The following is a 57671-nucleotide window of genomic DNA, read 5'->3' as shown; positions in this document are numbered from 1 at the left end:
ACATGATATTCAATGTGATGGTAACCAATTAAAACAAGTTTTTATAAATATATTAAAAAATGCGATAGAAGCGATGCCAAATGGCGGAAATATTTACATCCAAACAAAACCATTAGATGACAACTTTATTTTAATAAGGATTATCGATGAAGGTTGCGGTATCCCAGAAGATCGTATCTCTCGTCTAGGCGAACCGTTTTATAGTTTAAAAGAAAAGGGAACAGGACTAGGATTAATGATGTGTTACAAAATAATTGAGGAACATCATGGTAAATTACACATTGCAAGCGAATTAAATAAAGGTACGATCGTTGATATTCAATTGCCGCTTTCTTCATCTCATCTTGCAATTCAGTCGTAAATAATAAAAGAAACATCTGCTAATTGTTAGCAGATGTTTCTTTTTTAAAATGCTTTGTCATACCATTCTTTTGCTTTTTCTACTTCACCCATTGTTAATTGATGTCCTCTATTTTCCCAATGCATTGTTACATTAGTGTTTGCATTTTCTAATAGTACCTTTAATTCCTCTGACTCTGCTGATGAACAAATCGGGTCATTTGTCCCAGCAGCGATAAACACGGATTTTCCTGCTAAATTAGGTAATTGTATTCCTCTTCGTGGCACCATTGGGTGATGAAGCACAGCGCCTTTCAACGCATTTTCGTAATGGAATAATAAACTTGCAGCAATGTTTGCTCCATTTGAATAACCGATAGCTACAATGTTATTTCTATCAAATTCATATGTTTTTGCAGCTTCATCTAAAAACTCATTTAATTCCTTCGTACGGAAAATCAAATCCTCTTCATCAAAAATGCCTTCTGCCAATCTACGGAAGAAACGTGGCATGCCATTTTCTAATACATTTCCTCTAACACTTAATACAGATGCTTCTGGGTCAATTATTTCTGCAAGTGGTAATAAATCTAATTCATTACCTCCTGTACCATGAAGTAATAACAACACTGGTTTTGACGTATCTTTTCCTTTTTGAAAAACATGTTTCATCATAATCCTTTTCCCCTTTCAATCACTTTAATCTAAATTTCTCACTTCAAATGGTAGAAGTGTTTGTTCAATTTGATTTCTATGTGGTTCATATTGTTCTGGTAATTTTAATTCCTCACCCATCGTCTCTAACGATTCATCATGGGCAAAACCAGGAGGATCCGTCGCAATTTCAAATAAGATTTCTCCGTGTTCTCTAAAATAAATCGCGTTAAAATAGTTTCGGTCTTGTACAGGAGTTACACCGTATCCAAAGCGAGACACATGCTCTTTCCAGTCTAGTTGATCAGCATCATCACTCGCTCTCCAAGCAATATGATGGACTGTACCAACACCCATTTGACCACGTCCGATTGTTGACAACCTTAAGTCGATAATATTCCCAATGTCAGCAGAAGAACGGAATCTAATGAATTCACCTTCTTCTCCAATTTTCTCCAGCCCCATAACATGCTCTAACAATTCAGCTGTTTTTTGAGGTTGTGCAGATAAAAGAACAGCACCGCCAAATCCTTTAATTGCTACTTCTGGCGTAACTTCTCCAAAAGTCCAATTATTTAATTCGCCTTCTTCTCTTTCTACTAATTCTATATGCAAACCATGCGGATCATCAAACTCTACATACTGCTCTCCAAATCGAGTCATTTTTGTATACGCAACGTCGAACTTTTTTAATCTATTTTCCCAAAACTCCATTGCACCTTTTGGTACGACATAAGACGTAATGCCTACTTGACCGTCTCCAATAACACCTTGACGAGCACCTGCCCATGGGAAAAACGTAATAATTGTTCCAGGCTTTCCTCCTTCATTACCAAAATAAAGATGGTACGTACCTGGATCATCAAAATTCACTGTTTGTTTCACTAAACGTAAACCTAATACACCAGCGTAAAAATCCACATTTTCTTGTGGGTGTCCTACAATTGCTGTAATATGATGGATCCCCATAGTTTTCTTTTCCATTTCGTTCACTCCTTTTTAGTCCCTTATAAAAATTGTTATACATTAAAATTCATTATTCATTTTGTCCATACTGAATAGTAAAATCCGTCATGATAATTTTATCTCGAATTCGAGATATTAATTATAAAATCACACATTAACTTCTAACTTATCAAAATCATCTCAAATTCAGGATAATCCTCCAAAAAATATTGACTGCATTTAAAATCTTTATTCAAAGCACAAATTACCTTGAACTCAAATTTATTATAAGTTACTTACTTTTAGTTGTCAATAAGTTCCTTATTTTCATTTTAAATAAAAAGAGAGTAAACGCCAGTTTCGTTTACTCTCTTCGCTAATTATTTCGTTTCTTCTTCCAGCACTGCTTCCATCTCATTAAATTCACGATGAATTGCTTTCACTGGTTCTTTCGTTAATAAACTTACAACAATTACAGCCAATAAACTACAGAAGAATCCAGGTACCATTTCATACATAGTCGCTTTTAAACTTGGAATTTGCACCCAAGTAATAACAACTACTGCACCTACAATCATCCCAGCAAGAACGCCCCATTTGTTCGTCCTCTTCCAATATAAACTTAATAAAATAGCTGGTCCGAATGCTGAACCAAATCCTGCCCAAGCATAACCGACAAGTGTTAAAATTGTGTCACTTGGATGATACGCTAAAACAACTGCGATCATAGCTACTACTAATACTGACAGTCTGCCGATAAATACAAGTTCTTTATCACTTGCGTTACGACGGAAAAATGTTTTATAAAAATCTTCTGTTACAGCACTTGAAATAACGAGTAATTGTGAGGAAATACTACTCATAATCGAAGCCAAAATAGCTGACAATAAAAATCCAGTAATGTACGGATGGAACAAAATGTTTGAGAATGTTACAAAGACCATTTCTGGGTCTTGTAATGTCGTATTATTTTTAGCGTAATAAGCAATACCAATTAGACCAGTAAGCATTGCACCTATAATGGAAATCGTCATCCAACCGATACCAATTCTACGAGAAGTTTTTAAATCTTTAATAGAGGTAATTGCCATAAAGCGAACAATAATATGCGGTTGACCAAAATACCCAAGACCCCATGCTAAAAATGAAATAATCCCAAGAATTGTAGTCCCTTTAAACATATCTAAATGCGATGCATCAACTTGCTTTATTGTATTGAATGTTTCTGTTACACCGCCCACATCTGTAAAAGCAACAATTGGCACTAATACAAGAGCGATAAACATAATACAGCCTTGCACAAAGTCGGTCCAACTTACTGCTAAAAAGCCACCGAATAGTGTATAAGCAACAACGACACCGACAGTTACAAATAAACCTATCTTATAATCTAGGTTGAAAGAATTTTCAAACAAACGTCCACCTGACACTAAACCAGCCGACGCATAAAATGTGAAAAATACTAAAATGACGATAGCGGAGACAAAACGAAGTATTTTCGTACGATCTTTAAAACGATTCTCTAAAAAGTCTGGAATCGTAATTGAATCATTTGCCACTTCTGTATACGTTCGCAAACGCGGGGCAAGAATTAAATAGTTTGCATAAGCACCTATTAATAAACCTATCGCAATCCATACACTTGATAATCCTGTTGCATACATCGCACCAGGTAATCCCATTAGCATCCAACCACTCATGTCAGAAGCACCAGCTGATAAAGCTGTAACTGCTGGACCGAGTCCCCTCCCGCCCAACATATAATCTGATAAATCGGATGTCTTCTTATAAGACCAATAACCGATATACAACATACCTGCCATATAAATAGCAAGCGAAACCATAATCTCAATCTTCACCAAATCTCTCCCTTAGTTACATAAGCCATTCAAAATTTCGAAAAATGACTCTTTCTATTTTCTTGTTTTCGCTTATGGTTCCCTACCTTAACAAACATTTTTTGTTCTTTCAAGTGAACAAGCACTTTTTCCTACATGTGAAAACCTTTATAAACGCTTTTATCCCAGTGGATTACCCGGCTTTCAAAATAAATTAAAGTAAAAATATTCAAAAAATAAAACGCCGTTTTTCACACCTTGTTTCCATTCAATTGTCAGACAAATTTTAAAATAAAAAAGCCATACGAATGTATGACTTTTAGCTTACTGGCATCGCGATTTTCTCTTTCTCTACGTATACTTTACGAAATTTTATATAGCAGCCAATACGCCAAGGCACTATATAACAAACTGCAAGAGTATAGAAAAGAATACCGATTGACTTTGGATCTAAACCTTGTAAATGTCTTCTAAAGTAAGCACGTAAAAGAACGATAACTAAAAATGTAGCAATAAAAGCAATACTTTTTTTTGCATAAATTTGACCATCTTCTCTCACTTCATACCCACTTAAAATAATAAGTGGAATTGACAATAACAGTCCAATTCCAGCAGCTATCCCAATTTGCCAACCAGCAAGTTGTATCGGTGCAGCATATAAAGACAAACCTGGTAATAAAAAGAATAATGGCAGTAATAGTCGTCTTCCCTTAGTTTTAATTGGGCGATTCATAGAGCGCATACGCCTAAATATAACGATTCCTATGACGAGTAAAAAAATTGTAATACTGTACGAACCTTGTTGCAAGTGAATCTCTCCCCAAAAATAGACATTTATAAAATACTTCCCCATTATACTCCTAATATTATCTGAATAATATTATTATCCCACGGGAAAATCTTACATATTAAATATACTTTTAAGTTTGATTCACTATAGGAAACAATTCCGAAAGAGGAGCTACCCGCCCCACCTCATCTTTAAACACAATATGCTCTCTCGTTAAATGACGCGGACTCTTGACTCCCGCTGCTGCCGCAAGTGAGAACAAACTATATCTCATACTAACAACATAATTCATTACGCGCCATTTCTTCTCATACGGATCTAGCGCTTTTTGATAGTGCGGATTCGTCGTGGCAACTCCAGATGGACATTGCCCGGAATTACATTGAAGTGCCATTATACAGCCACTTGCCATCATAAATCCGCGTGCTGAATTTACAGCATCTGCACCAATAGCTAAAGCTATTGCCACTTTATCTGGTGTAATTAATTTCCCTGAGGCAAACACTTTGAATTTGTCCCGAACACCATAATGATTCGCTGTATCAATACATGTCAGTAACGCTGGAATAAGCGGCATCCCCATACTATCTGCCATCGATTTATACGTTGCTCCTGATCCACCTTCTGAACCATCAATTGTAATGAAATCTGGATAGATGTTTAACTCTTTCATCGTTTTGAATAAATCTTCCAACGGCTCCTGCTGTCCAATTACAATTTTCATACCGACTGGTTTACCGCCATTTTCTTGCAAACGCTGAATAAAATAAAGCGTATCCGCTGCATTATTTAAAAATGAAAATCGATTCGGTGAATTAATCGTCTCTCCTTCTCGTACATTACGAACAGAAGCAATCTTTGCATTTACTTTTTGTCCTTCTAGATGGCCACCACGTATTTTCGCACCTTGCCCAAATTTCAATTCGAATGCTTTAATATTACTTTCTTTCGCTTTCTCCATAAATTTCTCCATTGAAAATTTACCATCCTCATCACGGTAACCAAATAAACCTGGACCAATTTGTGCAACGATATTCGCACCTGTATGTAAATGTTCCGGTATTACACCACCTTCTCCCGTATTAATCCACGAACCGCCAGCCATCTTCGCACCAAACCCACTCGCTAAAATGTAATTTTCTCCAATCGCACCGTAAGAAGTTGCTGATGCGCCAAACATGCCATACAGTTTCCATGGATATTTACGATTTTCACCGACGATAACCGCATCGTCTTCTTCATATAGCCAAAGATTCGTTGTATCCGCTGTCAATTTTTCTCTTCGTGAAAATAATCCTTCTTTATGAATCACATACTTTTTCCCTTCACATTCTTGCGTCACATTTACACTTAGTTCATCTGTTAATATCGGAAATAATGTATTAGCAATATAATAGCCAGATGCATCAAAATCTCGTTTTGATCCAAAACCGAGTATTTCAGAACGGTACTTTGCTAGAAACATTACACTTTGAAAATCATAACGCGAAAAAGGCTTTCCATCCGTATCATGATCAAACCAATATTGCCTAAATTCAGGTCCTATCTTTTCAAGTAAATAACGCATTCTTCCTAAGTATGGATGTAACTTTAATATAGAATGATGCGTCCGTTTTTTAATGAAAAATGTAATAATAAAAAAAATGATTAATAGTAGCATCAATAAGAGCAATATACTAATAATAACGAGTAGCGTTTCACTCATCCCGCTTCCTCCTATGAAAATCCATAATAAAAGGAGAACACATCAGGTGTTCTCCTTTTATCTTTATTCAAATTAATGTAGCAAGATGCTCTTTCGCATCATATTCAACTAAACTTTCAGCATTTTTAATTCGATGAACAAAGTCTGGATTAGCAATTAATGGTCTTCCGAATGCTGCCACATCAATTGTTCCTTCTTGCAACGCTTCTTCAGTTTCTTTCGGATTTAAGTTCCCTACTCCTACAATCGTACCATCCCAATATTTTCTTACTAATTGATGAAAATTCTTTCCGTCAGCAATAACTGCCGTATAATTCATCGTTGAAGGGTGAATCATCGTTAATCCAACTTCTTTGAACATAGTTACAAACGTTTCAATTGCAAGCTCAGGGTTTTCCCACATATAAGTAGGATTATCACCTTTGAAAGCAGAGAAGCGAAGAAGTGTTTTATCAGCTCCAACAACTTCTATTACAGCCGCCGTTACTTCTTTCATAAACGTTAACCTTTCCTTTAAGTCTCCGCCATATTTATCAGTACGTTTATTTGCAAACTCATAAGTAAATTGATCGATTAAATATCCATGTGCACCATGAATTTCTACTCCATCAAATCCTGCTTCGATTGCATTCTTCGCAGCTTGTGCGTATTGACCGATAACTTCTTGTATTTCTTCTAACGTCATTGCTTCTGGCGTATCGAACGGTTTACGAAAACGCGGAACATTTCCCTCTGCAGCGATAGCAGACGGTGCTTGCGGCATTTGTCCACCAATTATTTCGTGATGACTCATACGGCCAACATGCCATATTTGAGCAATAATCGTTCCGCCCTCTTTATGTACTGCCTCTGTAACAGACTTCCACGAATCGATTTGTTCTTGTGTATAAATCCCAGGTACTCCTGGATTACCTTTTGCCCTTGGGCTAATGACGATTCCCTCTGTAATAATTAATCCAACTCCATCAGCGGCACGTTTTCTATAATACTCTACTACATCAGCACCAACGACTCCTGTTTCATGATTTGCGAAACATCTCGTCATCGGTGCCATTGCTATGCGATTTCGAAGAGACCAAGATCCAATTTGAATCGGATTAAATAACTTTGTTTCTTCAATATTTTCAAAAGATCCCCAAGCGTTTATATTTGTTCCTTCATAAATACTTGCTGCTTTATTATTTGAACTTGCCATTTTTCTTCCCCCTAAAAAAATTCTTACTATAAACGCATCATACTTACTTTTAGATAGTAACGTCAATTTATACGACTTTACTATCAAACATTCGAATATCAAAAAATAGAATGATACAACTAAAAAAAGGTTCCCTAGGCAGGAAACCTTTTTTAGTTGACCATATATGGCTAACAATTCGTTTATCTCTTCACATATAAAAAAACTTTAACAATAGAGGTGAAAGTAGTTCGGTATTCTTCTAAAAATAATAACTTATATATACCTAAAACAATGAAAGCCCTACCTCTCTTTCATCCTTACGGCTCCTCGTCCGTGCCAGTGTGAATCAGGATTGCAAAAATCAAGTAACTATTCTATCGAAGTGTTTCATTAAACTTCGAATATTCGTAAAGAATTCAAAAATAAAAATGGATTTGATTGTAGTAATAACAAAAGAGGTTAATGCTCTAAAAGTGGTTTGAAAGAGTTGAATGTCTTTGAAATGATTACTTTTCTATAATTATGTTCCCAAAAAATTCAAAATCTTTTTTGGGATGTAATACATTATTTGTAATGAATCTTAACAAAAGCTTTTTATTTGATTTTCTGTGATACCTTCAATTAATCCCAGTTCACTAATCAAAAATTCATGTGCATTATCTAACATTTTCTTTTCGCTTGCATTAAGTGCTTTTTCTTTCTGTATACGCATTAAATCACGCACAACCTCAGCACCTTCTTGCATTTTACCCGTTTTTATTTTATCGGTGTTCAATTTATACCTTTGTTTCCACGTAAGTAATCTATCTGATTCTCCATGTTGAAAAATATCTATTATGTGTATTAATGCCGTGATATCCGTTACTGGTCGTATATTTGAATTCAATATTTTCCCTTCAGGAATCATTATTTCCATATTACTAGCCGACATTTTTATAACATAATATTGTTGTTTTTCCCCTGCGATTTCCTTCTCTTCTATGGCTTTAATTATACCTGCTCCTTGCATTGGATAAACAATGTTATCGCCAATTTGAAACAAATAATCCACCTCCATATATGGTAACCTTCTCAAGCTTAACACACATTCACTTTTTTAGCAAAATTTTTATTTTATCATAAAATTATTTTTCATGTCAATCATTTCAAACTAAAAAAACAAACTCGTAACATATCACTCAAAACCCACAATCTTATTAACTTTTCCACACATATATACACTCTAATTTCACCTTTTCTTTTTACATAAAAACACATTACTACATATGAGTAGTAATGTGTTTTTTATACGAAATCGGTAAAAATCACCTATTAATTTCAAGCCTATATACTAACCTGCTTACGGACTGTTTCTCTCGCTAAAAGAAAACTCATAATCACTTGCGCAGCTACTCGACTCGTCATATCTCTGAAATCGAGGGTTGGATCGATTTCTACAATATCCATACCTTGCACAAGCGGTTCTTTACCAAGGAATTCAATCGCATCAAGTAAAGTCATACTGTCCATTCCGCCAGGGCCAATTGCTGGACAACCTGGTGCGAATGCTTGATCTAGTACGTCCATATCAAGAGAAATGTAAATAGAAGTCACGCCTCGATTTCTTAATACTTCAATACTTTCCGTCATAATATCTTTGATTTCTCGCTCTCGTACATCTTTCATTGTATACACTGTCACACCATGTTCTTGTGCATATTCATGGTACGCTCGTGCATTTGAAAAATTACGAATACCGATTTGAACGAGTTGTTTTCCTGTAATGACACCATTTTCTAGTAAACTACGGAAAGGTGTACCATTTGATGGACCACCATCATCTAAATTACGTAAATCATGATGGGCATCAAATTGAATAATCCCGACCTTTCCTTTACTGTTTGCAAATCCTGTTATACTTGGAAAACTAATCGAGTGATCCCCACCAAGAACAATTGGTATCATGTTCGGATTTACTTTCGTTACATGACCAACTGTTTTCGCAATTCGGTTATGACTTTCTTTTATATCCGTCACATGCATCGTAATATCGCCGCAATCATATAAAACACTTTCTTTCATATCATGTTCTTCTGTAATGGCGTACGTGCTATATGCATCTAACATCGCACGAATTGTTTTTGGAGCAAAACTTGCTCCTGAATGACTAATAGATGGTTTAGAAAGGGGTGCTCCAATTAAGGCAGCACCGAATATTTCTACACCTTCCTCCCAATCTTTAATCATCTCACTCCATTTCGTCACTTCACGATCGATAAACTTTGCATTCTTCTTTAAATAGTGGCCGTGCTCCACGATTGTTCACCTCTTGTATATGCAATATTACCATTCTTCCATACTGTATTTACATGACTTACGCCGTAATGATACGGTACGTAAGCATAATTATAAGCATCCCATAAAACTACATCTGCCTTGCGACCAACTCTAATTTTCCCAGCTACATCGCCTCGATTAATAGCATAAGAAGAGTTAACTGTTACCGCGTTCCAAACTTCTTCTGGTGTCATTTTCAGCTTCAGCATTGCGATGCTCATAATAAGCTGAATGTTTTCAGTTGGACAGCTGCCTGGGTTAAAATCTGTAGCTAACGCAACTGCAACACCTTCATCAATCATTTTACGACCGCGCGCAAAGCTTTCTTTATTTAAATAGAAAGTTGTTCCCGGTAATAAAGTGGCTACTGTATTAGAGTTTGCAAGCATTTCAATTCCTTTATCAGAAGCGCCAACTAAATGGTCGGCTGATGCTGCACCAATTTCAGCAGCTGCTTCCGCACCACCAAGTGGGTCGATTTCATCTGCATGAATTTTCACATCAAAGCCAAGTTCTTTCGCTTTTAATAAAAACTCTTTTGATTCTTCGACAGAGAACACACCTGTTTCGCAGAAAATATCAACGAATTCAGCTAATTGTTTCTCTTTCATTTCTGGCAATAAGTCTAACATCCATTGTAAAAATTCTTTCGATCTACCTTTATACTCTTTCGGAACTGCATGAGCGCCTAAAAATGTGGAAACTAAATCAATTGGATGCTCTTTTTGTAATTGTGCAGTCGCCTCTAATTGTTTCCATTCCGTCTCATCATCTAATCCGTAACCACTCTTCGCTTCTACAGTTGTAACTCCGAAAGATAGCATACGGTCTAAATGAAATTTCGCTTTTTGAACAAGTTCCTCTTTCGACGCTTTTTTCGTTGCATTTACAGTTGAAAGAATACCTCCGCCTTGCTCTAAAATTTCTAAGTACGGAACTCCTTGTAATTTTAGTGCGATTTCATTTTCACGAGATCCACCAAATACAAGGTGAGTATGCGGATCAACAAGACCAGGAGAAACCATTTTCCCGCCGCAATCAATAACTTCTTTCGCTTGTAGTCCTTTCGCTTCTCCCGCTGTTCCAACGAAAGTAATTACGCCGTTTTCAATTCCAATCACACCGTTTTCGATAACAGGAAGCGTGTTCATTGCTTCCCGTCTTAACAAACCATCTTCTTGATCCATTGTTAGTAATTGACCGATATTTATTAGTAAAGTGTCCAGCATGTTTTCTCCTCCTTATTTCATCATTGGAATGTTTACGCCTTTTTCTTTCGCAGTTTCCACAGCTAAGTCATATCCTGCATCAACGTGACGAACAACACCCATACCAGGATCAGAAGTTAATACGCGCTCAATACGTTTAGCTGCTGCTTCTGTTCCATCTGCAACGATAACCATTCCAGCATGAAGTGAATAACCCATACCAACGCCGCCACCGTGGTGAACAGATACCCAACTTGCACCATTTACACTGTTAATTAATGCATTTAAAATTGGCCAGTCGGCTACTGCATCACTACCGTCTTTCATCGCTTCTGTTTCACGGTTTGGGGATGCCACTGATCCGCAATCTAAATGGTCACGGCCGATAACGATCGGTGCTGATAATTCACCATTTGCAACCATTTCATTAATGATGCGGCCAAATTTCGCGCGCTCACCGTAACCAAGCCAACAAATACGTGATGGAAGACCTTGGAACTCAACTTGCTGACGAGCCATACGAATCCAGTTACATAAATGCTCATTGTCAGCGAATTCACGTAAAATTACTTCGTCTGTTTTATAAATATCTTCTGGATCACCAGAAAGTGCTACCCAGCGGAATGGCCCTTTTCCTTCGCAGAATAATGGACGGATAAATGCTGGAACGAATCCTGGGAAATCAAATGCATTTTTCAAACCTTCATCGAAAGCAACTTGGCGAATGTTATTTCCGTAATCAAATGTAATTGCGCCTTTTGCTTGCATAGCAAGCATTGCTTCTACATGCTTTGTCATGCTTTCTTTTGATAATTGTACGTAACGCTCTGGATCTTCTTCACGAAGTTTTGCTGCTTCTTCTAATGTGTAGCCTACTGGAATATAACCGTTTAATGGATCATGAGCAGATGTTTGATCCGTAACTAAATCTGGCGTAATATTACGCTTCACTAGTTCTGGTAAAATTTCTGCCGCATTTCCTAATAAGCCAATAGAAATCGGTTCTTTCTTCTCTTTATACTCGTTCGCAACTGCTAATGCTTCTTCTAATGATTCTGTATACATATCACAGTATCTCTTTTCAATACGACGATCGATGCTGCGCTTATCAACATCAATAGCAATAACAACACCGCCGTTCATCGTTACAGCAAGAGGTTGTGCACCACCCATACCACCTAAACCAGCAGTAAGTGTTATTGTACCTTTTAATGAACCATCGAAATGTTGACGTGCCGCTTCTCCAAACGTTTCATATGTTCCTTGTAAAATACCTTGTGTTCCAATATAAATCCAGCTACCTGCTGTCATTTGTCCGTACATCATAAGACCTTTTTTCTCTAGTTCACGGAAGTGATCCCAGTTCGCCCACTTCGGCACTAAGTTTGAGTTCGCCAAAAGAACGCGAGGTGCATCTTCATGTGATTTAAAGATTGCAACTGGTTTTCCTGATTGAACAAGTAATGTTTCATCGCTTTCTAACGTTTTTAATGAATCTACAATCGCCTGATAACTTTCCCAGTTACGAGCTGCACGGCCAATTCCGCCATATACAACTAATTCTTCTGGTTTTTCAGCAACTTCAGGATCTAAATTGTTCATTAACATACGAAGTGCAGCTTCTTGAACCCATCCTTTCGTTTGTAACTCAGTACCTCTTGGCGCGCGAATTGTTTGTTTTACTTTTTCCATTTCAATCTCTCCCTTTTCTCATTTTATAGTGCTGCGTTTACATCTAATCTTTCTTTTATCGAATAATTCGTTTTTAACCAATACGCAATATTTTCAATATCCGTTGAGAATATACGGTCATTAGTAATAGAAGGTACTTGCTGACGACCTTGATGGTAGAAGCTCTTTGTCACTGTACTCATGTTTTCAATACCGCGATATTCTGCAGCTTGCATCGCACAAATCATTTCAATTGAAAGAACACGTCTTACGTTTTGAATAATTTGATGTGCATGGCGTGAAGCGATTGTTCCCATACTTACGTGGTCTTCTTGGTTAGCTGATGACGGGATTGAATCAACACTCGCCGGATGTGCTAACGTTTTATTTTCAGAAACAAGTGACGCTGCTGCGTATTGCATAATCATTGCACCAGATTGAAGTCCTGGTTCTGGACTTAAAAATGGAGGTAAATCATTTAATTGCGGATTTACTAAACGTTCAATTCGACGCTCTGAAATATTTGCAAGTTCCGCCATTCCTACTTTTAGGAAGTCCATCGCAAACGCAATCGGTTGACCATGGAAATTACCACCCGAAATTACTTTTTCCCCACCATCAAAGATTAACGGATTATCTGTTGCTGCATTCATTTCAATTTCTAATTTTTCTTTCACATAATTTAAAACTTGCCAAGAAGCACCGTGTACTTGCGGGATACAGCGAAGTGAATAGGCATCCTGTACTCGTAGTTCTCCTTGTTTTGTTGTTAATTTACTATCATGAAGGATGTCACGAATTCTGCTCGCTACTTCCACTTGCTCTTTATAACCACGTGCTTTATGAACATTTTCATCAAATGCATCAATAATGCCTTGTAACCCCTCGATTGTCATCGAAGCAATGAATTCCGCTTGATAAGCCGTTGCTTCAGCTTCTATATAAGAAAGAACTCCTTGCGCTGTCATTGCCTGCGTACCATTGATTAAAGCAAGCCCTTCTTTCGCTTCAAGTTCAATCGGCTCAAGACCTTCTTCTGTAAGAGCCACCATCGCATGAACGCGTTTCCCCTTATAGAACACTTCACCTTCTCCTAATAATACAAGTGCAAGATGAGATAAAGGTGCTAAATCACCACTCGCACCAAGTGAACCTTGTTGCGGAACGACTGGGTGAATTTTGCGATTTACAAACTCAAGAAGCATATTTACAACAAGCGGTCTAACGCCAGATACGCCTTTAAGCATCGTGTTCGCTCGTAAAATTAACATACCGCGCGATACTTCTTCAGGGAATGGATCACCTATCCCGCATGCATGTGACTGAATTAAATTGTGTTGAAGTGCCTTTACATCATCTTTTTGAATAAGCACGTCACTAAACTTTCCAAATCCAGTTGTAATACCGTAAACGACTTTTCCGTCTTCTACAATTTTCTCAACTACTGCGCGGCACTCCGCCACCTTTTGCATACTATTTGGACAAGCTGTTACACCTTCTCCTTCAAGTAACAACCTCTTCATTTCTTCAATTGTCAATGTGTGTCCTGTTAACGTAATCATTCTTTTTCCTCCTTAAAAAGGCAAAAGGGGACCTTATCTTTTTAAGACAGACTTCTGTCCTAAAAAAAGTAAGGCCCCCTTCTAACTAATAGACTATGGGCAAATCATATGTGATTAATTCCTAAACCAATCGCCTCATGCTCAGATCCTTTTACAGGTGCACCAATCGTTCCATATAATGCAACAGCAACCCATTCGCCTTCTTTTTTTCCGTCGTATGGTGTACCGCGCACAATCGCAAATCGAAGTCCTACTGTACGAAGAACGTCTGCTAACTGAATTTGACCTCTCGTCACTCCGTACAAAGCTTCCATAATTGCATGATAAAGTGCATGTGTTTCTCTGTAAACGTCTGTTTCAATAACTTGGTTGCTCTTAGCCGCTGTTTCCATTGCTGCTACAACTTTTTGCGAATTCATCGAACCCACTTTCCCAGTACAATACTTCCAACCTTTTGGAATAGATAATACAGGGCTTTCATTCTCATCCGCAAGTGCCAACAGCATGGCCATACGACCAATTCGATGTGTTCCTTGAAGAAGCATGTGACTCTCTCATTTCTTTTAATTATTTGAATATTTCTTAATTTAAGAATATATGAAAACGGTTAAATCGTCAATAGTTTAAACTCACATTCAAACATTTTTTTCATCTTCTCCATTTGTGTACACAAATGATTTACACAATTTTTTCAGGCGTGCTATAGTCTCACTAACAGATGCAAAGGGGCGATATTTCAATGACGAAGCGAAGAGATATTCATTTTCGAATTGAAGAAAAATTACTTGAAAGGTTTGAATCTGCACTTCAATATGAAGGTTTAAAGAAAACCGACGTATTAACACATGCGATTCAGCAATTTTGCACGAAGGTGGAATGTGAAAAAATGAATGATGTAAAACGCCAATACAACGTAAGCAACCATTTACAAGTTCGTATCGATACGCATAAACATTACGAAGAAAAACAAGTGAATTTAGATGAACTCGTCACGGAACATTTACAACTTCAAGGAGACGAAAAAATATTAGAGGTTGGATGCGCTAACGGGAATTTTCTTTCTCTTTTACAAACTAACGGGCATAAAGGACAACTAACCGGTTTTGATCAATCAAAAACGATGCTTTCTGAAGCTGCAATAAAGAATAGCATAATTGAATGGAAACTAGGTGATGCTGGTAAACTTCCTTTCGAAGCTAATTGCTACGACTGGATCGTCGCAAGACATATGTTATATCATATGAAAGATGTCGAAAAAACAATTCAAGGATTCCATAAAGTAATTCGTCCTGGTGGCTCACTTTTAGCTACAACAAATTCTGACACCACATTACCTCGTATCGTTAAAATGTGCAACCGCATGCTAGACGCATTTGATCTACCGAAAACAACATCATCAGTCACTTCATTTTGTTTAGAAAATGGTAAAGAGATATTACAATCTGTTTTTCCAACTGTCGAAGAAACTATTATTCATAATGCACTCGTTTTCCATCATGCTACTCCAATTGTAAACTATATTTCTAGCATGTTTCCGTCACTAAATATACCTGATAATACATATCTTCACGTCGAAATGAAGGAATGGCTAAAAGAAGAAGTAGAAAATGAATTGGCAATTCATAACAGTATATGGCGCGATCCGAAAACGTTAGCCATTTATCGATGTCAAAAAGAAAAAAGCTAGCATTCGCTAGCTTTTATACATTCTCAGGTAAAAGTTTCTCCATCATCACATTGCCCTTACCACCATAAAAATTTATATTATGTTCGTTCGCTACTCCAAAATAAGAGGCAATCGCTATTCCAAATGGTACAAATGCATGCCCCTGTGCTGTAATAACATTTGAGTGTTGCACAACTTCTTCATACACAAAATTTTCTACTGGAAAACAATCTAATTTTTGATAATCGATAGTCACCGTATACGAGATTTCTTTACATAAGCCTGCTTTTGCTAGCGCATACGGTCCAGCACAAATAGCAGCTACTAATTTTTCTTGTTCATAAAATTGACGAATGACTGTAAAGAGTACTTCTGCATCCTTCATATGTATTGCATCTCCGCCTGGAATAATAATCCCCTCATATTCTTCTACACGCACTTCACTTAATTCTATATGTGGTTGCACTTGCAAACCTGTTTCACTTATAATCAATTCTTTTGTTACACTCGCTGTAATAATTTCAAATTTATTTTTCAGCAATGCCGTAGCTACCGTTATTTCAAACTCCGCAAATGTTGGATACACAAATAAAAGTATTTTTTTCATAACCCTCTCTCCTTTAACCAATTCATAAAATATACCTCTAAACCTTCCACTGTTAATCTGTTTGTGTCCACATAAGTTACAGGAAATTGTTTATACCAGTCTTTTTCCGTTTCTACTAATTTAAATTGCTCCTCAAATGTACTTCGTTTTCTTGCCCTATCGTTATTTTTTCTATCATATACATTCTTTTCTGTCACATCTAAATAAAAAATAGCATCTGAGCGACATTCTCTTAATTTATATAATTCATCTTTCAATTCTGTTTCTATATCCCACTCTTTTCCTATAATTATTGGATAAAAAAGTGTATAAAATTCAATATCTTCAGGTCCACGATCAAAAATAACAACTGAACCCTTCGCATTTTGAAACTCCTTTATTTTAGTTTCTATAAACATTTTTTGATTTATTATAAATCCTTCTTTTAAATTCATATCCAAATTTAATTGTTTTCTCTTTTCTACAATTGGATGAGGATTTTCATATATAACTGAAAGTCCACATCGCTCTAACCTTTTAGCCAATGTTGTTTTCCCGCTTGCCATCGGTCCTTGGAGTGAAATTACATATGCCATTCCTCTCATTCCCTTGCACTTTAGTACATCTATAATATACAGAATTTTCAATACTATCAACAATATATATATCATCTTGTTTCTTATTCTTATCTAACTTATAATAAAAAATAGAGATTATGACGGATGCATCAATAATGTAAGCTTGGAAATCCAAGCTTACATTATTTTTTGCTTTCCCTTTTCTAATAAAAAGAGTATACTAGTTTAGAACGTATGTTCTTAATGATTACATACAGTAAGGAGATAAGACAATGGTATACGATACAAAAGCAATTTCTTGGAATGAGTCTTTAAAACAACTTCAACGCCGCTATACAAACAAACAAGTTGACCGAAAAGAATTTGAGGATATTGAACTGATGGAATTCTTCCGCGATAACGACTACATTTCTTTACCTACACATATAAGCGGCCTATCAACAGCACGTTTTACTTCTTACTCTATTTTCACAACTGAAGATAAAGATCGTAAAGTTGGCACACTTATTATTGAGTATATTGAAGACGATAATAATAATTTATGTGTGGAACAACTATACTTCGTTTAAATGATAACGCTTGGTCAAAATGACCAAGCGTTCTTGCTTTCTATGAATCTCACTGTTTATAATATGAATAAAAGAAAACCGCAATCATTAAGGGGGGATACGCTTGCTCGAAGGATGGTTCAGTTGGTTTATTGTGCTATGGACTGTTATTTTATTAGGACTTATGTCTATCGGTGGATACTTTATGTTCAGAAAATTTTTAAAACGATTACCGAAAGAAGATGGTATGTCCATTCTAGATTGGGAAGAGCACTATATTAATAAAACTAGGCATTTATGGGATGACGAACAAAAACAATTGTTAGAAGAGCTCGTAAGTCCTGTTCCGGAACTATTTCGCGATGTTGCTAAATCAAAAATTGCTGGTAAAATCGGAGAACTTGCATTACAAGAAAAAGCCTCTCAAATCACACAAGATCTAATTATTAAAGGATATATTATTGCTACACCGAAGCGTGATCATAAATTTTTAGTTAGAAAACTACAAGAAAAAGAAATTGATTATTCAAACTATAAGTCTTTACTCGCAAAATAACTTCAAATTATTTTCGATAAAAAAGACAGCGCCTTTGACGCTGTCTTTTTTTATTTTATACATATACAGTTTTCAAGTTAATTTCATATCTTTCTCATTATAAAAACCATCTTCTTTTTCCATTTCCTTCTGTAATTTCGTAAAGGAACGGTACATCGCAATTCTCCATGATACAATCATCGCGAATGCAAGTAAGAAGAACATGCCACTAAGTTGTCCTAAATCAAGAGATTGACTTAAGTATGTTTTAAATACAATCCGCACGACAAGTAATCCAATTAATATAAAAACAAATGCTTTTGAACGCTTCAAATAAATCTCTTGTCCTCTAATTTCAAATTTAGATGTTTTAATAAGAAAAATAGAGAAAAACAAACCGACGCCAATTGCTTCTAACATTTCTGCTGGAGTTAATCGAAATTCTGGAAAAACAAACATCAATGCTCCCGTACTCATAAAAAATGGTGGAAGTATAATTTTTTTCAATGTTGCAGGTTTCTTAGCTGCTTTTAAACGAATAAACATCGCACCAACAGCCATACAAACAGCAACTATACTGGATAAAACAACTATGTTCATATTTTCTCATCCTTTTTTGTGGCTATATGCAAAATATACTTTCATTATATGCTTTTCCGTTAGTATTTCCAACATTTTCACAGAATAATACTAAAAACCGGTAAAGCCACCAAATAAACTTGAGAAATATACGATAATTTTCGTCATCCAGTTAAAATATAGGAAGATACCCATGACAATCATAACGTATCCTCCAATTTTCATGAATTTCATACTATTCCTTTTAATCCAAGACATTTTCGTAATAAAGAATGATAGCACGAAAAATGGGATAGCAAATCCAAGTATGTATGCAATCATATAAATCATTGCTGATTCTGGATTTGTTGCAGCTAATCCAATGACAGACACTAAAATAGGTCCTGTACATGGTGTCCACCCTGCAGCAAAGGCTAACCCAATTAGAACGGATCCAAAATAGCCACTCGGACGATTTTTAAACGTAAATTTACGGTCTTGCATTAAAAACTTTGGCTTAAATACACCGACAATAATAAGACCGAACACGATGATAAATATACCACCTAACTGTCTAATTAAATCTTTATAATTTGTAAAGATGCCTCCAATAAAACTTGTACCAAATCCAATTGCAATAAATATAATTGAAAATCCAAGTAAGAAAAACGCTGTATGTATCATACTTCTTTTGCGAAGCATTGCATTTTCTTCTTTCAACTCAGAAACCGACATACCTGTTATGTACGATAAAAATGCCGGATAAAGCGGTAAGCAACACGGGGAAATAAATGATAAAAACCCTGCGCCAAACGCTAAAAAAATACTAATATCTTGCATGATTCCACTCCTCTCCTTACATATTGTAGCAAAAACACATAAAAATACTATGAACAATTCGTGAACTCACTTTAACAATGTGCTAATAAGAAAAACTACCTTTACAAACAGTTTCTAATAAAACGTTTTCATTTCCTTCTATTATATAGAACAATCTCAATTGGACTACGAAACTTCTCTAATTGTTATTAACATAACAAAGGTAACATAGTTTCTCAAATGATTAGCACACTATAATGGACTACCCTTCTATCTCCCTAAAAAATATTTTTTCAAATGCTGTCTTTATACAATACGAAGCTGATTTTACAATACTTTTATTATTACTAATTTCAAGATTATGCATAAATATCATACTTTTATTATTATTCCATAAAATGTCACACTTTTCTTTTATTTGACCCTTTATTTTTAATTTTGTATACTTCCCTCTAGTTATATATGTCCGTTAGGAACAATTTCATATAGATGGGAGGAATTTTTCATGCTTCGTTATTCTCTTTTAGTTTTATTAGGAGCGTGTAGTTATGGGATTTTAGCTATTTTCGTTAAACTTGCCTATGCAGAAGGATTTTCACTTGGAGAGGTAATTGGCAGCCAATATTTGTTCGGTTGGATTATTTTGCTTGCTATTACACTTCTATTTTCCAGACATCGTGTTCCATTAAAACAAGCGTTAATTTTATTCGTTGCAGGTACATCTGCAAGTTTCACTGGAATTTTTTATTATGCTTCATTAAAAACTGTACCAGCATCTATTGCAATTATACTTTTATTCCAATTTGTTTGGGTCGGAATTATTATTGAAGCAGTCGCAACAAAAACATTGCCTTCAAGAGAAAAGGTAATTTCCGTTATTATCTTACTTGCAGGTACATTTTTATCAAGTGGTTTACTAGAAAAATCAGCAGGTGATTTCGATACGACTGGAATCATATTAGGTTTATTATCTGCTGTTACATTTGCAACATACATTTTCGTCAGCGGAAAAGTTGCTGTTGAAGTACCTTCATTACCGCGCGGTGTTCTCTTAATGGCAGGCGCTTTAACTTTAGTAATGATCGTATTCCCGCCAACATTTATTTTGAATGGTGCAATTTCTGAAGGACTTTGGAAATACGGTTTAGGTTTAGGAACATTTAGTATCGTTATTCCTTCTATTGCCTTTACAATTGGTATTCCGAAAATCGGTTCTGGCTTAGCAACTATTCTTGGTGCAGCAGAACTACCAGTTACAACAATTATGTCTGTATTCATTTTAAAAGAAGCTGTACTATCTTCACAATGGTTCGGTGTATCCCTTATTTTAATCGGTATTGCAATCCCGCAAATTGCCTATGCAATGCGTGGACGTTATCGTAAGCATCATACACACAAAAAATTGGCAGCATAAAGTGAAACTTTAATCAGTGGGGTCTTCATCCCCCACTGATTATTAGTTGAACCAATCGGACTTTAATGGGAGAGGATTTTCATTTGAGAATCCTCTCCTTTCTTATTGTATACTTAATGTAAATACTTCATTTAAGAAAGAGGGCATTATAAGTGGCAGCAAATCGAGAGCAATTAACTGAGACGCTAATTTCTATTCGTCGAAATTTACACGAGCATCCAGAATTATCATACGAAGAATTTGAAACGACGAAAGCTATAAAAAATTGGTTAGAAGAGAAAAACATTACAATTATAAATTCTAATTTAGAAACAGGCGTTATTGCTGAAATTTCAGGGAATAATAGCGGACCACTTATAGCAATCCGTGCTGATATTGATGCCCTTCCTATTCAAGAAGAAACAAATTTGCCGTACGCTTCAAAAATTCACGGCAGGATGCATGCTTGTGGGCATGATTTTCATACAGCTGCTATTATAGGTGCCGCTTATTTATTAAAGGAAAAGGAATCTTCTCTTAGCGGAACGGTACGCTTTATATTCCAGCCAGCTGAAGAAAGTAGTAATGGTGCTTGCAAAGTCATTGAAGCCGGGCATTTACATGGCGTTCAAGCTATTTTCGGTATGCATAATAAACCTGATTTACCAGTCGGTACAATCGGTATTAAAGATGGTCCACTGATGGCTGGGGTTGATCGATTCGAAATTGAAATTCACGGAGTTGGTACACATGCAGCTGTACCAGATGCTGGAGTAGACCCTATTGTCGCGTCTTCTCAAATTGTGATGGCACTACAAACAATTGTAAGCCGAAATATAAGTTCTTCACATAATGCCGTCGTCAGTGTCACAAACATCCATTCAGGAAATACGTGGAACGTTATTCCTGAAAAAGCAACGCTAGAAGGAACTGTACGTACATTCCAAACGGAAACACGCGAAAAGATTCCAGCACTAATGAAACGTATTATCCAAGGGATTTCTGATGCATTAGGTGTAAAAACAGAATTTCGTTTTTATGCAGGTCCTCCTGCCGTTCATAACGATACATCTCTAACAAACTTATCGACTCAAGTTGCCGAAAATATGAATTTAAATATCATCTCTCCTACCCCGTCAATGGCTGGAGAAGATTTTTCTTTTTATCAACAAGAAATACCTGGTTCATTCGTCTTTATGGGAACGAGTGGTACACATGAATGGCATCATCCCGCTTTTACAGTAGACGAGCGGGCATTACCTATAAGTGCAGAATACTTCGCTTTGTTAGCTGAAAAAGCACTTAAACAATTTGCATAAAAAAGGAGCCGTTAAGAGATACTTAACGGCCCCTTTCTATTAAGTTAAATCACGTTTTAAAAATACTGTATAGGAAATACTTAAAAATACAAATAAATACAGTAATAACATACATGATGCAAACGGGAACGTTACTCCATCAATAAAACTGCCATTCTTTGAAATACTGTATAAATCTGTGTTTGCTGGCAATAAATATTTCGCCCAATTATATCTAGTTGCTGCTAGTAATGCGATGTTTCCTGATAAAGCGAGAAATAGTGAAATACCAATCGCTCCTCCGCTAGATCTTGTTAGCACAGAAATCATAAATGCAAACGCTGCGTACACGATCGTCGGCAACCAAGATAAAATATAATACTGACTAGCTTCTACAAAAATATTTTGTTTTATAATATTTCCATCTTGGAAAATAAACTCGCTCCATGCAGGCTGCTGGAATTTATAAATAACTAGTCCACATAAAGTGGAGAAAATCATATTAAATATAAACAATAACGCTGCAAATATCACAATTGCTAAAAATTTGGCTGTCAAAATTTTAAAGCGGCTTGCTGGTCGTATCGTTAAAAATTTATATGTTCCCCAGCTATATTCATTCGCAAAAATTGTACTTGCATACACGAGGATAAACGGGAGTAATATTGGAAATACGATAAAACCTGTATCTCTCATGAAAGAAAGCGGAGAACTACTTGCCGGTGCTGTATCTGTGTCTAAGTACTTCATCTTAAGCTGATATTCCTTTACAAGCTCGTCCCCAGATCGTTCTGCTAAAATAGCTTCTTTTTTCATGCCTAGCTTTTTCTCAATTTCTACAGTTCTTTCTGTATAATCGGCTTTCCATCCTTTTGTTTCCGGTTCCAAATACTTTACCGTAACCCATCCTAATCCGATTATTAATACTGCAATAACTGCAAATGGAATAATCGTTCGCTTTCGCTTAAATATTTTATACAGTTCGTTATACACTAAATTAAACAATATCTTTTCCCCCTGTTAATTCTAAAAATTGCTCTTCTAACGTTTTTCTTTCTTCATATACACGATACACTTGAATGTTTTTCTCAAGCAATGTACGAATAACATTTGGGATTTCTTCATCTTTTACATGAATAAGTAGGTCATTACCTTTTATTAAAACATCTTGTTCTAGCATTTCTGCTGCTTTATTCGCATCATCTACACGTATACGTATTGTCTCCATCTCTTCACTTTGCTTATGCTGAATATTTTGCGTCGCGACATATTCTCCGTGCTGAATAATGATAACTCTGTCACACATTAATTCAACTTCTGAAAGTAAATGACTAGATACAAGTACCGCTTTTCCTTGTTCATGCGCAATTTTCTTTATGTACATTCTCATCTCATGTATTCCACTAGGATCTAATCCATTCGTTGGTTCATCTAATATCAATACATCTGGATCGTGAATAAGCGCTTGAGCTATACCTAAACGTTGTCTCATGCCGAGTGAATATGCTTTTACTTTACGATCAATTACTTGTCCCATCCCTAGTAATTCCACTACTTCATCGATACGTTCTTCTGTCACATTACCATTCATTCGTCCGAAATATGTTAAATTTTCATAGCCACTCAAGAAAGGATAAAATTCCGGTGTCTCAATTACTGCTCCAATTTTCGAAGCAGTACTTTCGAATTGCTGTTTTACAGATTGGCCATCAATCCAAACTTCGCCCTCTGTCATACGAATCATGCCGACCATCATTCTCATTAAAGTCGTTTTCCCAGCACCATTTGGCCCGAGCAGGCCAACTACTTCACCTTTTTTAACTTCGAAACTAATATTTTCTACAAGTGTCTTTGAACCGATTCGCTTCGTTAACCGCTCAACCTTTACAATTGATTGTTCATTTGTCATTCTATACAACCTTTCCTTCCCATTCTTTGTCAGGTCTTTACACTGTAACATGATTATTTTTCTGTGTAAAATAGAAAAAGGCATGATTTCTCATGCCTTTTCCTTGAAATGAAACGAATTTTCATCTTGTAAACTTTGAATAAATCGAAAACATTGCACCATCGATAATAGGACGATAACAACCATAATTATACTAACAACTACTATTGCATATATTGTAATTGGTGCACTATTTATCCCTTGTATTCCTACTATTTTCATAAAAATAATCGTAAATAATTTCAAAAATAACATCCCATTAACTAATCCAAAAACAAACGCTGCGCCATAAATGAATAATTGCTCCTGGCATAATACACATAGTACGTTCCTATTCTCTGCTACATAAGATTTAATTTCCTCTTTCCTCACTTGCAGAAGAGAAAACGTTATTTTATATGTAGTAAAAATACATATAACAATGAATATAAGAAACAGCGTGTAAAAACACATTTGAAATAAAAGTGTATTCCCTAATTCCCCAATAGCCCCTTTATTAAATTGGAGCGATATCATAAAAAACAAAACCATAGTACTCATAGCAATCCACATAAATTGCTTCATCCTTTTGGCAGCAAATGTTCTTATATTTTTTCTCACTAACTGACATAAAGACATATGTTCTTCCCCTACCTTACTTCATAACAAACTCATTCTATACTACTAGTGTATAAAAATATGACATTTTAAACATCGCACTACAATCTGAATTGTTTCTAAGTCTTTAGTCCTAGAAAACGAAAATGGTAAAAAAATCATATTCAGAATATAATTGTAAAAAGGAGGAGTATTACATGCGTATAAAATTACTATCAATCTTGTTTTTATTATTTCTCACCGGTTGTAGCCCACTAAAAAACAATGAATTTGCTGTTGTTGAGCCATACAAATTAACAGAAAAGCAATCTTCTATTTTACAAATGACTCCTTTTCAAGAAGGAAACAGCATGTTTTATAACGTTACACTAAAAAATGAAAAAGATGAAATACATGCTACGCTTGATTATTATCAAAATGGTAAAAAAGTGAAAGAGATTGCCAACATAGCTTCATCACATTTTCCAGAAAAGAAAGTAAAGCTTTCTTTTTTACCACCTCAATCCCAACTCGATAAAGATGTACAAACACAAAAACATTGGTATGTTAATATTGGAGGTAGTTCCATGCTCGTTCCTGAAGAAACACCACCGATCGTAACTAGCTCTACATCTACTACTATTCAATCTGCTATTAACTTAACATACAATCAAAAAACGACTTTAACAGCTATTATAAAAACGAATAATGAAACCGTAAGAGTGCCAATGCTTGAGGAAAAAAACTCTATTGAAAAACTATTACAAGAAAATGAACATGTTTATCTCTTTAGTATAGAACTAAAAAAGAACACTAAAGCGGAAATGCAATAGTATTGCATTTCCGCTTTAGTGTTTAATGAGGTGTACTTTTTAATAACTTAATTAATCTCATCCTCTACTTCAATTCTTTTCTTCTCTCTTGCAATTTTCAAAAACTCTAAAAGTTCTGGATTAGTATTCATTTTTTTGTACGCTACTGACATTTCTGCAACAAAATTCGAATCATATAACTCTTTATATACGACCTCGGTTTTATATAATTTATTCGCTGACACAGGTATTACCGTAATTCCAATTCCCGCCGCTACAAGCCCCATAACTGTTTGATATTCCGTCGCTTCTTGTACAATATGTGGACTAAACCCTACGTCACGGCAAAGTGATAAAATTGTATCGTATAACGCTGGCCATACGGGCCTTGTAATAAATACGAACGGTTCGTCTCTTAAATCTTCAATATGTATTTCATCCTTTTCAGCAAGTGGATGTGCCTTCGGTAAACATAACGTACAAGAAAGCCTTTGAATTGGTTCTAACTCTAGTAATTGCGTTGGAATTGGCGGACGTAAAAAACCAATATCAATACGGTTATCGTGAAGTGCATGCACTTGATCTGGTGTTGACAGTTCATGTAGTGCAACAGACACTCTCGGAAATTTCTTTCTATACTCCCTTACGATAGATGGTAAAATATCATATATCGCCGCACCTACAAAACCAATTGAAAGTGAGCCCACTTCTCCCCTTTGGGCACTTTGTGCAATCTCTACTGCTTTTTCAATTTGTTCAAACGCTTTTTTTACTTCTTTTAAAAACATTTCACCAGCTTCTGTTAATTCAACCTTTCTCTTCGTTCTTGAAAATAACATAACTCCCATTTCTTTTTCTAATTGCTGAATTTGTTGACTAAGCGGTGGTTGTGTCATTTGTAAACGAGCAGCTGCTCGTCCAAAGTGTAACTCCTCTGCCACTACAACAAAATATTGCAAATGCCGTAATTCCATTTTGGACACCCTTTTCACTTTCGATTAATACATCTAATATATTAATAACATATAATTTATATATTAGACAAACTTTTTGAATGAACGTATAGTAGAAATTGTTAATTCTTTTTTACAATTTTTATGTAAAAAAAGAAAGAGGTGGTTACTGTATGAAATGGTGGAAATTAAGCGGACAAATCTTATTATTATTTTGTTTCGCTTGGACAGGTGAATGGATTGCAAAACAGGCACACCTCCCAGTTCCAGGAAGTATAATCGGTATTTTTTTATTATTAATTTCATTAAAATTTAACCTAGTGAAAAAAGAGTGGATACAGGATGGAGCAGACTTTTTATTAAAAGAACTTATTTTATTTTTCATTCCTTCTGCAGTCGCTGTCATACGCTACAAAGATACACTATCACAATATGGAATCGATCTCATTTTAATTATTATGATTAGTACACTTTGTGTCACTCTAGCTACAGGACTCTTGACAGAATTGCTACTAAAGCGGAAAGGATCCATGCAATGATCGGCTTTCTTTGTTTATTATTAACACTATTCACATATTGGATATCGAAGAAAATGTATCAACGCTGGAATTGGAGCTTACTTTCTCCTCTTCTCGTTTGCCCTATTATTTTAATTGCTTTATTACTCGGACTAGACACACCTTATGAAACATATGAAACAGGTGGTCAATGGTTAACAGAATTATTAAAACCTGCAACAGTTGCTTTTGCATGGCCAATCTATAAATACTTTGATTTACTTAAGAAACATGGAATAGCTATTTTACTTAATGTCATTGTCGGTTCATTTTTATCAGTTATTACTTCAGCGCTACTAGCAAATTATTTTCAAATTGATTCATCGTTAGAACATAGTTTAGCACCTCATATTGTAACGACACCAATTGCAATGGCCATTTCAGAAATGATTGGTGGAATGTCACAATTAACAGCCGTATTTGTTGTTTTAACTGCGTTAACAGGGGCATTGCTCGGTCCTTCTCTCATACGTATATGTCGTATTAAAACAGCGCTCGCAAAAGGCATTATGTTAGGCACGAGCGCGAATGGAACCGGTACATCAAAAGCATTCGAAATCGGTCCTGTAGAAGGAACAATTGCAAGTTTATCTATGCTTTTAACAGCAGGAGCAAGTTTAATTATCGTTCCGCTTTTCTTATCGTGGATACATTAAAAAAGCGAATGTCTAGACACTCGCTTTTTTATTTATATATGTATTTAAGATCTCATAATCCTCCGGAAAAGATAGCGTTAATTCCTTTATTTCATCTATCCTCTTCCAAGCAATTTCATGTATTAATTCATCAGGATCTTGGATTTTCATACTACCGCCTATTTTTTTAACGACATAATAATAAACGTATACAGGAACCCCGTATGTAATACCTTCTTTTTCATATATTTTACTTAAAACTTCCACATTGTAACCTGTTTCTTCCCAAACTTCTCGAATACAACATTCTTCTAGTGTTTCTCCCTTTTCAAGCCCGCCACTTGGAACAGACCACCTTTTTTCTTCACCCTTTTGTCCTTGTAACACCATTAGAACTTCATTTCTTTCGTTTACACATACTGCTGCACAACCTATCCATCTTTTCATATATATCCCTCCCCTACTACTATTCGTCTTTTTTTATTTTCCCCTTGAAAAAAGAGGAAAATAGTAAAACAATGACGAAAGATTACATCAACTTCAAAGGCAATCCCTTCTTAGAAATGAAAAACGGAAGGATGAAAATATGATTTCTAAATATGTTGTGGAATGTGTCTTTTGTGAAGAAAATCGAAAACCTCGCCAAGCTATCGTAACAGTTCCCGCCACTACTCAGCTACTAGCCATTGAAAAAGTGCGTGCGGAATGTAAACGTCGTTTCGGAAAAGCTTTATTATTGCAAACAAAAATTAAAGAAGAAATAACTTTTGAACAAAAAGAAAGCCGACCATAAATTGGTCAGCTTTCTTATCCGATCATATTTTCACATGAAGATTAGGGGCATCCTCTTTAAGGATCGGGATTTTCCCATTATGTACGTTCCATAATGGTCATCGAACAATATATTTCTATGCAATTAATTATTGAATAGAATAGGGCAAAACTTGTTCGCATTTTTAGAAAAGGGATAGGGATATAATTCAAGTAGTACTTCGAATACTCGAACTTTACACTCATTATATTAAAGTAAATCCTTTTATATGGGAAATATGAATTACTTACATAATTCATTCGTAAAACATATTAGTTTGCTATATTATTTTTATTCTATCAATAACATACATCCAGCTAGAACTGGTGTCATAATCATAGAAAACTTCAAAAGCATACAAATAAAAAGCATCCTGGGCGGATGCTTTTCATACTTTTCTAAATTGATACTATGTACTTAGTCTTGATTAATCAAAATTACTGCAGGGCCAGCGACTACTACTCCAGCTACTTCTATCTTTTCAAATTCTTTTACTGTAATAGATATAACCCCTTCTCTTTCCATCAATTCTTTACTCAGGGCTTCAGTCGGTATAGCTTTCACCGTCTTACCTCCTTTTCATTTATACAATATGATACAGTAAAACTTTAATCAGTAGAGCTTCGGTCCACTCCGCACTGATTATAATTGAGCTACCCGTTTATGCACGATAAAAATAACCCAATGCATCTATATATATGCATCACCTCCGCTTTCATTCCTTATTCCCCCTAAAACGCTTCTCTCCCTTCCGTAACGTATTGAAAAATAAAAAAGCACTCGCAAACGCGAATGCTTTTTCATTATTTACTTTCTATTACATTTAACATTCTATTAATAAATGCTGCCGATTCTCCACGCGTCGCAGAACCTTTCGGCATAAATTCATTATTTTCATTTCCTTTTACAATACCTAATCCATAAACACGTTGTACAGCTTGTTTATCATATGCTAAATCTTGATCCGAGAATGGTAACGGAACTAAGTTACCTTTAATTTTTTTATATTGCAGTGCACGGTCAATCATGATAACAGCTTCATCTCGTTTAATCGTATCATTTGGAGCAAATGTCCCATTCCCTCTACCACTTATTATCCCGGCAGTTGCTGCACGATTAATACCGTCTATTAGCGATGGATGTGCTGTATTTATATCATTAAAATTCGATGATCCTTCAGGTAACTGCAATGATCTTGAAATGAAATTCGCAAATTCACCACGCGTTACGAGACGCTCTGGCCAATAAGAACCTTTCCCGTCTCCAACCATAATGCCACGTTTATCTAATTCACGAATGTCTGCTTCGTACCAACCGCCTGTTATATCATCCTTATGGTTCGCATCATAATAAGCTTTTGTTCCTTGTAAAAATGGTTCCCACGCATTGTTTTTAATCATAATGGCTGGACAATTTTTACCACTCCAAAATTGATGCTTCTTCACATTTTCTATAGGAATATGTAATTCTCCCATTAAATAAGCTGCTAGTTTACGAGCATTTTCAACAGCTTTATTATAATCACCATCTTCGTTTACAGCAATTTCAATCGCAATGGATTCTCGATTCCCAGTTCCTTCTGCCCCATCTCCGGCATGCCAAGCATTTTCGTTTAATGGAAGGTGTTGATAAATCTCTTTATCGTCTACCGTAAAGTGCCAAGACGCTGAACGATCTTCCGTTCCCGTTGCTTGGTTATATAAATATAGCGCATGGTTTCTAGCATTTGCCCCAACACTGTAATTATCTGTCTCATGAATCGTAATATACTTCGGATTCATCGCATAACCTGGACGAATATTGTCATTTCCTTTCGGTACAATCATTTCTTTTAAAGGTACACCATAAATATCTGTTGTTTTCTCTTCTAATGGTGCAGCATACATAACTGCTGCACGTTTTGTACGTGCTGGTATCGCTTCTTGAATAAGCGACGCCTTTGTTCCTTCAAACTTTGCTGAAGGTGAATAAATCCATTTCATCTCATCATTTATTTTGACTTGGAACCATTCTCCAGCCTGTCCAATTACTTGGATAGTTTGTGGCTCCAATACATTTCCTTCTTTGTATGAAGGAAATGGTTCAGAATAAATAGAGGTTACTTCATTAATAATCAACTTTTCATTTGATAAAGGGTGAATTTCTTTAATTTCTACATTGCCCTCACTATTTTCTATCCACCCAGTTCCAGATGAAGTTCGAACATAGTAAGCGTTTCCTTTTCTTTTCTCAGCTTTTACAACTTGGTTCGAAATGTGAACCCCTGTCTCTTTTTGAAAATTACTAGAATCGTATAAAGATACTTCTTTCACTATATGTACAAGAAACTCACCTTGCACTTCATTTATTACTCCCTTGTCCTCTCCACGACCATCTTCATCCTTCATATGGTTTTCAATACTTTTTAAAGCTTGTTCATCAGTTGAAACTGCTACTGTTTTTTCAAGCTCATTAGCATAGGAATAATTTGGAATCGTTACCGTACCAAATACAATCGATGCAGCTAAAACATTATAAAATCTTTTTTTCATCATAATACTTAACACGCCGTAATTAAATTCGTGTTAAATTCCCCCTCCTCAACCAAAATATAGGTTATATAGTAAACTATTAAGTAACATAACCATTTACAATATAACAGACTCATCCCAATTCGTATAGATAGGAATGACTACTATTTGCCTACATTTACTATATTGGAATATAAAAAAGAAGCTATAATATATAGCTTCTCTACGGTTCTTTAATCTCTTTGCACCTTATATTCCATGACTTTACCATCTCTATTAAATTGTAAAACAAGATGTTCACTATCTATAGGAATAAAGCCTCGTTCAGTTCCCAGATAGTACGAAGTGATAACCCCGTCTTCTCCATTTCTCGTTTCAGTAGGCGTTCCTAATAATTTTGTAATTTCCTCATTTGATTTTCCTGTTAATTTATATTTTTGTATTAGATTATCTACCATATGTACCCGTTTCTCTTCGGCATGTAACCATCGCTCTTGATTAAACTTTGAAGTGTATGTATTCATACTTAATTGTGCAGTACACACTATTAACGGAATGAGTGCTACTATTACCACTCCCGACATTTTCTTCTTTTCTTCATTACGATTTTTAGAAACATATAAGATAGACTTTTGAATCATAATTAATAAAACGAATGGCATGACTACTACAAAAATGCTCGTTACACTTAATGACGTATGTACCATATCAATAATAAAAATAAACGCAATATACATTAGTACATACAAACAAAAGTAAGCATACAAAATACCCCTTAATATAGCACTCAGAAACCCCACCTCTTTTTAATTCATTATATAATTCATTCGATTAATAGTTTCTCGAAGCTTTTCTAACTCTTGCTCTGTATATATTACTTTCCCTGTTAAGATTTCATTTCTGAAGAACGTTACAATTTGCTCTCTATCTTTTAATCTCGGCGTTTTTTCTTCAGAAAGATCTAGCACTTCTTTCCCACTCTCATTATAAAAATATACAATCGGTTTTACGTTTTCCTTTACAATATCAACTTGCACTTCTTTCAAACAATTGTATAGAATATGCGATAGTTTCTTCGCTCTATATACTGGATTCCCTTCATTTTTCACTTGTATCGTTAATGAATCTTCACCTGTAATGTATGCAAACGTCTCTTCTTTCTCCATCTCTTGTTGATACTTGCCAATTTCATCAATCATAAATGAATATATACTAGCATTTTCTTTCGTTATGCCATGAATTAAGTGCCCTGTCCATTCTTTCGTCTCAAGTACATACATACCCGTTTTACTTAAGACGAGATGATGAATTCGAAGATCATTTCCTCCATGCTGATTTCTAATAAAAACATTCGGCATAATATGAAATTCATTATGTAGTATTATGCCTTGCTCTACGAAACCACGCTTCATATATTGTAATGTTTCGTGTGTACTCACTTCAGCTCCATTTTTCGTATACTCTCGCAAATCTGCAATTAACTTTTGAAACATATGTATTTCGTTACTATGCTTTTCTTGCATTTCACTACGTTCTTTACTATGTTGCATAGCTAATTGATTTTTCATCATACGCATATTTTCAAGTTCTCTAGCTGCACTTATTTGTAAATCACTGTATTTCTTCTGTTCCATATTTTTCAATGTATTTTGTTGTTCTTTATGTTCTGTAACCGTAGCTGCAATTTCATTTTCGTACGTTTCAATCGCTTGTTTCTTTTCAAATTCTACTTGCTGGCTCTCTGATTCTAGCTGTTTATTTTTATAAAACAGCACGAATACTGCAGCTAATAATAATAAAATTACACCCATTAGCACATAATCCATATATTTTTCTCCTTCATTTCATTCCCTACTATTTTCCATACATATTTCTACTCCATTATACTATGTTATTCTTATATTTTTTGTGAAAATTTCATGCGCAGTCAAAAGACCTTGTAATTCTACAAGGCCTTTTGTAAACTTCCTTTATTTTGTAGTAAATACATATTATAATACAACCCTTGTTCACTCAGTAATTCTTGATGTGTTCCTCTTTCTACTATCTCTCCATCATGCATAACAAAAATTTGATCTGCATCTTGAATTGTAGATAATCTGTGCGCAATTGCTATAGTCGTTCTCCCTTTTCGCATTTGCTGTAATGCTGTTTGGATTGCATCCTCAGTTTCTGTATCAATATTAGCTGTTGCTTCATCCAATACTAATACTTTCGGATTCGTTGCTATCGTTCTAGCAAAGGCAATTAATTGTCGTTGACCACTAGAAAAAGCGGCTCCTCTTTCTACTACTTCCGTTTCATACTGCTCTGGTAATTTCTCAATAAACGTATTCGCTTGCACAAATTGCGCTGCTTCTTTTACTTCTTCATCCGTAATCTCTTCATTATACATACGTATATTTTGTTTTACATTTCCCGCAAATAAAAATGCATCTTGCAACACGAGTCCTATTTTCTTTCTAATTTCTTGTTCTGTAAATTTCTCTAAATCTACACCATCTATTACAATATTTCCGGAATTAATATTATAAAATCGCATTAACAAATTCATAATGGTACTTTTTCCGCTACCAGTGTGTCCAACGAAAGCAACCGTTTGCCCTTGTTTCACGTGAAAAGATACATTTTTTAAAACATCTCGTTTACCATCATATGAAAAAGTAACATTTTTAAATTCAATATCTCCATTAACGACTTGAGGATTTCCGTCCCCTTTTTGAACTGGTGCTAGATCTTTTTCATCCATTAAATGAAATACACGTGATGATGAAACAAGTGCCTGTTGGAAAAATGATAATTTCATCATCATCTCATTTACAGGCTGGAAGAAACGGTGTATATAGTTAACAAAGGCATATAGAACTCCTACTTCAACAGGGCTCTTTAAAGCATCAATTCCAAATAAACCAAGGACTAACGCAATAGCTACAATATGAACTAAATCCGTTGCTGGACGTAAAAGTAACGCATCTAACTTTAACGTACGTCGCCCTGCACTATAATGTTTATCATTCACTTCTTCAAACTCTTTTCTCATGCGCTTTTCTTGTCTGAACACTTGAACAATATTCATTCCTTGAATGGACTCATTTAACTTTGCATTTAGCACGCTAAGTTGATTACGTACTTCTAAATAAAAAACTGCACTTTTCCGGCGATATAGCACCATAATTGCAAACATGATCGGAATTAATACGAGAGAAAATAGAGCTAATTTTACATTTAATAAAAACATTGCTACTACAATACCTATTAAAAAGACTACATTTTTGACAAATGTGGACAATACACTTACATAAAAATCTTTAATTGCTTCCGTATCATTCGTTATGCGCGATACGAGCGTACCAATCGGCGTACGATCAAAGAAACTTAATGACAACTTTTGAACATGATCATATACTTCCACACGCATATCTTGAACAATTTTAAAAGCGATATTTTGAAAATACAATAAGTCTAAATACGTAAATAATACTTTTAATAAATGAGCAATAAGATACACTACAAATAGCGTAACAAGTGCTGACTGATCAAAGTTACGTGGTACTAAATGTTCATCAAGAAATTGTTTAATTAAAAAAGGGCCCATCATTTCAGTGACAGTTGCACCAACTAAAAAGATAAATGCTAAAGATAGCAATCCTTTATATGGCTTCATATAAGAAAGTAACCTACTTAAATCACTCCGCTTCTTCTTAGTCATCATACGCCTCCTTTCTCGACCAATGCTTCTAACTGCTGGCTCTCATACATTTCTTTATACCAACCGTTTTCTTCCATTAATTGCTCATGTGTACCTCGTTGCACAATTCTCCCCTCATCCACAACAAGAATAAGATTGGCATGTTGAATTGCACTTAAACGATGAGCAGTAATAATCGTTGTTTTTCCTGCTCTTTCCCTCTTTAATGCATTTAAAATCGTTTCTTCTGTTTTTGCATCTACTGCTGATAAACAATCATCCAAAATTAAAATTTCAGCATCCGTTAATAAAGCACGCGCAATAGAAATTCTCTGTTTTTGACCTCCAGATAACGAAACGCCTCTTTCTCCTACTACTGTTTCATACCCTTCTGAAAATTGGAGGATGTCATTATGAATACAAGCAATCTCTGCAGCCCGGGTAATTTCATTATATGTAGCATCCGCCTTTCCGAAGGCAATATTTTCCCCAATACTCGCGGAAAATAAAAAATGATCTTGCGGTACATATGAAATGGCAGAACGAACACCGTAAAGTGTTACATCACGAATATCCCGCTCCCCAACTTTTAATTCACCATTAAAATGATCATACTCACGAATTAAACATTTTAATAACGTCGTTTTCCCCGCACCTGTCCGTCCGACAACTCCTAGTGTTTCACCTTTCTTCAAATCAAAGTGAACATCTATTAGCTGCGACAATTCATTTTTCTTATATGAAAATGAATCAATTGCAAATGTAACATCACCGCTTGCTACTTTATGTACAGCATCTTCTCTATTTACGACATCTGATTTTTGAGAGAGAATTTTCTCTACACGGTCATACGAAGCACGCCCACGCTCCATAATATTAAACAACCATCCAAACGCTAACATTGGCCACACGAGGGTACCTAAATACGTTGTAAATGTAACAAGATTACCTACAGTTAATTCGCCTCTCACAACTAATACTGACCCGTAACATACTGCAATTAAAAAAGAAAATCCAACGATAAGAGAGATAGTCGGATCAAACAACGAATCAATACGTGCAACCAACATATTTTTATGTACGACATCTTCTGACTTTTTTCGAAATGCTTGTAAATCTTCTTTCTCTTGTCCAAGGGACCGAATTACCTTCATCCCACTCATACTCTCTTGCACTTTATCATTGATTTCCGAAAACGATTGCTGCGCTTTATGGAACCTTTTATGTAATAACGTTCCATAATAATTTGTCGAAATCGCTACAATCGGCATTGGAATTAAGCTTAACAATGTTAACTTCCAACTAATTGTAAAGCCCATTGCTACGAGTACACATCCCCCAACGGCTAATGAGTCAACAAGCGTTAAAACGCCTGATCCAGCAGTTTGTTGAATTGCCTGAATATCATTGGTCGCATGCGCCATCAAATCACCCGTACGACGTGATTGATAAAAAGATGGACTCATCTTTGTAAAATGTTCATATAAATTCTTTCGTAATTGACGGGCTAGTTTTAACGAAGATCCAAAAATCATAATACGCCATAAATAACGTAATATGTACATAGTAATCCCTACAACTACTAACAGAACAACCCACTTCAACAATTTTTCGGATGTTAATGTTCCATTATTAATTTCATCCACTACAATACCTAGTACTTTCGGGGCTACGAGTTCAAGAAGCGCGACACCAAACAACATAATAATTCCGATTATGTACGCTCGTTTTTCTTGTTTAAAAAACCAAGCTAAATTAATAAATACCTTCATTTTTATCCTCCTCCCTTAAAATGAGCGATGTTTTCAGTTTACCAAAAATACAGAATTTTTAAAAGTTTTAAACACTTTTTATAATCCAATAGGAAAGGGCACTCTTATCGAGTGCCCTTTAGCGCTTATTTTGTTTGTTGCTTGCTCATTGCGCTCATCATTTGATTGATTTTCTTTTGGGAAGGTTTTTGTCCCATTTGCATCATCATCATTTTTAACATTTGTTCATTAATTGGTGGATTTTTTTCTAAGTAGTTCATCATGTATTTGCGGGCAATAAAAAATCCTAACGCCACGCCTGCTACTAGTGCTACTACGCCCACTAGAATACCTAACCAAATTGGCATATATTTTCCTCCTTCATGTTGTCTACCTTACAGTGTACTAAAACCTTTTCAATAAGACAAGATACAATTCGACATTTTTTACACATATGTTCGTACTTGTTTTAAAGGATTCAGCCATCCGTACTTTGTATTTTCATAATCCATTGCTAAAAATGTTAATTCACACTTCCTTAACACCTCAAAGAAAGTCGTCTCCATAGAAACGTTTCCAGAGGTATTCATGCGAATATAGTGCGGTTTCACCATTATTTCGCCGTATTCCGCTCCTGTATAAAGTGTATGTGTATGATGTGTTCGATCATATTTACCAAGAACACGCAGAGCTTGTTCTAATTTATGATGAATTTTCATTACTTGTAATGGCATCGTTATATACATCATTTGTTTATACAACACTTTTTTCTCCGAAAGGGACCCAGATTCTGAAAATCGAGCAAATAAATCAAAAAACAAATATTCACGACCAAAGTAAGCTTTCGCAATATCCTCTTGAATTAAATACAATTCATACGTTTTCATCCTTCGCCTCCCAATCTGGACAACCTTTTCTCTTCATTATATAGAAGAAATTTTGCAATGATTGTCTGACTGCGGAGAGATAAAAAACTTTTTCTGTCGAAAAAACTCATTTACATAGAAAAATCTCTCCATGCCGGAGAGATTTTTCTAAAATCATTAAAGCATTTCTTTTACTTTACGAACAACGTTCTCTACAGTAAATCCATACTCTTCCATAATCTTCTCACCAGGAGCAGAAGCACCGAATGTATCGATACCTAACACATCTCCGTCAAGACCTACGTAACGGTGCCATCCGAATGTAGCACCCATTTCGATTGCGAAACGTTTTGTTACTGCTTTTGGTAATACAGATTCTTTGTACTCAGCTGTTTGAGCTTCAAAGCGATCCATAGATGGCATGCTGACAACAGCTGCATCAACGCCGTCTACTGCTAGAGCTTTTTGTGCTTCAACAGCTAGACTTACTTCAGATCCAGTTGCAAGTAAGATTACATCAGCTGTTTCTTTCTTGCTTGCAGAAACTACATATGCACCTTTTGCTACTTTTTCATACGTATCGTCTTTTGCACCTTCTAATGTTGGAAGGTCTTGACGAGTTAATACTAAAGCAGTTGGTTTGTTTGTAGATTCTAGAGCTAGTCTCCAAGCTGCAACAGATTCGTTGCCATCAGCTGGACGAATAACAGATACATTTGGCATTGCACGTAGCGCTGCTAATTGCTCGATTGGTTCATGTGTTGGACCATCTTCACCAACAGCGATACTGTCGTGTGTGAATACATACGTTACTGGCAATTGCATTAATGCTGCAAGACGAATTGCTGGACGTAAGTAGTCAGAGAATACGAAGAACGTACCACCGTAAGTTTTTAAACCGCCATGTAGTGCAATACCGTTCATTGCTGCACCCATTGCGAACTCACGTACACCGTACCAAATATTTTTTCCGCTGTAATCATCTCTTGTAAAGTCTTTTTCGTTATTCATGTATGTTTTGTTAGAACCAGCAAGGTCAGCAGATCCACCGAAGAATGATGGTACAGACTCTGCAATTGCATTAATTACAGCACCTGAAGAATTACGAGTTGCTGCTTTTGATCCTAATTCATAAGTTGGTAAGTTTTTCTCCCAACCTTCTGGAAGAAGACCATTCATTGCCGCTTGCAATTCGTTTGCTAATTCTGGGTATGCTTGTGCATATTCACCTAGCATCGTGTTCCATTCTGCTTGCGCAGTTTCACCAACATCTTGTACTGTTTTACGGAAGTTGTCATATACTTCTTCTGCTACATGGAAATCTTGCTCAGCAGTCCAAGCATATGCTGCTTTCGTTAATTTTGTCTCGTCTACACCAAGTGGAGAACCATGTGAAGCTGATTTTCCTGATTTGTTTGGAGAACCGAAACCAATTGTCGTTCTTACTTCAATTAGCGTTGGGCGTTTTTCGTCAGCTTTCGCTTCTTCGATTGCTTTCGCGATAGCTTCAATATCGTTCCCATCCTCAACACGGATTACTTGCCATCCGTATGCTTTGTAACGATCTTCTACACTTTCAGAGAATGAACGATTTAAATCGCCATCTAATGAAATATCATTTGAATCGTAAAGCACAACTAGACGACCTAATTGTAAGTGAGCAGCTAATGAAGATGCTTCAGCAGAAACGCCTTCCATTAAATCTCCATCACCACAAATAGCGTATGTATAATGATCTACTACATTATACGCATCACGGTTATATTTAGCAGCTAAATGTCTTTCAGCCATTGCCATACCTACAGCAGTTGAAATACCTTGTCCAAGTGGACCAGTAGTTGCGTCTACACCAGCTGTATGACCGTACTCAGGATGTCCTGGAGTTCTACTTCCCCATTGACGGAAGTTCTTTAAGTCATCCATTGTTACATCATAACCAGATAGGTGAAGTAGGCTGTATAATAACATTGAACCATGACCTGCAGATAATACGAAACGATCACGGTTAAACCACGTTGGGTTATTTGGATTGTGTTTCATAAATTGAGTCCATAATGTATAAGCCATTGGTGCTGCACCCATTGGCATTCCTGGGTGACCAGAGTTTGCTTTTTCAATCGCATCGATGGATAATGTGCGAATCGTGTTGATAGAAAGTTGTTCGATTGAATGTGACATGCTATTCTTCCCTTCGCTTATATTAGTAAACGTTTTATACATTTATATGATAGCTTCCCACGCAAGATTATACAACATGTATCGACAAATATGTTGATATTTTTTTGGTTTTTCATAAAAAAATCAATGATTTCGGGAATGTATGGGCATTCAATATGACATACTTTTTCATTGTTTTTATTTTAAAAAGAAAGGGAATTATCTGTATATTTATTCATCAATTTTAAATTCCATAATACAAAATATATCCTTCCCCATTTTTCACTCTGCGAAGCAAACGAATAAACGACTGTAAATATTGGCATACTTTATCTCGATCAAATACGTATCTTTCATATTCTCCATCCGTATTATTATCATTTTCCCATTGAAACTGTCCTGTCAGTTCGATTATTTCTGGAGCTAAAGAAAACATGCTAACGAGCGAACAAAATAACTGTTCTGCTATCATTGCCCGTTCTGTTCTATTTTCGTAATACTATAATAGTGAACTCCAAATCCTTCTGCTCTTTTCGCTGGATAATAGGTCGGAATCCAATGGATGAAATCTAATAGATATACGATTAGCTTATCACTTAATACAACACACTCATCTATCGTTGCCTCTTCTTTATATAGAAAACAAAGTTCAATCCAATCTATACCTTTAAAATCTAATTTTTTCATTTGAAACAAATACAAACTCATGCTGTAAAGCCAAATTATCCCCCTATTGCTCACATTCATTATTCTTATTATAAAAAAAAGCACCTTTTATAGGTGCTTAAAATAAATTATACAATTTTCTTCCGTATTGAACTTGAAATATAATCAATGATAATGACCATTAAAATGATGCCCAATAAAATAATCCCCACACGAGACCAATTGCGTGAACTTAGTGCAAAAATTAGAGGCGTACCAATCCCACCTGCTCCAATAACACCTAAAATAGCAGCGGATCGCACATTAATTTCGAACCTGTATAACGTATACGATAGAAAATCCGGTAATACTTGTGGTAATACTGCATACCAAAGTATTTGAAATCGATTCGCGCCTGTTGCTATTAACGCTTCCGTCGGTCCCTTATCTATATTTTCAATTCCTTCTGAATATAGTTTTCCTAACATCCCAATAGAGTGTAACCCTAAAGCTAGAACTCCGGCAAAAGAGCCTGGTCCAACAGCTTTTATAAATAAAAGAGCCATAACTAGTTCAGGGAATGTACGAACAAAACTAAGTACAAATTTTCCAGTTCCTGAAGTTAATTTCCCACTACTCATATTCGTTGCTGCCCAAAAAGCGAATGGAACAGATAAAAAGGCAGAAATAAATGTACCTAATATCGCAATTGCCAACGTATCAATTAAGCCGTGTAATAAATCTTCACCATCTGGCAAAGATACATACGACCAATCTGGATTCAATACACCTGTCATAATTGCTTTTGTAATTTCTCTCGCCGTATCCTTGATTCCCTCTAATGGTACTCCTGAAAAAGCCCATACATAAACAAATGTAAGTGCTATAAAAATAATCCAGCGATACATACTCGGTTTCTTCGGTTTTGATACGATTAACGTCGTTTTACTCATTATAATTTCTCCCGCAACAATGTACTTACATAATCAATTAACAATACAACAACAAGAGTATAGATAATAATAGAGGCAGTTTGTTCATATTGTAAAAATCCAAGTGTACGATCATAATATAATCCAATACCGCCAGCCCCTACTAAACCTAAAACAGCTGCTGCACGTACGTTCACCTCAAATGTATAAAGAACATAGGAAACAAAATGTGCTTTCACTTGTGGAATTACCCCATACACAATCCATTGTACTTTATTTGCTCCTACTGCTGTCATCGCTTCTAATGGACCTGGATCAATCGATTCAATTGACTCATACAATAATTTTGCCACAAGCCCAATTGAGAAAAAAGTAAGAGCCAAAATACCTGGAAGTGGTCCTATTCCAAAAATAGCTACGAAGATTGCCGCTAATAATAAATCTGGTATCGTTCGAATAAAATTTAAAACCAATCGAGCTGGACCGTACAAGAATGTACTCGTAAACACATTACTTGCCGCAAATAGTGCCAGTGGAATAGCTAAAATCGCTCCTAAAGTCGTCCCAATAATCGCCATACGTATTGTATCTAACATCGCTGTTGTAATAACTTGAAAATAACTCCAATCTGGCGGCACCATCTCTTTTAACAAATCCATCATATTAGGAAAACCAATTACTAGTTTTGAAAATGATGCGTCGACCTGTACACTACTTCCCCACAACAGTAAAATGACTAGAATAAACGTTAACATATGTTTCAACTTACTCGGCGGCTTCGGTATCGCTTTCGAATATATCGTCACGTCACTCATTTAACCGCCACCTCTAACAATTCACTTTTCTGCGCTACGTCTCCATAAATTTCAGCAAATTTTTCATCTGTTGCCTCTTCTACTGAACCGTCAAAAACAATTTCTCCCGCATGTAATCCAATAATGCGTGTCGCATATTGCCTAGCTAAATCAATAGAATGTAAGTTTACAATTGTTGTAATTCCAAAATCTTCATTGATTTTTTTCAAATCATCTAATACTTGCTTTGTTGTGAGCGGATCTAACGATGCAACAGGTTCATCTGCCAATATGATTTTTGCTTCTTGCGCTAATGCTCTAGCAATCGATACCCGTTGCTGTTGTCCTCCTGATAATTCATCAGCTCTCGCATATGCTTTTTCTAAAATATTCACCCTTTTTAACGATTGAAAAGCAAGCTCCAAATCTTCTTTTGGAAATAGACCTAACGTTGTACGCAGTGTTGAATGATACCCAACACGGCCAGCTAATACATTTTTCAATACCGTTGATCGCTTTACAAGGTTAAAACTTTGAAAAATCATACCAATATCTCGGCGCATGCGTCGTAAGCCTTTTCCTTTTGCAGCAGTAATAGACTCACCTTCAATCATAATTTCGCCTTCTGTAATCTCATGAAGTCGATTTACCGATCTGAGAAGTGTAGACTTTCCAGCCCCAGACAGCCCTACCATTACAACAAATTCACCTTTTTGAATGTTCAAGTTTATATTATTTAATCCTTTTGTACCATTCGGATACACTTTGGAGACATTTCGAAACTCTATCACACATCTTACCTACCTTCTATGTATTCAAAACGGCAAACTAACTGAAAACATATCATTCCAGTTAGCTGCCATTTCCATATGTATTATTGCGTTTTTACTTTCTTTCCATATTCACGAACGATATCAAATTTACTATCATCAGATTTAACATATCCTTCATGTGAATATACTTCTTTAATGATTTTGTGACCTTCCTCATTCTTTCCTATCTCAATGAAAGCATCCTGTAATTTCTTGCTCCACTCTTCATCTAAATCAGAGCGTACCGAAATCGTATCGTTTGGAATTTTCTCTGTAAATTTCACTATTTTCGTTTGATCGAATATATTCGGATAATCTTTTTTTACAATATTACGAGCATCTTGGAATACAACAGCTGCATCTACATCACCATTTAAAAGAGCAATAAGCGACTGATCATGACCTTTTAATGTAACAGGTTTTACATCTTTTAGCGGATCAATTCCATCTTTTAACAACACTGCCGCAGGCCATACATATCCCGCTGATGAAGTTACATCTTGATAACCTATTTTTTTACCTTTTAAATCTTTTACACTATTAATATTTGAATCTTTCTTAACTACAAATTCTGATTTATAAAAGTCTACTAAATCCTTTGTAGGAGCTCCTGTTTCATCATCTACTCCAAAACGTTGCGCTTGTAAAATTACATTTGCAGCCTTTTTCTCATGTGCTAGCACATATGCTGTTGGAGGCAAAAATCCTACATCTACTTGCTTAGATGCCATCGCTTCTACAATTGTATTGTAGTTCGTTGAAATACTAACTTTTACCGGAATATTTAATTTATCACTTAATAGCTTCTCAAGTGGTTTTGCCTTCGCCTCTAATGTATCTGCATTTTGAGAAGGAACAAATTGAACATTTAAAGTCTTCGGTACATAACCTTTTTTCGTATCTTCAGTTTTACTTGCACTAGATTCTTTCGTTCCACAGCCACTTAATAATCCCGCCGCCAGTACAACTGTCGTGCTCATTGCAAAAACTTTTTTCAACATATTAAAGCCTCCATTTTTGTTGTTATAAATTACCTGCCTTAAACATGAAGAAATATATCACACATTTTTATTAATAATTGCTTATTTACAGAATCTTTACACATTCTATACATTCTCATTAAAATTCTCTTCATATATTTGATATGCTTAATTAGTAGATAACAATAGAAAAGGTGAATGATATTGAATCAAAATCAAAATGTAACTTTAAACATCTTATTAACAAGTGATATACATGGTACTGTTTATCCAATTCACTACCAAGATAACTCCGAAGCTGAAATTGGTTTAGCTAAAATTTCTACTCTTATAAAAAAAGAACGTTCCCAAAATAGAAACGTCCTTTTAATTGATAACGGTGACTTCATACAAGGAACACCCTTTACTTATCATTACGCTACATATGAAAAAGATAAGAAAAATCCAATGTCCTTATTAGCGAACTATTTACGTTACGATGCCGCAGTGATTGGGAATCATGAATTTAATTATGGAATGGGCATATTAAACAATGCTATTTCTACTACGAACTTCCCATATTTATCAGCAAACATTTTAGATAAAAACAGCAAAGAACCTTATTTCGGGAAACCATATATAATAAAACATATTGAATCAAATATAAAAATTGCTATTTTAGGGGTAACAACACATTACATTCCTAATTGGGAACAACCCCATCACATTCAAGATTTACAATTTGAAGATGCATTAGAAACAACAAAAAAGTGGGTTTCTTACATTCACGAACACGAGAAACCAAATTTATTAGTCGTAGCGTATCACGGAGGATTTGAACGCGATCTACAAACCGGGGTACCGACTGAAGTTTTAACAGGTGAAAACCAAGGATATGCAATGTGCCATGAAATTGAAGGAATAGATATTTTACTAACAGGCCACCAACATCGGGAAATCGCTCACACCGTAATAAATGGTGTAACAATTTTACAGACTGGATGCAATGGACACTTCATTGGAAAAATAACAGTGACATTCAAAAAAGCAGAAAAAAAATGGATAAAAAAAGAGAGTTATTCACAATTATTGCCTGTGCAAGGAATTGCGACGGACCAACATATTCTTTCCTTAGTTGCCGATTATGAAGAGAAAACACAAAATTGGCTCGATCAACCTATTGGACTAATCTATGGAGACATGCAAATTTCAGACGCTATGCAAACTCGTTTGCAAGACCATCCTTTTATTGAATTTATAAATAAGATACAGATGGATATAGCTAATGTTTCTATTTCTTGTACAAGCTTATTTCATAATACATCTCCAGGTTTCCCTAATCATGTAACAATGCGTGACATCGTTTCTAATTATATTTATCCAAATACATTACAAGTAATTAGAATAACTGGAGCAGATATAAAAGATGCCCTTGAACTCTCTGCTTCTTATTTCACATTAAATGCAGATGGAGATATTATCGTAAACCCTACCTTCATAGAACCAAAGCCGCAACACTATAATTACGATATGTGGGAAGGGATTTCGTACGTATTAAACATTTCCAAACCTCTTGGCGAGAGAGTAGAATCTTTACAATGCAAAGGCATTCCTCTTAATATGGATGAAGAATATGACGTCGTTATGAATAATTATCGCGCTAGCGGCGGCGGAAACTTCTTTATGTTCCAAAATAAGTCCGTAATAAAAGACATACCAACAGATATGTCTGAACTGATCGCTAATTATATTTTGAAACACAAAAAGATAGAGGCAACAGTTAATAATAACTGGAAAGTCATTAAATAACGAATGTAATAAATAAAAAAGATGGGCTTCGCCCATCTTTTAGTTTAATTTTGCATTATCTTGCTTTTTTAAAGCTTTTAATTTCGCCGGTGTAACGTCTGTACCTTGTTCGTTAACGACTTTAATTCCTTTAAGTTCGTTTAACATATTTTGACGAAATCCTTTTAAATATTGTTCACGTAGCGACTGACGCTCACGTTGTTCTTCTTCAGTTAAACCTTCAGCTTTTGCTTTTTTCGCTAAGAAGTTAATGCGTTCAACGAGTTCGTGACTAAGCATCTCGAATCCCCCTTCTAATCAAAACTGATTATTATCATACAATAGTTACTCTTCTTTATCAAGCAATTGCTTTGTATACTCTACATATCTACGATGTACCGTCGCTTTTGAAACGTTATGACCAAAGCCGCGAAGCGTCGCTGCAATTTCTTCGAAAGTAAGTTCACTCTTGCGCAAACGTACAATTTCCTCAATCGGCACTTCTTTCTTCTCTCGCCCTACACTTAAATGACGATTCTTTAAATTATTTTCTGGACGATAACCTTTTTCTACGGCGCGTTGCATACCACGTTTAATTTTCAAGTTATGAATCTTTCTTTGGTACTCTTCAACAATACCGATAATATCTAATACCATCGAATCAGAATCCGACAATTGCAATTCGCCATTATGCGTATGCGTGTATACTTTTATTCCCTCTTTATGTAAACAGTGCATTAATGCAATTTTTGCATTTCCTCTACCAAGGCGCGTTTCATCTTGTATGAGTAACACATCAATTTGTTCATCTCGAATTGTATCAAGCACTTCTAATATGCCGTCACGTTCAATTGTATAGCCACTCGCCTGCTCTTCAATCACCTTAGTAACATTCATTTGGTAGCGCTCAGCTAAATGCAATAATTCATCTTTTTGACGTAATAGTGACGTTTCTTGCGCTTCTTTTGTTGTACTCACACGCGCATAAATAATTGCATTCATTATGAACCCCTCTTTCTCACTATTATTTCCCTCTAGTGTAACATAAATTCGCCTTTTGTTCGAACTTATGTTTGTAGAATGTTTTTTCGCATGTTATACTTATTAATAAGAAAAATGAAAGAAAACGAGGTGTTAGAAAACATGGAAAAGTTAACGAAACGCCAGCAAGACATTCTCGACTTTATTAAGCTAAAAGTACAAGAAAAAGGATATCCACCTTCCGTACGTGAAATCGGTCAAGCAGTCGGCCTCGCTTCTAGTTCTACAGTGCACGGACATTTATCACGACTAGAAGAAAAAGGATATATTCGACGCGATCCAACCAAACCAAGAGCAATTGAAATTTTAGGTGACGATCGAATGGATGCAGAAACACAATCTGTTATTCAAGTTCCAATTGTCGGGAAAGTCACTGCTGGATTACCGATTACAGCAGTTGAAAGTGTAGAAGATCACTTCCCACTCCCAGCTAGCATTGTTGCTGGAGCAGACCAAGTGTTTATGTTACGTATTTCTGGAGATAGTATGATTGAAGCCGGTATTTTCGATGGAGATTTAGTTGTTGTTCGCCAACAACAGTCTGCATATAACGGTGAAATTGTAGTCGCTTTAACAGAAGATAACGAAGCAACTGTTAAACGTTTCTATAAAGAAAAAGACCATTTCCGTCTACAACCGGAAAACTCTTCATTAGAACCTATCATTTTAAAACAAGTGTCAGTTATCGGAAAAGTAATTGGCGTATATCGTGATTTACATTAATAATAATAAAAGAAGATAATTACCTTATTTACATACGGTAATTATCTTCTTTTTTGTATTTTGATAGATTTTCATACATTCTATTTGTTATGAACGAGTTTCAATCGTCACATCGCCAGCAGCTGTTTTACCGCTAATTTTTTTACTACCATTGCCAATTGTTATATTATTATTTTCTACATTAAAAATTGTCACGTCGCCAGCAGCGCTTTGCCCAGTTATAACTGCATCTTGTGGTTTTTCCAATAAAGTAATATCTACATCCCCAGCAGTTGAACTTGCCTCTACATCATACTTAGGATCATGATCCATAATATGCACTTCCCCGCTAGCCGACTTCGCTGTTACTTTCCCTATTACCTTTTTAAAATTTACCTCACCAGCTTTTGAAGATCCTTCTACACTCTTAGCTGTGACATGTTTCAAATCTACTTCTCCGGCGAGTGTCCCAACACTTACACGATCACTTTTCACATCACTTATTTCTATTTGTCCAGCAGATGAATTAACTTTTATCTCATGGTAAGAACGTTCTGGTACAAATATAGTCAATGTAGACGTTTGAAACTTGAAATTGTAAAAAGAAAAATCAAATGTAGCACCTTTTTCGTTTTCCCCAATAATTTTTAATGTGTCACCATCTTCGGCAATACGAACCTCTTGTTTACGTGTATCTCCTGTGTGCTTTACATAAAAAGAAGAGTCGGGAGATTTTTGGACAACAATATCCCCAGCGTCTAACTTAACTTCTATATTTTTTAATGTTTCGTTTTTAATAACGTCTTCTTTGTTTCCTTTTTCTGCAGTTTGTACTGCTTTTTCATATGTTTGTGAAATCCCTATTACTCCAATAATGATACAAGCGATTGCTACTAACAATATTTTTTTCATCATCTATTCCCCTTTTATCATTTTGAAGTTCCATAATACATAACTTACGCATAATCGTTTAAACCACTTTGTACTATAATAAGCGATAATACATAACAACAATCCTACCCCAACAAACGTTATACTAACGAATACATCCAGCCATATAAAGGTACCCATAAATACTTTTGCAATAACGAAAAATGGTGTCACTACACTAGCAATCCCACCAACCCAAAAGGAAAATATAAAAGCGATAATTGCAACTAACGGGCCTAATACAATAATAAAATTAAACAAACTAAGTCCAATCGCTGCCATAACAGCCCTTGTTATATTGGAAGTAGATGGATCCTTTTTCATTTCGTCAAATCGATACAAAGCAAGTAAGTCTTTCGCAATTACTTTCGGCGAGCCAAGACCCTTTATTATTTCCAATTCAGTTTTCCCCTCTTCTTTCCCAAACTGAAAATGCTCTTCATAATCAAATAAAATATCTTTCCTCTCTTCTTCCGGTAACTTTCTAAGATGACTTGATAATTCTTTAAGAAACTGCTCTTTACTCATCCCATTCCACCCCTTCAATAATTTCTTGTACGCCTTTTGCAAAATCACGCCACTCTGTTACTAACAAATTCAGTTGCGTTTCCCCTTGCTCCGTTAGTTGATAATATTTACGAGGCGGCCCCTCCGTAGATTCTTTCAAATACGTTTGAAAATATCCTTCTTTCGTTAAACGACGTAATAAGGGATACACTGACCCTTCCGATATTAAAAATTTATTTGAGATTTGCTGAACAAGTTCATATCCGTAACAATCCTTACGTTTCACAAGTGCCAACACACACAGCTCTAACACACCTTTTTTAAACTGAACGTTCAAGGTCAATCCCCCTTTCTCATTTCAGTACTGTCCAATACACGGTACCCGTTATATCCATAATATACCACTTGGTATTGTTTATAGCAAGGTACTATATTTTTCAACACTTAATTTTCGAATTAAATACATCCACACCATACTTCAACTTTCACATTTTCATTCATAGCTAGCACGCATTTTAAATAGTCCACATGACTTTTTTCGGGCGTTTTGCGGGCACCCATCCAGTTCATTTCACAAACTTCTATATTTGCCCACAAATAAAAAAGCCCTGATACCGTAGTATCAAGGCTTTTCTCTCTCTTAGTATAGAGACATATATTGATCGCGTTCCCATTGGTGAACTTGCGTGCGGAAAATATCCCACTCAATCTCTTTCGCTTCGATGAAGTGCTCAAGTAAATGCTCACCTAGTGCACCGCATACTACTTCATTCGATTGTAATGTAACTAATGCTTGCGCTAATGTTGCTGGTAAATCAACGATACCTGCTTCTTCGCGCTCTTCTTTTGTCATTACGTAGATGTTACGATCTACTGCAGCTGGTGGAGTTAATTTGTTTTTAATTCCGTCAAGACCTGCTGCTAATAATGTAGCCATTACTAAATATGGGTTTGCAGCTGGGTCAACACTACGTACTTCTACGCGTGTACTAATACCACGAGATGCAGGGATACGTACTAATGGGCTACGATTTTGTGCAGACCATGCTACGTAACAAGGAGCTTCGTATCCAGGTACTAAACGCTTGTAAGAGTTTACAGTTGGATTTGCTACCGCTGTAAATGCTGGTGCGTGTTTTAAGATACCTGCGATGAAGTGACGAGCATCATCACTTAATTGTAAGTCACCGTTTTGATCGAAGAATACGTTCTCACCATTTTTGAATAGTGATAAGTTACAGTGCATACCTGAACCGTTCACACCGTATAATGGTTTCGGCATAAATGTTGCGTGTAAACCGTGTTTACGAGCAATTGTTTTTACAACAAGTTTGAATGTTTGAATGTCATCACATGAACGAATTGCATTTGCATATTTAAAGTCAATTTCGTGTTGTCCTGGAGCAACCTCATGGTGAGATGCTTCAATTTCAAATCCCATTTCTTCAAGTTCAAGAACGATATCACGACGACAGTTTTCCCCTAGATCCATCGGCGCAAGGTCGAAGTATCCACCGTTATCGTTTAATTCTAATGTTGGATTTCCTTTTTCATCTACTTTAAATAGGAAGAACTCTGGCTCTGGTCCAAGATTAAAATCTGAGAATCCTAATGCTTCCATTTCTTTTAACACACGCTTTAAGTTGTTACGTGGATCACCATCAAACGGAGTGCCATCTGCATTGTAAATATCACAGATTAATCGAGCTACTTTCCCTTTTTCAGCTGTCCAAGGGAAAATTACCCAAGTATCTAAATCCGGATATAAGTACATATCAGATTCTTCAATACGTACGAAACCTTCAATAGAAGATCCATCAAACATCATTTTGTTATCAAGAGCTTTTGTTAATTGGCTCACTGGAATTTCTACGTTTTTAATTACTCCTAAAAGGTCCGTAAATTGTAAGCGGATATACTTTACATTCTCTTCTTTCGCCAAACGGAAAATATCTTCTCTTGTGTACCTAGCCATTATAAATTCCTCCTTAGTCCCTCTAAACACCTTCAGAATCAGTTATCTTTAGTGAAAAAACCTTGAAATGTCACCTTGTCGCAATGAAGTTCGATTAAATCTACCTGTATGTTGTAGTTCGTCTCGAAGTATTTTGCGAAGCTCAGTTTTTGAAATTTCTTTCGTTTCTTCTTTTACTTTCACTGCTTCTGTTTGATTTTCTTTCATTAGTAACACCTGTTTAATACCAGCCATATTCAAGCCTTGATCTAATAAATCTTTAATCTCTAACAACTTATCTACATCGTTAAACGAAAATAACCTGCGATTCCCCTTTGTACGGGTTGGAGAAACAAGATTATGCTCTTCATAGTAGCGAATTTGACGTGCAGACAATTGTGTTAAATCCATAACAATACCAATAGGAAACAGCGGGGCAGAACGTCTATCTTCTTTCATTGTTTCAGTTCCTCCTTCGCCTTAACTGCTTTTCATTTTATACCATGTTATGTTTAGTGTCAATAGATGTTAGCTTTTCTTACATGATTTTTTTATAAATTTTTTCATTCTTTTTTCTAATGAAATAAATCATTACTTTCATACGAAAAAAGCTGTCGAAATCGACAGCTTCCCGTTAAGAAATTGTTAATAATTCTTTTTCAATTAATGCGTCAATTGCAGAACAAATCGCAATTTTCACATGTGAATAAGTTAATCCACCTTGCACGTAAGCAACATACGGCGGGCGAATCGGACCATCGGCTGACAATTCAATACTCGCACCTTGAATAAACGTTCCCGCAGCCATAATTACATCATCTTCATACCCCGGCATATAGTTGGCATATGGAGTGAAGTGAGAATTAATCGGAGATGCATATTGAATCGCTTGGCAAAATGCAATCATACGATCTTTATCATCAAATTGAACAGATTGAATTAAATCTGTTCTTGGCGCATTCCATGCTGGTGAAGTATTCATTCCTAGCTTCTCTAAAAATGCAGCTGTAAAAATCGCACCTTTTAGTGCTTGTCCCGCTACATGCGGCGCTAAGAAGAAACCTTGATACATTTCTTGCAAACTATATAAAGACGCTCCTGCTTCCGCACCAATTCCTGGAGATGTTAAACGATATGCACACGCTTCAACATACTGTTCTTTACCAACGATATAACCACCAGTTTTAACAATTCCACCACCTGGGTTTTTAATAAGCGAACCCGCCATTAAATCTGCACCAACATGACATGGCTCTTGTTCCTCAATAAATTCGCCATAGCAATTATCTACAAATACAACCACATCAGGTTTAATTTCTTTAACAAACGCTATCATCTCTTTAATTTGAGAAATAGTAAATGACGGACGAGTAGCATAACCTTTCGAGCGCTGAATACCAATCATCTTCGTATTACTATGAATAGCAGCCGCAACAGCTCCAAAATCAACAAGCCCCTCTTCAGTAAGCGGAACTGCATTATAACCAATATTATATTCTTTAAATGAACCTACACCTTTTCCGCGTACACCAACGATTTCTTCTAACGTATCATACGGCTTGCCAGTGATGTACAACAACTCATCTCCCGGACGTAAAATACCGAATAACGCCGTAGAAATAGCGTGCGTACCTGAAATAATTTGCGGACGAACAAGACCAGCTTCCGCTCCAAATACATCTGCATACACTTTTTCTAACGTATCACGGCCAATATCATCATAACCGTAACCTGTCGTCGGAATAAAATGCGAATCGCTAATTTTATGTTTACGAAAGCTTTCTAATACACGAAACTGATTACTTTCAATTACTTCATCCGCACGTTTATGCACTTCTGTAATTTGGCTCTCTACTTCTTTTACGATTGGAGCAATTTTTTCTCCATTTTTCAAACGATCAAACATTTTTATTTTCTCCTTCTTCCACTAAAAATCTCTTTAATTGTACATTAAGCGATGAGTGAGCAAAAATATACCCTGCGCAATCATATACAAATTTATCTTCCAAAAACTCCATCTTTGTTAATAGGCTCTCCGTCTTTAATAGAGTTAACAACTTACCTTCACTCGGAGGAATTTCCACTTGATAACGATTCATTTCTTCCTTCATTTTCGTTTCTATCACTTCTTTTATATGTAATAGATCTTTTTCTTCAAAAGCACTAGTCATTAAGAAATCACTTTTCGGAAACGGAATAAAGTTTTGATGTAATTCATCTTTTTTATTATATAACGTAATAATAGGAATATGATTAATTTCAAGTTCTGACAATAATTGTTTTACTGTTTTCTCATGCCCTACATAATTCGGATCTGCAGAATCAACTACATGTAAAATAACGTCTGCTTCACCAGCTTCTTCTAAAGTCGAACGAAAAGCAGCAATTAATGACGTAGGTAAATCTTGTATAAAACCAACTGTATCAGTTAGTAATACTGTATATCCAGAAGGTAACGACATCTTCCTTGTTGTCGGGTCTAGCGTTGCAAACAACAAGTTTTCTTCAAATGTATCAGCTTCCGTTAATCTATTAAACAGCGTAGATTTTCCCGCATTTGTATATCCTATTAATGAAACTTGAAATACTTTATTATCTTTTCTTCTTTCGCGATATCTTTTTCGATGTTCCACAACAACCGCAAGTTGTTTCTTTATTTCATCAATGCGTGATCGAATATGACGACGATCCGTCTCAAGCTTCGTCTCACCCGGTCCTCTCGTTCCAATACCACCACCAAGACGTGACAAAGACAACCCTTGTCCCATAAGACGCGGCATTGTATATTGCAACTGAGCTAATTCTACTTGAAGCTTACCTTCTCTCGACTTCGCACGTTGGGCAAAAATATCTAGTATGAGTTGCGTTCGATCAATTACCCTCGCATCTAATACTGAGGATAAATTCCGAATTTGACTCGGCGTTAATTCGTTATTAAATACGATAACATCCGGTTCTAATTCTTCAGTTAGCATTGTGAGCTCTTCTAATTTACCTTTACCTATATAAGTCGCCGGATGAAACTTCGGTCGTTTTTGCGTTGTAGACACTAACAATTCTGCACGTGCAGTCTTCGCTAGCGATGCAAGCTCTTTCATGGAATGCATAAATTTTTCATCATCTTCTTGCGGCAATTGACAGCCCACTAATATGACTTTTTCTTTTTCTTCCATCAAATATGTTCACTCATCCTTTTCGAAATTTAAACCTTCTAATATAATAGCAGAGGAAGCACATTTCATCTAGTTAGCGGGGGAGAAAATTCATGGCATGGGAGATTTTTAGCATCATAGGCACAATTGCTTTCGCATTAAGCGGAGCCATTGTTGCAATGGAAGAGGATTATGATATTTTCGGGGTGTATATTTTAGGAATGGCAACCGCATTTGGGGGAGGTGCCCTTCGTAATTTATTAATCGGTTATCCGATTGTCGCGTTTTGGCAGCAAGACATGTTATTCCAAATCGCACTTTTATCAATGACGATTATTTTTCTTTTTCCAAATAAATTAATTAGACACTGGAAAAAATGGGAAAACATCACTGATGCTATTGGCTTATCAGCATTTGCCGTACAAGGAGCATTATACGCTCAAAAACTAAATTTACCAATTAGTGCTACAATCGTAGCAGCTGTATTAACTGGCATTGGCGGCGGTATCATCCGCGATCTTTTAGCCCGTAGAAAACCTCTCGTCCTTCGAGCTGAAGTATATGCTTTTTGGACAATTCTAGCAGGCTTCTTAATCGGCGCTCAAATTATTGTTAGCGATTGGGCTCTATACACCTTATTCATTTTAATTGTTTGCTTCCGCATGGTTTCTATTCATTACAAATGGCATTTACCGCATAGACGCATCGACACAAACGAACGTTCAGTGCATAAATAGCAATCCCACCTCTTTACAGATCGTAAAGAGGTTTTTCTTTTCTAACGAGTTTTTCTTTACATAATGTTTATACTAATCCTCAAAGCGAGGTGAATACAAATGACAAACCATGTTAATAAAGGGGCTCAAAAAAGCTCAGTAGGCCAAATTGGACACGATCCTAATTCTGCACACGAAAAAAGCGCTAAAATGGAACGCTTCCATAAATCTTATCAAGAAAAAGCAAAAAAATAACAAAAGCACTTATACAGAAAAAAAACAGACGCACAGTTTACGTACTGTGCGTCTCCTCTTCAAGCATCAAATCACTACTTGATATTCCAATCAAATCATATTTATCATAGGCATCCTCTTGCAACAACCTCATAGCTTGTGTACGAATCGATTTTTCAACAATATTCCGGACATATCGTCCATTACTAAACGATGTAATTTGCGATGAATACTTTACAGCATGTAAATGATCTCTAAATTTCCATTCAGCCTCTTTTGATAACTGATATTCACGTTCTTCATACATCCTCTTCCCTATTTCTAACAGCTGATTTACTGAGTAATCCGCAAACTCAATTATGAACGGAAAACGGGATTGCAGCCCTGGATTCAATGAAAGAAAATGGTTCATCTCTCTTGAATATCCGGCCAAAATCAATACAAAACCGTGTTGTTTATCTTCCATATGTTTTACGAGCGTATCAATTGCTTCTTTTCCAAAATCTTTTTCTCCCCCTCGGGCTAATGAATACGCCTCATCAATAAACAAAATTCCCCCCATTGCTTTTTTTATTAAATCTCTTGTCTTTTGAGCTGTATGACCGATGTACTCTCCTACAAGATCCGCACGTTCAGCTTCAACTAAGTGCCCTTTTGATAGAATATTCATCTCAAATAACAATTTCCCTATCATTCTAGCAACAGTTGTCTTCCCTGTACCTGGATTCCCTTTAAATAACATATGAAGTACTTGTTTCTCAGACTTCAATCCTATTTCTTGTCTTTTTTTATTCACATAAATCCAAGCATATATTTCTTTTATTATCTTCTTTATATCATCCATCCCAACGAGCTTTCCCATCTCTTCTTCAATTCTTTGCAGCATCTCATGTTTCGTAGTAGTTTCACTTGAAATTTCTGTTTTATTTTCTGCGGCCGGTAAAGAAATTTTTTTTCGATGATTTAACACAATGTTAATTTGATTATTATTTTTCTTTCGCATCGATTGTTCCATACAATCACCTCATTTTATCCACTCACCAAATATTATTATTCTTGTCTCCCTTGCAAATGACTATTTTCAGAAAAGTTTGCTATAATATAAGAAATAATGAAGGTGGTGGGACTATGGAGACAACGGAATTCCATGATACAATACAAGCCTTTTCTATTTTTTTATTGAATAAAGGCCGAAAACCTTCAACCATTAAACGTTATGTTTATGACATTGAAGATTTCGGACATTGGTTAGAAAAAAACAAAAAGCTCCCTTCCAGTAATATATGGGCTACACTTTGTACAAAAGACTACGAAGATTACTTTTCCGACTTAAAAAAGAATCGACATTACTCAGAGAAAACGATGCACCGTGTATTTATTGTATTAAATAGAATGCATCACTTTCTAAACATCCCTAACCCATTAAAGAACATGGAAATTTCTATTCAACCAGACCGCACACTCCGCAATGAAGATTTCATTTCATCTGATGAAGAAAAAAGATTAAAACATATAGTCACTTCATTAGAAGGACTTTCAGAAAAGCAACGTCCTGTACGCCCTTTATTGATGGATCGTAATATCGCTATTTTAAATTTACTAATTGACTATGGATTATCCTTACAGGAACTTACAGCATTAACTATGAATCACGTCCACTTTGAAACGAACACATTATCTATCCCAGCAACCGCAGGGGTAGAAAGAACAATTACATTAACTAACGAAGACAAAAAACAACTGTATACTTATTACAAAAGCATCCCAGAGCCCGTTCGTCCAAAATACCATAGTAATGATCCATTATTTATTGCATTTGATTTTAATCGCGGAACATACAGATGGGTATACGAAAATGATGCACCTAAGGGATTAACAGAAATCGCTATCCAAAAAATGATTCGCCTTGAAGTATCTAGAGCTAATTTACGAAAAGGAATCTCAGGACAACATTTTCGTAACACCTATATTTTAAACTTAATAAAAAAAGAAACCCCCGAGTCAGAAATTATAAAACTAGCTGGTTTCAAATCCAAAGTTTCACTCAAGCGATATTATCAATACGCAGAAAATAGAAAAAACGCCTTATGATAAGGCGTTTTTTCTATTTTTTCTTCAAACAAACGATTTTACTATGACCATTTAACTAATTTTTGCATCTACTATGATGAGTTTCATTCACATTCTCATTAGAAAGGAGAGATTTAATGTCTCGTTATGACGACAGTCAAAACAAATTCTCCAAACCATGCTTTCCAAGTAGCGCTGGGCGAATTCCAAATACCCCATCAATCCCAATTACTAAGGCACAACTTAGAACATTTCGCGCAATCATTATCGACTTAACAAAAATAATCCCAAAACTTTTCGCAAATCCATCTCCCCAAAACATTGAAGATTTAATTGATACATTGAACCTACTAAGTAAATTTATTTGTTCGCTAGACGCTACTTCCTCCCTGAAAGCGCAAGGATTAGCTATTATAAAAAACTTAATAACTATATTAAGAAACCCAACCTTCATAGCAAGTGCTGTATTTGTTGAACTCCAAATTTTAATTAATTATTTACTTTACATCACAAAGTTATTCCGAATCGATCATTGTACACTCCAAGAACTCCTTAAATTAATTGCAGAGTTACAAACTACTCTAGTTAATTCGGCTTCGTTCGGCAGAGGTCCTACCGGGCCTACTGGACCTCGAGGTAACACGGGCGCTACTGGTGCTACCGGCGCTACTGGGCCTCAAGGTAACACAGGCGCTACTGGTGCTACCGGCGCTACTGGGCCTCAAGGTAACACAGGCGCTACTGGTGCTACCGGTGCTACTGGGCCTCAAGGTAACACAGGCGCTACTGGTGCTACCGGTGCTACTGGGCCTCAAGGTAACACAGGCGCTACTGGTGCTACCGGCGCTACTGGGCCTCAAGGTAACACAGGCGCTACTGGTGCTACCGGTGCTACTGGGCCTCAAGGTAACACAGGCGCTACTGGTGCTACCGGTGCTACTGGGCCTCAAGGTAACACAGGCGCTACTGGTGCTACCGGTGCTAC

Annotated in this window: 62 protein-coding genes and 1 pseudogene (1 of these 63 running past the window's edge); 16 read left to right on the top strand and 47 right to left on the bottom strand. The window is 35.9% G+C overall.

The features are described from left to right. Positions 1–361 carry the final stretch of a BA3702 family sensor histidine kinase gene (locus ACUXEY_RS00315; RefSeq protein ID WP_461299797.1) on the top strand. The gene continues 1172 nt to the left of window position 1, outside the view, so the window shows 361 of its 1533 coding nt (coding positions 1173–1533); its start codon lies beyond the left edge, outside the window; its stop codon occupies positions 359–361. A 44-nt stretch (positions 362–405) separates the two neighbouring features. Here the strand turns inward: ACUXEY_RS00315 and ACUXEY_RS00310 are convergent, their stop codons facing one another. The 12 genes from ACUXEY_RS00310 to hutP all read right to left on the bottom strand — a co-directional run bounded on the left by ACUXEY_RS00310 (position 406) and on the right by hutP (position 14750). Further along, positions 406–1014, bottom strand: coding sequence for an alpha/beta hydrolase (locus ACUXEY_RS00310; RefSeq protein WP_166704040.1), 609 nt, complete (start codon positions 1012–1014; stop codon positions 406–408). Between the two features lie 24 nt (positions 1015–1038). Then, positions 1039–1977 (bottom strand): ring-cleaving dioxygenase, encoded by a 939-nt coding sequence (locus tag ACUXEY_RS00305; protein ID WP_461299796.1) that lies wholly within the window; start codon positions 1975–1977, stop codon positions 1039–1041. 341 nt (positions 1978–2318) lie between these two features. Further along, positions 2319–3797, bottom strand: a complete 1479-nt coding sequence (gene putP, locus ACUXEY_RS00300; protein WP_166704044.1) for a sodium/proline symporter PutP — start codon at positions 3795–3797, stop codon at positions 2319–2321. A 298-nt stretch (positions 3798–4095) separates the two neighbouring features. Then, entirely contained in the window at positions 4096–4584 is a 489-nt protein-coding gene (locus ACUXEY_RS00295) for a CcdC protein domain-containing protein (RefSeq protein ID WP_461299795.1), read from the bottom strand. Positions 4585–4696: 112 nt separating this feature from the next. Beyond that, positions 4697–6271, bottom strand: coding sequence for a glutamate synthase-related protein (locus tag ACUXEY_RS00290; RefSeq protein WP_461299794.1), 1575 nt, complete (start codon positions 6269–6271; stop codon positions 4697–4699). A gap of 67 nt (positions 6272–6338) precedes the next feature. Further along, on the bottom strand, positions 6339–7466 hold the full coding sequence (locus ACUXEY_RS00285) for an alkene reductase (RefSeq protein WP_461299793.1): 1128 nt from the start codon (positions 7464–7466) through the stop codon (positions 6339–6341). A gap of 562 nt (positions 7467–8028) precedes the next feature. Beyond that, entirely contained in the window at positions 8029–8490 is a 462-nt protein-coding gene (locus ACUXEY_RS00280; protein WP_208326603.1) for a CarD family transcriptional regulator, read from the bottom strand. Between the two features lie 281 nt (positions 8491–8771). Next, complete coding sequence (gene hutG / locus ACUXEY_RS00275) at positions 8772–9743, bottom strand: formimidoylglutamase (RefSeq protein ID WP_461299792.1); 972 nt, start codon at positions 9741–9743, stop codon at positions 8772–8774. Next, entirely contained in the window at positions 9722–10993 is a 1272-nt protein-coding gene (gene hutI, locus ACUXEY_RS00270; RefSeq protein ID WP_166704053.1) for an imidazolonepropionase, read from the bottom strand. Before hutI ends, hutG begins: the two co-directional genes overlap by 22 nt. A gap of 12 nt (positions 10994–11005) precedes the next feature. After that, positions 11006–12664, bottom strand: coding sequence for a urocanate hydratase (gene hutU, locus ACUXEY_RS00265; RefSeq protein ID WP_000416710.1), 1659 nt, complete (start codon positions 12662–12664; stop codon positions 11006–11008). Positions 12665–12687: 23 nt separating this feature from the next. Continuing rightward, complete coding sequence (gene hutH, locus ACUXEY_RS00260) at positions 12688–14205, bottom strand: histidine ammonia-lyase (protein WP_461299791.1); 1518 nt, start codon at positions 14203–14205, stop codon at positions 12688–12690. A 104-nt stretch (positions 14206–14309) separates the two neighbouring features. After that, positions 14310–14750 carry a hut operon transcriptional regulator HutP gene (gene hutP / locus ACUXEY_RS00255; RefSeq protein WP_000926516.1) on the bottom strand — a complete coding sequence of 147 codons (441 nt, stop codon included), beginning with the start codon at positions 14748–14750 and terminating at the stop codon, positions 14310–14312. Positions 14751–14944: 194 nt separating this feature from the next. Between hutP and ACUXEY_RS00250 the strand changes: the two genes are divergently transcribed. Continuing rightward, entirely contained in the window at positions 14945–15892 is a 948-nt protein-coding gene (locus ACUXEY_RS00250; protein WP_461299790.1) for a class I SAM-dependent methyltransferase, read from the top strand. 13 nt (positions 15893–15905) lie between these two features. Here the strand turns inward: ACUXEY_RS00250 and ACUXEY_RS00245 are convergent, their stop codons facing one another. Together ACUXEY_RS00245 and ACUXEY_RS00240 are read right to left on the bottom strand one after the other, a co-directional pair. Next, positions 15906–16478 (bottom strand): DJ-1/PfpI family protein, encoded by a 573-nt coding sequence (locus ACUXEY_RS00245; protein ID WP_461299789.1) that lies wholly within the window; start codon positions 16476–16478, stop codon positions 15906–15908. Next, positions 16475–17053 carry an AAA family ATPase gene (locus tag ACUXEY_RS00240; protein WP_461299788.1) on the bottom strand — a complete coding sequence of 193 codons (579 nt, stop codon included), beginning with the start codon at positions 17051–17053 and terminating at the stop codon, positions 16475–16477. Before ACUXEY_RS00240 ends, ACUXEY_RS00245 begins: the two co-directional genes overlap by 4 nt. 254 nt (positions 17054–17307) lie before the next feature. Between ACUXEY_RS00240 and ACUXEY_RS00235 the strand changes: the two genes are divergently transcribed. Both ACUXEY_RS00235 and ACUXEY_RS00230 read left to right on the top strand, forming a co-directional pair. Beyond that, positions 17308–17604, top strand: a complete 297-nt coding sequence (locus ACUXEY_RS00235) for a hypothetical protein (RefSeq protein WP_070806699.1) — start codon at positions 17308–17310, stop codon at positions 17602–17604. Between the two features lie 103 nt (positions 17605–17707). After that, positions 17708–18139: a DUF2621 domain-containing protein gene (locus tag ACUXEY_RS00230; protein ID WP_166704059.1), complete on the top strand. Its 432-nt coding sequence runs from the start codon at positions 17708–17710 to the stop codon at positions 18137–18139. 72 nt (positions 18140–18211) lie between these two features. On the opposite strand, the gene ACUXEY_RS00225 is transcribed toward ACUXEY_RS00230, so the two are convergent. From ACUXEY_RS00225 to ACUXEY_RS00215, 3 genes and pseudogenes are all read right to left on the bottom strand, one after another. Next, positions 18212–18718 carry a CcdC family protein gene (locus tag ACUXEY_RS00225; RefSeq protein WP_001028637.1) on the bottom strand — a complete coding sequence of 169 codons (507 nt, stop codon included), beginning with the start codon at positions 18716–18718 and terminating at the stop codon, positions 18212–18214. A 90-nt stretch (positions 18719–18808) separates the two neighbouring features. Next, a complete protein-coding gene (ccdA, locus tag ACUXEY_RS00220; protein WP_001152684.1) occupies positions 18809–19516 on the bottom strand; it encodes a cytochrome c-type biogenesis protein CcdA in 708 nt (235 codons plus the stop codon). 16 nt (positions 19517–19532) lie between these two features. Continuing rightward, a pseudogene (locus ACUXEY_RS00215) lies at positions 19533–19676 on the bottom strand (peptidase T). A gap of 324 nt (positions 19677–20000) precedes the next feature. On the opposite strand from ACUXEY_RS00215, the gene ACUXEY_RS00210 reads away from it, so the two are divergent. Both ACUXEY_RS00210 and ACUXEY_RS00205 read left to right on the top strand, forming a co-directional pair. Further along, entirely contained in the window at positions 20001–20909 is a 909-nt protein-coding gene (locus ACUXEY_RS00210) for an EamA family transporter (protein ID WP_429605789.1), read from the top strand. A gap of 152 nt (positions 20910–21061) precedes the next feature. After that, complete coding sequence (locus ACUXEY_RS00205; protein WP_166704063.1) at positions 21062–22207, top strand: M20 peptidase aminoacylase family protein; 1146 nt, start codon at positions 21062–21064, stop codon at positions 22205–22207. A gap of 39 nt (positions 22208–22246) precedes the next feature. Here the strand turns inward: ACUXEY_RS00205 and ACUXEY_RS00200 are convergent, their stop codons facing one another. From ACUXEY_RS00200 to ACUXEY_RS00190, 3 genes are all read right to left on the bottom strand, one after another. Then, a complete protein-coding gene (locus tag ACUXEY_RS00200) occupies positions 22247–23191 on the bottom strand; it encodes an ABC transporter permease (protein WP_166704065.1) in 945 nt (314 codons plus the stop codon). Next, positions 23184–24095 carry an ABC transporter ATP-binding protein gene (locus tag ACUXEY_RS00195; protein ID WP_166704067.1) on the bottom strand — a complete coding sequence of 304 codons (912 nt, stop codon included), beginning with the start codon at positions 24093–24095 and terminating at the stop codon, positions 23184–23186. The genes ACUXEY_RS00200 and ACUXEY_RS00195 overlap by 8 nt, the downstream gene beginning before the upstream one ends. A gap of 90 nt (positions 24096–24185) precedes the next feature. After that, entirely contained in the window at positions 24186–24752 is a 567-nt protein-coding gene (locus ACUXEY_RS00190; RefSeq protein WP_461299787.1) for an ABC transporter permease, read from the bottom strand. A 176-nt stretch (positions 24753–24928) separates the two neighbouring features. Here ACUXEY_RS00190 and ACUXEY_RS00185 point away from each other — a divergent pair, with 176 nt between their 5' ends. Beyond that, on the top strand, positions 24929–25543 hold the full coding sequence (locus tag ACUXEY_RS00185; protein ID WP_461299786.1) for a histidine kinase: 615 nt from the start codon (positions 24929–24931) through the stop codon (positions 25541–25543). Positions 25544–25590: 47 nt separating this feature from the next. Here ACUXEY_RS00185 and alsR read toward each other — a convergent pair whose 3' ends face one another. Continuing rightward, the gene (gene alsR / locus ACUXEY_RS00180; protein WP_000423228.1) at positions 25591–26496 is read right to left on the bottom strand and encodes an acetoin biosynthesis transcriptional regulator AlsR; all 906 of its coding nucleotides are present in this window, start codon (positions 26494–26496) and stop codon (positions 25591–25593) included. Positions 26497–26648: 152 nt separating this feature from the next. Here alsR and ACUXEY_RS00175 point away from each other — a divergent pair, with 152 nt between their 5' ends. Together ACUXEY_RS00175 and ACUXEY_RS00170 are read left to right on the top strand one after the other, a co-directional pair. After that, positions 26649–27014 carry a CidA/LrgA family holin-like protein gene (locus ACUXEY_RS00175; RefSeq protein ID WP_461299785.1) on the top strand — a complete coding sequence of 122 codons (366 nt, stop codon included), beginning with the start codon at positions 26649–26651 and terminating at the stop codon, positions 27012–27014. Further along, positions 27011–27688 (top strand): LrgB family protein, encoded by a 678-nt coding sequence (locus ACUXEY_RS00170; protein WP_429603190.1) that lies wholly within the window; start codon positions 27011–27013, stop codon positions 27686–27688. The genes ACUXEY_RS00175 and ACUXEY_RS00170 overlap by 4 nt, the downstream gene beginning before the upstream one ends. Before the next feature lie 12 nt (positions 27689–27700). Here the strand turns inward: ACUXEY_RS00170 and ACUXEY_RS00165 are convergent, their stop codons facing one another. After that, the gene (locus tag ACUXEY_RS00165; protein ID WP_461299784.1) at positions 27701–28114 is read right to left on the bottom strand and encodes an NUDIX hydrolase; all 414 of its coding nucleotides are present in this window, start codon (positions 28112–28114) and stop codon (positions 27701–27703) included. 139 nt (positions 28115–28253) lie between these two features. Here ACUXEY_RS00165 and ACUXEY_RS00160 point away from each other — a divergent pair, with 139 nt between their 5' ends. Next, positions 28254–28460, top strand: a complete 207-nt coding sequence (locus ACUXEY_RS00160; RefSeq protein WP_166704078.1) for a DUF3903 domain-containing protein — start codon at positions 28254–28256, stop codon at positions 28458–28460. 435 nt (positions 28461–28895) lie between these two features. Here the strand turns inward: ACUXEY_RS00160 and ACUXEY_RS00155 are convergent, their stop codons facing one another. From ACUXEY_RS00155 to ACUXEY_RS00085, 15 genes are all read right to left on the bottom strand, one after another. Continuing rightward, positions 28896–29042 (bottom strand): BC1881 family protein, encoded by a 147-nt coding sequence (locus tag ACUXEY_RS00155; RefSeq protein ID WP_048527526.1) that lies wholly within the window; start codon positions 29040–29042, stop codon positions 28896–28898. Positions 29043–29281: 239 nt separating this feature from the next. Beyond that, positions 29282–31009, bottom strand: a complete 1728-nt coding sequence (locus tag ACUXEY_RS00150; RefSeq protein ID WP_461300036.1) for an S-layer homology domain-containing protein — start codon at positions 31007–31009, stop codon at positions 29282–29284. Positions 31010–31221: 212 nt separating this feature from the next. Next, positions 31222–31788 carry a hypothetical protein gene (locus ACUXEY_RS00145; protein WP_461299783.1) on the bottom strand — a complete coding sequence of 189 codons (567 nt, stop codon included), beginning with the start codon at positions 31786–31788 and terminating at the stop codon, positions 31222–31224. A 6-nt stretch (positions 31789–31794) separates the two neighbouring features. After that, entirely contained in the window at positions 31795–32814 is a 1020-nt protein-coding gene (locus tag ACUXEY_RS00140) for a nuclease-related domain-containing protein (RefSeq protein ID WP_461299782.1), read from the bottom strand. A gap of 119 nt (positions 32815–32933) precedes the next feature. Continuing rightward, entirely contained in the window at positions 32934–34697 is a 1764-nt protein-coding gene (locus ACUXEY_RS00135) for an ABC transporter ATP-binding protein (RefSeq protein ID WP_429603194.1), read from the bottom strand. After that, on the bottom strand, positions 34697–36448 hold the full coding sequence (locus tag ACUXEY_RS00130) for an ABC transporter transmembrane domain-containing protein (RefSeq protein WP_166704087.1): 1752 nt from the start codon (positions 36446–36448) through the stop codon (positions 34697–34699). The genes ACUXEY_RS00135 and ACUXEY_RS00130 overlap by 1 nt, the downstream gene beginning before the upstream one ends. A gap of 125 nt (positions 36449–36573) precedes the next feature. Further along, positions 36574–36795 carry a YneF family protein gene (locus ACUXEY_RS00125; protein ID WP_001123316.1) on the bottom strand — a complete coding sequence of 74 codons (222 nt, stop codon included), beginning with the start codon at positions 36793–36795 and terminating at the stop codon, positions 36574–36576. A gap of 78 nt (positions 36796–36873) precedes the next feature. After that, a complete protein-coding gene (gene sirA / locus ACUXEY_RS00120) occupies positions 36874–37314 on the bottom strand; it encodes a sporulation inhibitor of replication protein SirA (RefSeq protein WP_000860645.1) in 441 nt (146 codons plus the stop codon). Positions 37315–37470: 156 nt separating this feature from the next. Beyond that, the gene (tkt, locus tag ACUXEY_RS00115; protein WP_429603197.1) at positions 37471–39471 is read right to left on the bottom strand and encodes a transketolase; all 2001 of its coding nucleotides are present in this window, start codon (positions 39469–39471) and stop codon (positions 37471–37473) included. A gap of 223 nt (positions 39472–39694) precedes the next feature. After that, positions 39695–39922: a hypothetical protein gene (locus ACUXEY_RS00110; RefSeq protein WP_429603199.1), complete on the bottom strand. Its 228-nt coding sequence runs from the start codon at positions 39920–39922 to the stop codon at positions 39695–39697. Beyond that, positions 39919–40146: a hypothetical protein gene (locus ACUXEY_RS00105; RefSeq protein WP_429603200.1), complete on the bottom strand. Its 228-nt coding sequence runs from the start codon at positions 40144–40146 to the stop codon at positions 39919–39921. The genes ACUXEY_RS00110 and ACUXEY_RS00105 overlap by 4 nt, the downstream gene beginning before the upstream one ends. Before the next feature lie 98 nt (positions 40147–40244). Further along, a complete protein-coding gene (gene phnE, locus ACUXEY_RS00100) occupies positions 40245–41048 on the bottom strand; it encodes a phosphonate ABC transporter, permease protein PhnE (protein WP_461299781.1) in 804 nt (267 codons plus the stop codon). Continuing rightward, on the bottom strand, positions 41048–41842 hold the full coding sequence (gene phnE / locus ACUXEY_RS00095) for a phosphonate ABC transporter, permease protein PhnE (protein ID WP_151634067.1): 795 nt from the start codon (positions 41840–41842) through the stop codon (positions 41048–41050). The genes phnE (ACUXEY_RS00100) and phnE (ACUXEY_RS00095) overlap by 1 nt, the downstream gene beginning before the upstream one ends. Further along, positions 41839–42612, bottom strand: a complete 774-nt coding sequence (phnC, locus tag ACUXEY_RS00090) for a phosphonate ABC transporter ATP-binding protein (RefSeq protein WP_097819650.1) — start codon at positions 42610–42612, stop codon at positions 41839–41841. Before phnC ends, phnE (ACUXEY_RS00095) begins: the two co-directional genes overlap by 4 nt. Positions 42613–42695: 83 nt before the next feature. After that, a complete protein-coding gene (locus ACUXEY_RS00085; RefSeq protein ID WP_461299780.1) occupies positions 42696–43634 on the bottom strand; it encodes a phosphate/phosphite/phosphonate ABC transporter substrate-binding protein in 939 nt (312 codons plus the stop codon). Positions 43635–43817: 183 nt separating this feature from the next. Between ACUXEY_RS00085 and ACUXEY_RS00080 the strand changes: the two genes are divergently transcribed. Then, positions 43818–45401 carry a bifunctional metallophosphatase/5'-nucleotidase gene (locus ACUXEY_RS00080; protein WP_461299779.1) on the top strand — a complete coding sequence of 528 codons (1584 nt, stop codon included), beginning with the start codon at positions 43818–43820 and terminating at the stop codon, positions 45399–45401. 39 nt (positions 45402–45440) lie between these two features. Here the strand turns inward: ACUXEY_RS00080 and ACUXEY_RS00075 are convergent, their stop codons facing one another. Continuing rightward, positions 45441–45680 (bottom strand): DUF896 domain-containing protein, encoded by a 240-nt coding sequence (locus tag ACUXEY_RS00075; protein ID WP_000948565.1) that lies wholly within the window; start codon positions 45678–45680, stop codon positions 45441–45443. Between the two features lie 45 nt (positions 45681–45725). Next, entirely contained in the window at positions 45726–46382 is a 657-nt protein-coding gene (locus ACUXEY_RS00070) for a YneB family resolvase-like protein (RefSeq protein ID WP_000991471.1), read from the bottom strand. A gap of 141 nt (positions 46383–46523) precedes the next feature. Here ACUXEY_RS00070 and lexA point away from each other — a divergent pair, with 141 nt between their 5' ends. Beyond that, positions 46524–47144 carry a transcriptional repressor LexA gene (gene lexA, locus ACUXEY_RS00065; RefSeq protein WP_048527687.1) on the top strand — a complete coding sequence of 207 codons (621 nt, stop codon included), beginning with the start codon at positions 46524–46526 and terminating at the stop codon, positions 47142–47144. A gap of 87 nt (positions 47145–47231) precedes the next feature. Here the strand turns inward: lexA and ACUXEY_RS00060 are convergent, their stop codons facing one another. From ACUXEY_RS00060 to hflX, 7 genes are all read right to left on the bottom strand, one after another. Further along, the gene (locus ACUXEY_RS00060) at positions 47232–48038 is read right to left on the bottom strand and encodes a DUF4097 family beta strand repeat-containing protein (protein ID WP_461299778.1); all 807 of its coding nucleotides are present in this window, start codon (positions 48036–48038) and stop codon (positions 47232–47234) included. Continuing rightward, positions 48039–48581: a DUF1700 domain-containing protein gene (locus ACUXEY_RS00055; protein WP_461299777.1), complete on the bottom strand. Its 543-nt coding sequence runs from the start codon at positions 48579–48581 to the stop codon at positions 48039–48041. Next, positions 48574–48897 carry a PadR family transcriptional regulator gene (locus tag ACUXEY_RS00050; RefSeq protein ID WP_001102620.1) on the bottom strand — a complete coding sequence of 108 codons (324 nt, stop codon included), beginning with the start codon at positions 48895–48897 and terminating at the stop codon, positions 48574–48576. Before ACUXEY_RS00050 ends, ACUXEY_RS00055 begins: the two co-directional genes overlap by 8 nt. A gap of 303 nt (positions 48898–49200) precedes the next feature. After that, positions 49201–50535 (bottom strand): type I glutamate--ammonia ligase, encoded by a 1335-nt coding sequence (glnA, locus tag ACUXEY_RS00045; protein WP_000135338.1) that lies wholly within the window; start codon positions 50533–50535, stop codon positions 49201–49203. Positions 50536–50583: 48 nt separating this feature from the next. Further along, positions 50584–50973, bottom strand: a complete 390-nt coding sequence (gene glnR, locus ACUXEY_RS00040; RefSeq protein WP_000656783.1) for a transcriptional repressor GlnR — start codon at positions 50971–50973, stop codon at positions 50584–50586. 175 nt (positions 50974–51148) lie between these two features. Next, positions 51149–52420: a methionine gamma-lyase family protein gene (locus ACUXEY_RS00035; protein WP_000460296.1), complete on the bottom strand. Its 1272-nt coding sequence runs from the start codon at positions 52418–52420 to the stop codon at positions 51149–51151. Further along, complete coding sequence (gene hflX / locus ACUXEY_RS00030; protein ID WP_461300035.1) at positions 52413–53687, bottom strand: GTPase HflX; 1275 nt, start codon at positions 53685–53687, stop codon at positions 52413–52415. Before hflX ends, ACUXEY_RS00035 begins: the two co-directional genes overlap by 8 nt. Positions 53688–53779: 92 nt before the next feature. Here hflX and ACUXEY_RS00025 point away from each other — a divergent pair, with 92 nt between their 5' ends. Continuing rightward, positions 53780–54403, top strand: coding sequence for a trimeric intracellular cation channel family protein (locus tag ACUXEY_RS00025; protein WP_048544241.1), 624 nt, complete (start codon positions 53780–53782; stop codon positions 54401–54403). A gap of 99 nt (positions 54404–54502) precedes the next feature. After that, on the top strand, positions 54503–54637 hold the full coding sequence (locus ACUXEY_RS00020) for a hypothetical protein (RefSeq protein ID WP_000181496.1): 135 nt from the start codon (positions 54503–54505) through the stop codon (positions 54635–54637). A 37-nt stretch (positions 54638–54674) separates the two neighbouring features. Here ACUXEY_RS00020 and spoVK read toward each other — a convergent pair whose 3' ends face one another. Continuing rightward, positions 54675–55631 carry a stage V sporulation protein K gene (gene spoVK, locus ACUXEY_RS00015; RefSeq protein WP_061658077.1) on the bottom strand — a complete coding sequence of 319 codons (957 nt, stop codon included), beginning with the start codon at positions 55629–55631 and terminating at the stop codon, positions 54675–54677. Between the two features lie 113 nt (positions 55632–55744). Between spoVK and ACUXEY_RS00010 the strand changes: the two genes are divergently transcribed. Continuing rightward, on the top strand, positions 55745–56707 hold the full coding sequence (locus tag ACUXEY_RS00010) for a tyrosine-type recombinase/integrase (protein ID WP_461299776.1): 963 nt from the start codon (positions 55745–55747) through the stop codon (positions 56705–56707). Positions 56708–56823: 116 nt separating this feature from the next. Continuing rightward, the coding region (locus ACUXEY_RS00005) for a collagen-like repeat preface domain-containing protein (protein ID WP_461299775.1) at positions 56824–57671 on the top strand (848 nt) is incomplete at its 3' end.

This window comes from Bacillus sp. F9_6S_D1_P_5, assembly GCF_054823925.1.
This window is presented reverse-complemented; position numbering and strand designations above follow the sequence as displayed.

Bases quoted from the DNA above. Each gene is read 5' to 3' on its own strand.
- ACUXEY_RS00310 (WP_166704040.1), bottom strand. From the start codon at position 1,014: ATGATGAAACATGTTTTTCAAAAAGGAAAAGATACGTCAAAACCAGTG.
- ACUXEY_RS00305 (WP_461299796.1), bottom strand. From the start codon at position 1,977: ATGGAAAAGAAAACTATGGGGATCCATCATATTACAGCAATTGTAGGA.
- ACUXEY_RS00290 (WP_461299794.1), bottom strand. From the start codon at position 6,271: ATGAGTGAAACGCTACTCGTTATTATTAGTATATTGCTCTTATTGATG.
- ACUXEY_RS00285 (WP_461299793.1), bottom strand. From the start codon at position 7,466: ATGGCAAGTTCAAATAATAAAGCAGCAAGTATTTATGAAGGAACAAAT.
- hutI (WP_166704053.1), bottom strand. From the start codon at position 10,993: ATGCTGGACACTTTACTAATAAATATCGGTCAATTACTAACAATGGAT.
- hutU (WP_000416710.1), bottom strand. From the start codon at position 12,664: ATGGAAAAAGTAAAACAAACAATTCGCGCGCCAAGAGGTACTGAGTTA.
- hutH (WP_461299791.1), bottom strand. From the start codon at position 14,205: ATGATTACGTTAACAGGACACACATTGACAATTGAAGAAATGAAGAGG.
- hutP (WP_000926516.1), bottom strand. From the start codon at position 14,750: ATGCTTCTTCAAGGAACACATCGAATTGGTCGTATGGCCATGCTGTTG.
- ACUXEY_RS00250 (WP_461299790.1), top strand. From the start codon at position 14,945: ATGACGAAGCGAAGAGATATTCATTTTCGAATTGAAGAAAAATTACTT.
- ACUXEY_RS00245 (WP_461299789.1), bottom strand. From the start codon at position 16,478: ATGAAAAAAATACTTTTATTTGTGTATCCAACATTTGCGGAGTTTGAA.
- ACUXEY_RS00240 (WP_461299788.1), bottom strand. From the start codon at position 17,053: ATGGCATATGTAATTTCACTCCAAGGACCGATGGCAAGCGGGAAAACA.
- ACUXEY_RS00235 (WP_070806699.1), top strand. From the start codon at position 17,308: ATGGTATACGATACAAAAGCAATTTCTTGGAATGAGTCTTTAAAACAA.
- ACUXEY_RS00225 (WP_001028637.1), bottom strand. From the start codon at position 18,718: ATGAACATAGTTGTTTTATCCAGTATAGTTGCTGTTTGTATGGCTGTT.
- ccdA (WP_001152684.1), bottom strand. From the start codon at position 19,516: ATGCAAGATATTAGTATTTTTTTAGCGTTTGGCGCAGGGTTTTTATCA.
- ACUXEY_RS00210 (WP_429605789.1), top strand. From the start codon at position 20,001: ATGCTTCGTTATTCTCTTTTAGTTTTATTAGGAGCGTGTAGTTATGGG.
- ACUXEY_RS00195 (WP_166704067.1), bottom strand. From the start codon at position 24,095: ATGACAAATGAACAATCAATTGTAAAGGTTGAGCGGTTAACGAAGCGA.
- ACUXEY_RS00190 (WP_461299787.1), bottom strand. From the start codon at position 24,752: ATGTCTTTATGTCAGTTAGTGAGAAAAAATATAAGAACATTTGCTGCC.
- ACUXEY_RS00185 (WP_461299786.1), top strand. From the start codon at position 24,929: ATGCGTATAAAATTACTATCAATCTTGTTTTTATTATTTCTCACCGGT.
- alsR (WP_000423228.1), bottom strand. From the start codon at position 26,496: ATGGAATTACGGCATTTGCAATATTTTGTTGTAGTGGCAGAGGAGTTA.
- ACUXEY_RS00175 (WP_461299785.1), top strand. From the start codon at position 26,649: ATGAAATGGTGGAAATTAAGCGGACAAATCTTATTATTATTTTGTTTC.
- ACUXEY_RS00170 (WP_429603190.1), top strand. From the start codon at position 27,011: ATGATCGGCTTTCTTTGTTTATTATTAACACTATTCACATATTGGATA.
- ACUXEY_RS00165 (WP_461299784.1), bottom strand. From the start codon at position 28,114: ATGAAAAGATGGATAGGTTGTGCAGCAGTATGTGTAAACGAAAGAAAT.
- ACUXEY_RS00160 (WP_166704078.1), top strand. From the start codon at position 28,254: ATGATTTCTAAATATGTTGTGGAATGTGTCTTTTGTGAAGAAAATCGA.
- ACUXEY_RS00150 (WP_461300036.1), bottom strand. From the start codon at position 31,009: ATGAAAAAAAGATTTTATAATGTTTTAGCTGCATCGATTGTATTTGGT.
- ACUXEY_RS00140 (WP_461299782.1), bottom strand. From the start codon at position 32,814: ATGGATTATGTGCTAATGGGTGTAATTTTATTATTATTAGCTGCAGTA.
- ACUXEY_RS00135 (WP_429603194.1), bottom strand. From the start codon at position 34,697: ATGACTAAGAAGAAGCGGAGTGATTTAAGTAGGTTACTTTCTTATATG.
- ACUXEY_RS00130 (WP_166704087.1), bottom strand. From the start codon at position 36,448: ATGAAGGTATTTATTAATTTAGCTTGGTTTTTTAAACAAGAAAAACGA.
- ACUXEY_RS00125 (WP_001123316.1), bottom strand. From the start codon at position 36,795: ATGCCAATTTGGTTAGGTATTCTAGTGGGCGTAGTAGCACTAGTAGCA.
- sirA (WP_000860645.1), bottom strand. From the start codon at position 37,314: ATGAAAACGTATGAATTGTATTTAATTCAAGAGGATATTGCGAAAGCT.
- tkt (WP_429603197.1), bottom strand. From the start codon at position 39,471: ATGTCACATTCAATCGAACAACTTTCTATCAACACGATTCGCACATTA.
- ACUXEY_RS00110 (WP_429603199.1), bottom strand. From the start codon at position 39,922: ATGATAGCAGAACAGTTATTTTGTTCGCTCGTTAGCATGTTTTCTTTA.
- phnE (WP_461299781.1), bottom strand. From the start codon at position 41,048: ATGAGTAAAACGACGTTAATCGTATCAAAACCGAAGAAACCGAGTATG.
- phnE (WP_151634067.1), bottom strand. From the start codon at position 41,842: ATGAGTGACGTGACGATATATTCGAAAGCGATACCGAAGCCGCCGAGT.
- ACUXEY_RS00085 (WP_461299780.1), bottom strand. From the start codon at position 43,634: ATGTTGAAAAAAGTTTTTGCAATGAGCACGACAGTTGTACTGGCGGCG.
- ACUXEY_RS00075 (WP_000948565.1), bottom strand. From the start codon at position 45,680: ATGCTTAGTCACGAACTCGTTGAACGCATTAACTTCTTAGCGAAAAAA.
- ACUXEY_RS00070 (WP_000991471.1), bottom strand. From the start codon at position 46,382: ATGAATGCAATTATTTATGCGCGTGTGAGTACAACAAAAGAAGCGCAA.
- lexA (WP_048527687.1), top strand. From the start codon at position 46,524: ATGGAAAAGTTAACGAAACGCCAGCAAGACATTCTCGACTTTATTAAG.
- ACUXEY_RS00060 (WP_461299778.1), bottom strand. From the start codon at position 48,038: ATGATGAAAAAAATATTGTTAGTAGCAATCGCTTGTATCATTATTGGA.
- ACUXEY_RS00055 (WP_461299777.1), bottom strand. From the start codon at position 48,581: ATGAGTAAAGAGCAGTTTCTTAAAGAATTATCAAGTCATCTTAGAAAG.
- glnA (WP_000135338.1), bottom strand. From the start codon at position 50,535: ATGGCTAGGTACACAAGAGAAGATATTTTCCGTTTGGCGAAAGAAGAG.
- glnR (WP_000656783.1), bottom strand. From the start codon at position 50,973: ATGAAAGAAGATAGACGTTCTGCCCCGCTGTTTCCTATTGGTATTGTT.
- ACUXEY_RS00035 (WP_000460296.1), bottom strand. From the start codon at position 52,420: ATGTTTGATCGTTTGAAAAATGGAGAAAAAATTGCTCCAATCGTAAAA.
- hflX (WP_461300035.1), bottom strand. From the start codon at position 53,687: ATGGAAGAAAAAGAAAAAGTCATATTAGTGGGCTGTCAATTGCCGCAA.
- ACUXEY_RS00025 (WP_048544241.1), top strand. From the start codon at position 53,780: ATGGCATGGGAGATTTTTAGCATCATAGGCACAATTGCTTTCGCATTA.
- ACUXEY_RS00020 (WP_000181496.1), top strand. From the start codon at position 54,503: ATGACAAACCATGTTAATAAAGGGGCTCAAAAAAGCTCAGTAGGCCAA.
- spoVK (WP_061658077.1), bottom strand. From the start codon at position 55,631: ATGGAACAATCGATGCGAAAGAAAAATAATAATCAAATTAACATTGTG.
- ACUXEY_RS00010 (WP_461299776.1), top strand. From the start codon at position 55,745: ATGGAGACAACGGAATTCCATGATACAATACAAGCCTTTTCTATTTTT.